This window comes from Brevibacillus brevis, assembly GCF_022026395.1.
Taxonomy (GTDB): Bacteria; Bacillota; Bacilli; order Brevibacillales; family Brevibacillaceae; genus Brevibacillus.
On sequence record NZ_CP041767.1, the window covers coordinates 2,778,171 to 2,835,841 of the forward strand.

General features: G+C 47.9%; 47 protein-coding genes and 1 pseudogene (2 of these 48 cut by a window edge). 43 read left to right on the forward strand and 5 right to left on the reverse strand.

Annotation, left to right across the window (positions count from 1 at the left end):
- A protein-coding gene (locus tag FO446_RS13805) for a helix-turn-helix domain-containing protein (protein WP_237900896.1) crosses the window boundary here: on the reverse strand, positions 1 to 1,183 show its 5' portion. Its footprint begins 128 nt before the window's first position; the window shows 1,183 of its 1,311 coding nt (coding positions 1-1,183); it begins with the start codon at positions 1,181 to 1,183; its stop codon lies beyond the left edge, outside the window.
- A 397-nt stretch (positions 1,184 to 1,580) separates the two neighbouring features.
- On the opposite strand from FO446_RS13805, the gene FO446_RS13810 reads away from it, so the two are divergent.
- From FO446_RS13810 to FO446_RS13920, 23 genes and pseudogenes are all read left to right on the forward strand, one after another.
- Positions 1,581 to 2,513: an ABC transporter permease gene (locus tag FO446_RS13810; RefSeq protein WP_173609350.1), complete on the forward strand. Its 933-nt coding sequence runs from the start codon at positions 1,581 to 1,583 to the stop codon at positions 2,511 to 2,513.
- 3 nt (positions 2,514 to 2,516) lie between these two features.
- Positions 2,517 to 3,461: an ABC transporter permease gene (locus tag FO446_RS13815; protein WP_173609349.1), complete on the forward strand. Its 945-nt coding sequence runs from the start codon at positions 2,517 to 2,519 to the stop codon at positions 3,459 to 3,461.
- 28 nt (positions 3,462 to 3,489) lie between these two features.
- Complete coding sequence (locus FO446_RS13820) at positions 3,490 to 4,509, forward strand: ABC transporter ATP-binding protein (protein ID WP_173609348.1); 1,020 nt, start codon at positions 3,490 to 3,492, stop codon at positions 4,507 to 4,509.
- Positions 4,510 to 5,457: an ABC transporter ATP-binding protein gene (locus FO446_RS13825; RefSeq protein ID WP_173609347.1), complete on the forward strand. Its 948-nt coding sequence runs from the start codon at positions 4,510 to 4,512 to the stop codon at positions 5,455 to 5,457.
- Positions 5,458 to 5,493: 36 nt separating this feature from the next.
- A complete protein-coding gene (locus FO446_RS13830) occupies positions 5,494 to 7,122 on the forward strand; it encodes a peptide ABC transporter substrate-binding protein (RefSeq protein ID WP_173609346.1) in 1,629 nt (542 codons plus the stop codon).
- Between the two features lie 80 nt (positions 7,123 to 7,202).
- Entirely contained in the window at positions 7,203 to 9,005 is a 1,803-nt protein-coding gene (locus FO446_RS13835; protein WP_221867043.1) for a S9 family peptidase, read from the forward strand.
- Between the two features lie 5 nt (positions 9,006 to 9,010).
- Positions 9,011 to 11,026, forward strand: a complete 2,016-nt coding sequence (locus FO446_RS13840; RefSeq protein ID WP_237900898.1) for a S9 family peptidase — start codon at positions 9,011 to 9,013, stop codon at positions 11,024 to 11,026.
- A 31-nt stretch (positions 11,027 to 11,057) separates the two neighbouring features.
- Positions 11,058 to 12,437 (forward strand): M20/M25/M40 family metallo-hydrolase, encoded by a 1,380-nt coding sequence (locus tag FO446_RS13845; RefSeq protein WP_173609343.1) that lies wholly within the window; start codon positions 11,058 to 11,060, stop codon positions 12,435 to 12,437.
- Between the two features lie 175 nt (positions 12,438 to 12,612).
- A complete protein-coding gene (msrA, locus tag FO446_RS13850; protein WP_237900900.1) occupies positions 12,613 to 13,584 on the forward strand; it encodes a peptide-methionine (S)-S-oxide reductase MsrA in 972 nt (323 codons plus the stop codon).
- 96 nt (positions 13,585 to 13,680) lie between these two features.
- Positions 13,681 to 15,258, forward strand: a complete 1,578-nt coding sequence (locus FO446_RS13855) for a glutathione ABC transporter substrate-binding protein (RefSeq protein WP_221867040.1) — start codon at positions 13,681 to 13,683, stop codon at positions 15,256 to 15,258.
- A 95-nt stretch (positions 15,259 to 15,353) separates the two neighbouring features.
- Positions 15,354 to 16,256 (forward strand): M15 family metallopeptidase, encoded by a 903-nt coding sequence (locus FO446_RS13860; RefSeq protein WP_173609340.1) that lies wholly within the window; start codon positions 15,354 to 15,356, stop codon positions 16,254 to 16,256.
- 79 nt (positions 16,257 to 16,335) lie between these two features.
- Positions 16,336 to 16,983 (forward strand): TetR/AcrR family transcriptional regulator, encoded by a 648-nt coding sequence (locus FO446_RS13865; protein WP_007726477.1) that lies wholly within the window; start codon positions 16,336 to 16,338, stop codon positions 16,981 to 16,983.
- A gap of 208 nt (positions 16,984 to 17,191) precedes the next feature.
- A complete protein-coding gene (gene accB, locus FO446_RS13870; protein WP_237900902.1) occupies positions 17,192 to 17,707 on the forward strand; it encodes an acetyl-CoA carboxylase biotin carboxyl carrier protein in 516 nt (171 codons plus the stop codon).
- Between the two features lie 31 nt (positions 17,708 to 17,738).
- Positions 17,739 to 19,862 carry a methylmalonyl-CoA mutase family protein gene (locus FO446_RS13875; protein ID WP_237900904.1) on the forward strand — a complete coding sequence of 708 codons (2,124 nt, stop codon included), beginning with the start codon at positions 17,739 to 17,741 and terminating at the stop codon, positions 19,860 to 19,862.
- The gene (gene scpA / locus FO446_RS13880) at positions 19,862 to 22,033 is read left to right on the forward strand and encodes a methylmalonyl-CoA mutase (RefSeq protein ID WP_173609337.1); all 2,172 of its coding nucleotides are present in this window, start codon (positions 19,862 to 19,864) and stop codon (positions 22,031 to 22,033) included. The genes FO446_RS13875 and scpA overlap by 1 nt, the downstream gene beginning before the upstream one ends.
- Positions 22,030 to 23,082 (forward strand): methylmalonyl Co-A mutase-associated GTPase MeaB, encoded by a 1,053-nt coding sequence (gene meaB / locus FO446_RS13885; protein ID WP_173609336.1) that lies wholly within the window; start codon positions 22,030 to 22,032, stop codon positions 23,080 to 23,082. The genes scpA and meaB overlap by 4 nt, the downstream gene beginning before the upstream one ends.
- Positions 23,083 to 23,086: 4 nt before the next feature.
- Positions 23,087 to 24,652 (forward strand): acyl-CoA carboxylase subunit beta, encoded by a 1,566-nt coding sequence (locus tag FO446_RS13890; protein WP_237900906.1) that lies wholly within the window; start codon positions 23,087 to 23,089, stop codon positions 24,650 to 24,652.
- Between the two features lie 148 nt (positions 24,653 to 24,800).
- Positions 24,801 to 25,253, forward strand: a complete 453-nt coding sequence (locus tag FO446_RS13895; RefSeq protein WP_221867036.1) for an acetyl-CoA carboxylase biotin carboxyl carrier protein — start codon at positions 24,801 to 24,803, stop codon at positions 25,251 to 25,253.
- Between the two features lie 14 nt (positions 25,254 to 25,267).
- The gene (gene accC, locus FO446_RS13900; RefSeq protein ID WP_237900908.1) at positions 25,268 to 26,614 is read left to right on the forward strand and encodes an acetyl-CoA carboxylase biotin carboxylase subunit; all 1,347 of its coding nucleotides are present in this window, start codon (positions 25,268 to 25,270) and stop codon (positions 26,612 to 26,614) included.
- A 101-nt stretch (positions 26,615 to 26,715) separates the two neighbouring features.
- Positions 26,716 to 27,501 (forward strand): TrmB family transcriptional regulator, encoded by a 786-nt coding sequence (locus FO446_RS13905; protein ID WP_221867035.1) that lies wholly within the window; start codon positions 26,716 to 26,718, stop codon positions 27,499 to 27,501.
- 334 nt (positions 27,502 to 27,835) lie between these two features.
- Positions 27,836 to 27,973, forward strand: coding sequence for a hypothetical protein (locus FO446_RS13910; RefSeq protein WP_157448618.1), 138 nt, complete (start codon positions 27,836 to 27,838; stop codon positions 27,971 to 27,973).
- Positions 27,974 to 28,091: 118 nt separating this feature from the next.
- Positions 28,092 to 28,727: an SMI1/KNR4 family protein gene (locus FO446_RS13915; RefSeq protein WP_221867034.1), complete on the forward strand. Its 636-nt coding sequence runs from the start codon at positions 28,092 to 28,094 to the stop codon at positions 28,725 to 28,727.
- A 6-nt stretch (positions 28,728 to 28,733) separates the two neighbouring features.
- Positions 28,734 to 29,016 (forward strand): annotated as a pseudogene (locus FO446_RS13920) (DMT family transporter); the annotation flags it as partial.
- 265 nt (positions 29,017 to 29,281) lie between these two features.
- On the opposite strand, the gene FO446_RS13925 reads toward FO446_RS13920, so the two are convergent.
- Positions 29,282 to 30,100, reverse strand: coding sequence for an alpha/beta fold hydrolase (locus tag FO446_RS13925; protein ID WP_237900909.1), 819 nt, complete (start codon positions 30,098 to 30,100; stop codon positions 29,282 to 29,284).
- A gap of 114 nt (positions 30,101 to 30,214) precedes the next feature.
- Between FO446_RS13925 and FO446_RS13930 the strand changes: the two genes are divergently transcribed.
- The 4 genes from FO446_RS13930 (at position 30,215) to FO446_RS13945 (ending at position 33,542) form a co-directional block, all read left to right on the forward strand.
- The gene (locus FO446_RS13930) at positions 30,215 to 31,159 is read left to right on the forward strand and encodes a helix-turn-helix transcriptional regulator (protein ID WP_237900911.1); all 945 of its coding nucleotides are present in this window, start codon (positions 30,215 to 30,217) and stop codon (positions 31,157 to 31,159) included.
- Positions 31,160 to 31,232: 73 nt separating this feature from the next.
- Positions 31,233 to 31,931, forward strand: a complete 699-nt coding sequence (locus tag FO446_RS13935) for a DUF4274 domain-containing protein (protein WP_173609328.1) — start codon at positions 31,233 to 31,235, stop codon at positions 31,929 to 31,931.
- Positions 31,932 to 31,948: 17 nt separating this feature from the next.
- Positions 31,949 to 32,323: a hypothetical protein gene (locus FO446_RS13940; RefSeq protein ID WP_173609327.1), complete on the forward strand. Its 375-nt coding sequence runs from the start codon at positions 31,949 to 31,951 to the stop codon at positions 32,321 to 32,323.
- 22 nt (positions 32,324 to 32,345) lie between these two features.
- Positions 32,346 to 33,542, forward strand: coding sequence for an MFS transporter (locus FO446_RS13945; protein ID WP_221867030.1), 1,197 nt, complete (start codon positions 32,346 to 32,348; stop codon positions 33,540 to 33,542).
- A gap of 13 nt (positions 33,543 to 33,555) precedes the next feature.
- Here FO446_RS13945 and FO446_RS13950 read toward each other — a convergent pair whose 3' ends face one another.
- A complete protein-coding gene (locus FO446_RS13950; protein ID WP_173609325.1) occupies positions 33,556 to 34,155 on the reverse strand; it encodes a TetR/AcrR family transcriptional regulator in 600 nt (199 codons plus the stop codon).
- A gap of 180 nt (positions 34,156 to 34,335) precedes the next feature.
- Between FO446_RS13950 and cyoE the strand changes: the two genes are divergently transcribed.
- The 5 genes from cyoE to FO446_RS13975 all read left to right on the forward strand — a co-directional run bounded on the left by cyoE (position 34,336) and on the right by FO446_RS13975 (position 41,355).
- The gene (gene cyoE / locus FO446_RS13955; RefSeq protein ID WP_173609324.1) at positions 34,336 to 35,253 is read left to right on the forward strand and encodes a heme o synthase; all 918 of its coding nucleotides are present in this window, start codon (positions 34,336 to 34,338) and stop codon (positions 35,251 to 35,253) included.
- Between the two features lie 180 nt (positions 35,254 to 35,433).
- A complete protein-coding gene (locus FO446_RS13960; RefSeq protein ID WP_221867029.1) occupies positions 35,434 to 35,691 on the forward strand; it encodes a heterocycloanthracin/sonorensin family bacteriocin in 258 nt (85 codons plus the stop codon).
- A gap of 151 nt (positions 35,692 to 35,842) precedes the next feature.
- Positions 35,843 to 37,792 (forward strand): putative thiazole-containing bacteriocin maturation protein, encoded by a 1,950-nt coding sequence (locus FO446_RS13965; RefSeq protein WP_237900913.1) that lies wholly within the window; start codon positions 35,843 to 35,845, stop codon positions 37,790 to 37,792.
- On the forward strand, positions 37,782 to 39,722 hold the full coding sequence (locus tag FO446_RS13970) for a TOMM precursor leader peptide-binding protein (protein WP_237900914.1): 1,941 nt from the start codon (positions 37,782 to 37,784) through the stop codon (positions 39,720 to 39,722). The genes FO446_RS13965 and FO446_RS13970 overlap by 11 nt, the downstream gene beginning before the upstream one ends.
- Positions 39,723 to 39,744: 22 nt before the next feature.
- Entirely contained in the window at positions 39,745 to 41,355 is a 1,611-nt protein-coding gene (locus FO446_RS13975; RefSeq protein ID WP_173609320.1) for a SagB family peptide dehydrogenase, read from the forward strand.
- Positions 41,356 to 41,395: 40 nt separating this feature from the next.
- Here the strand turns inward: FO446_RS13975 and FO446_RS13980 are convergent, their stop codons facing one another.
- Positions 41,396 to 43,141, reverse strand: a complete 1,746-nt coding sequence (locus FO446_RS13980) for a cysteine desulfurase-like protein (RefSeq protein ID WP_269137334.1) — start codon at positions 43,139 to 43,141, stop codon at positions 41,396 to 41,398.
- 279 nt (positions 43,142 to 43,420) lie between these two features.
- On the opposite strand from FO446_RS13980, the gene FO446_RS13990 reads away from it, so the two are divergent.
- Complete coding sequence (locus tag FO446_RS13990) at positions 43,421 to 43,930, forward strand: GNAT family N-acetyltransferase (RefSeq protein ID WP_232773245.1); 510 nt, start codon at positions 43,421 to 43,423, stop codon at positions 43,928 to 43,930.
- A gap of 78 nt (positions 43,931 to 44,008) precedes the next feature.
- On the opposite strand, the gene FO446_RS13995 is transcribed toward FO446_RS13990, so the two are convergent.
- A complete protein-coding gene (locus FO446_RS13995; RefSeq protein WP_221867023.1) occupies positions 44,009 to 44,836 on the reverse strand; it encodes a hypothetical protein in 828 nt (275 codons plus the stop codon).
- Between the two features lie 254 nt (positions 44,837 to 45,090).
- Here FO446_RS13995 and FO446_RS14000 point away from each other — a divergent pair, with 254 nt between their 5' ends.
- The 10 genes from FO446_RS14000 to FO446_RS14045 form a co-directional block, all read left to right on the forward strand.
- Complete coding sequence (locus tag FO446_RS14000; protein WP_173609316.1) at positions 45,091 to 45,702, forward strand: DedA family protein; 612 nt, start codon at positions 45,091 to 45,093, stop codon at positions 45,700 to 45,702.
- Between the two features lie 184 nt (positions 45,703 to 45,886).
- Entirely contained in the window at positions 45,887 to 47,371 is a 1,485-nt protein-coding gene (locus tag FO446_RS14005) for an amidohydrolase family protein (RefSeq protein WP_173609315.1), read from the forward strand.
- A gap of 169 nt (positions 47,372 to 47,540) precedes the next feature.
- Positions 47,541 to 48,383, forward strand: coding sequence for an ABC transporter ATP-binding protein (locus FO446_RS14010; protein ID WP_173609314.1), 843 nt, complete (start codon positions 47,541 to 47,543; stop codon positions 48,381 to 48,383).
- Positions 48,316 to 49,071, forward strand: a complete 756-nt coding sequence (locus tag FO446_RS14015) for an ABC transporter permease (RefSeq protein ID WP_173609313.1) — start codon at positions 48,316 to 48,318, stop codon at positions 49,069 to 49,071. Before FO446_RS14010 ends, FO446_RS14015 begins: the two co-directional genes overlap by 68 nt.
- 28 nt (positions 49,072 to 49,099) lie before the next feature.
- Positions 49,100 to 50,095 (forward strand): aliphatic sulfonate ABC transporter substrate-binding protein, encoded by a 996-nt coding sequence (locus FO446_RS14020; protein WP_173609312.1) that lies wholly within the window; start codon positions 49,100 to 49,102, stop codon positions 50,093 to 50,095.
- Positions 50,096 to 50,175: 80 nt separating this feature from the next.
- Entirely contained in the window at positions 50,176 to 51,036 is an 861-nt protein-coding gene (kynA, locus tag FO446_RS14025; protein WP_173609311.1) for a tryptophan 2,3-dioxygenase, read from the forward strand.
- Positions 51,037 to 51,236: 200 nt separating this feature from the next.
- Positions 51,237 to 52,337, forward strand: coding sequence for an ATP-binding protein (locus FO446_RS14030; protein WP_173609310.1), 1,101 nt, complete (start codon positions 51,237 to 51,239; stop codon positions 52,335 to 52,337).
- Positions 52,298 to 54,700: a DUF5682 family protein gene (locus FO446_RS14035; protein ID WP_173609309.1), complete on the forward strand. Its 2,403-nt coding sequence runs from the start codon at positions 52,298 to 52,300 to the stop codon at positions 54,698 to 54,700. The genes FO446_RS14030 and FO446_RS14035 overlap by 40 nt, the downstream gene beginning before the upstream one ends.
- Positions 54,685 to 55,824, forward strand: a complete 1,140-nt coding sequence (locus FO446_RS14040; protein WP_173609308.1) for a VWA domain-containing protein — start codon at positions 54,685 to 54,687, stop codon at positions 55,822 to 55,824. Before FO446_RS14035 ends, FO446_RS14040 begins: the two co-directional genes overlap by 16 nt.
- 25 nt (positions 55,825 to 55,849) lie before the next feature.
- Positions 55,850 to 57,671, forward strand: the 5' portion of a protein-coding gene (locus FO446_RS14045; RefSeq protein WP_173609307.1) for a DUF4132 domain-containing protein. It continues 1,646 nt past the right edge of the window; the window shows 1,822 of its 3,468 coding nt (coding positions 1-1,822); the start codon lies at positions 55,850 to 55,852; the stop codon falls past the right edge of the window.

Below are 57,671 nucleotides of genomic sequence, written 5' to 3' on the forward strand. Positions count from 1 at the left end.
TGCGAGGGGTCATCCCCATCCATTCCGCGATCATCGAAGCGCTGATATATTTTTGCCCAAGCGCTTTTTGGACGGAAATGATTTTGTTAAACGTCGTAATACTGACACCGGCTTTTTTCAGATTTTCGCTGATTTCTTTGTCCTGTGTCCAATATTCGTAGCTGATGCTGTTCGGCTGACGCAGCGGTCCTTCAATCGAACCGTCATGGTCAACGAGGATCACGGCATCCTTATGGTTTTTGGCCTGACCGAGTGCAAGCTGAGCATTGCGCTCTGCAGACAATGCTGTGACACCAAAGCCGATTCCCATATTTGCGTGCGAATGGGTGAGCAGCTTGATTTTTTCCAAAAGGAGCGTGGGGTGAAAATCCGGATTGTCTTCATACGATCCGCGGGTGGAAAAAATAATGAACTTGGAATTGCCGACCGCGACGAAGCTACCGGAAATCGACTCTGTGTAATCGAGGACGAGCTCTTGGAGCTTCAAGTCGAGGCGGCGCAGCTCGTACGCGTTGGCAGGTTCATTTACGAGCTTTTCCATGTCGGATACCTCAATCAATTGAACAGCAATTTGGGAGCGCTTGAAGTGGAGCGTTTCTCCCTCTTGCAGAATTCGCTTGAAAATCTCTCGGAATATGAAGCGTGTGAAGCCCATTCGATACACTTTGATTCCTAGTCGCTTTAATTCTTCGGTGACAAAAAGCGTTCCCGTGACACAAGCGTCTACCTTGCCTTCCTGGATAAGGCGGGTGTGATAGGCTACCAATTCAGATCTCTTTCTGAATTCTTTATATGGCTTTAGGTATGGATTCTCACAGTGCAGGCCCAATTCCTCTAAAGTCTCACGAAAATGAGCTTCCGAAATGGTATCAAAGCTCACACGATCCAAAGACAAACCATCGCGGTAGACCAATTCGAGCAATACTTTGGTCAGGACACTTGAATTGACTTGGGGATAAAAGGCTTTTTTCTTGCCAATATGCGCTTTTGCCATCGAGTAGGGAGCGACTCCAGAGAAGAACCAGATGTCTGTTTCCATATCATTTTCGGCTACATAGGCTGGTACTTGTTCCACTCCTTGATAAATAAAGGAGGTGAGCAGGATCTGATCGGAAAACTCACGTCCGACAGCTACCATTGCATCTACTGAATCTTTTGGACCGACTATGCCAACTTTTATCATCAAAATGTCCTCCAAAAAAGTTAAACTACGGGATAAACAATTCGTCAGGAAGGAGATCCATCCTTTTTTCGGCATTCTAGTATGCCAGTCTTTCTTATATAGATTAAATATAACCCATCAGATGGGCATGCGAGATGTAGCGAACACGAAATTTTAAATAGGGATGTTTTAGGGAAAATTTCCGTATTAATTGTTTTATATTTGACAACTTTCAGCAAATTCCTTTATAAATCGATGTAAAAAATAAAAAAATCAGAATTGACATTAAATAATCACGGCACTATATTGTTGAATTAAGGAATGTTTTAGGTCAATTTCCGTTAAAGGTTTTTCAAAAGGAGGGTGCGTTTAATTTTCTTAATCTTTTTGCAAGTCTGGACTAGGGGGCTCTTATAAGATGTCACGTTATTTACTTAAAAGAATTCTGATGATGGTACTCACCTTGTGGATTATTGTAACGTTGACCTTTAGCCTGATGCATATGATCCCTGGTGATCCATTCGCGTCGGAGTCAGATCAGTTGCCCGAGCAAATTTTGATGAATCTGCGTGCCAAATACAATTTGGATGAACCGCTGCCGATGCAGTATTTGCTTTATCTAAAAAGTTTGGTCATGCTCGATTTAGGACCTTCTATTAAGTCGGAGACACGTGGTGTCAATGATATGATCAAAGATGGCTTCGGAGCATCTGCAATGATCGGTTTGCAGGCGATAGCGGTTGCCCTTTTTTTCGGACTTTTATTCGGAACAATTGCGGCATTAAACCGAAATACCTGGATTGATTATGCGGCAATGGTCATGGCGGTATTAGGAATTGCTGTACCCAGCTTTATCATGGCGCCATTGCTCATTAATTACTTGGCAATCAAATGGCCGTTATTCCCAGTAGCGACGCTTACCAGTTGGAAACATTCGGTTCTGCCTTCACTCGCACTTGCTTTTGGTCCTTTAGCGATCATTACACGCTATATGCGGACGAGCATGATCGACGTGATGAACCAGAATTACATACGGACCGCTGAGGCAAAAGGAATTCCGACTTTTCTGATAGTGGTCAAGCATGGAATCCGCAACGCGATTTTGCCGATCGTCACGTTTATGGGACCTCTCATCGCGGGGCTGTTAACCGGAACGTTCGTCGTCGAAAAGATCTTTGCAGTACCAGGGATCGGCAAATACTTCGTCGATGGCATTTTCAATCGAGATTATCCCGTTATTCTGGGAACAACAGTATTCTACAGTGCCATCTTGGTGCTCATTATCTTCTTGATTGATCTGGCCTATATGTTCATCGATCCACGAATCAAACTATCGAGCAGGGGGAGGTAGCCAATGGCGGTAGATCAATCAGTAAATGAGTTGTTTAGACCTAGAGCTCAAAAAGCAGATGGACAGATCGCCCAGATGCGACCGAGCCTGACTCATTTTCAACAAGTAACGAGAAAGCTCGTCAGAAATAAGCTGGCCATGGTGGGTTTGACTCTGATTGTTTTATTGATTGCCATGGCGATTATTGGACCACATCTCGTTCCGTACAGTTATTCCGACCAGAGCCTTTTAAATGCAAATCAGGAAATTTCGAGCGAGCATTGGTTCGGAACAGATGAGCTGGGGCGCGACATGTTTTCACGTACATGGTACGGAGCGCAGATTTCACTGATTATCGGAATATCGGCAGCATTAATTGACTTGATCATCGGAGTGACGGTCGGCGGTATTGCCGGATACATGGCTGGTCGAGGCAAAAAGGGAGACCGGATCGATACCATCATCATGCGGTTAATCGAGGTCTTGTACGGATTGCCATACCTGCTCGTGGTTATCATGCTGATGGTTGTCATGGAGCCTGGCATTGTTACCATCATCATCGCATTGTCCGCAACCGGTTGGGTAGGAATGGCTCGTCTCGTTCGGGGACAAATCCTGCAATTGAAAAACCAGGAGTTCATCATGGCTGCGCAAGTGCTGGGTGCCAAATTCCCGCGCATTCTGTTACGCCACCTGATTCCGAATACCATCGGAGTCATCATCGTGAACTTGACGTTTACCATTCCGTCGGCGATATTTGCAGAATCTTTCCTCAGCTTTTTAGGACTGGGTGTGCAGGCGCCAATCGCAAGCTGGGGGACGATGACTAACGATGCACTCGGCGTCATTTTGACAGGGGATTGGTGGAGACTTTTCTTCCCGGCCTTGATGATTTCATTGACGATGTTTGCCTTCAACGTTTTCGGTGATGGCTTGCAGGATGCATTGGACCCAAGAATTCGCGAGTAACCTCGCCACGAAGATAGGAGGATCAGACATGGCGGATCATTTGCTGCAAGTAGAAAACCTCCGCGTACATTTCAAAACGTACGGTGGAGAGGTACAGGCTGTACGGGGAGTTACCTTTCATGTTGATCGTGGCGAGACGCTTGCGGTAGTAGGGGAGAGCGGTTGTGGAAAGAGTGTAACCGCCCAAGCGATCATGGGCTTGATCCCGAACCCGCCGGGAAGAATCGTGGATGGTCAGATTCGTTTTGACGGAAAAGTCATCACGGGGATGAGTAAGAAGGAATTGCTATCGGTTCGTGGAGCTGAGATCGGGATGGTCTTTCAGGACCCGATGACGGCACTGAATCCGACGATGAAGGTCGGCGCCCAAATCGTCGAGGGATTTGTTCGTACCCAGCAGGTCAGCAAAGAAGAGGCGCGTAAAAAAGCGATGGAGATGCTTCGGTTGGTCGGTATCCCCGATCCGGAAAAACGAGTGGATCAATACCCGCATGAGTTTTCCGGGGGAATGCGGCAACGTGTCGTCATCGCCATTGCTCTCGCCAATGATCCAAAGCTCGTCATTGCAGATGAACCGACGACAGCGTTGGATGTAACGATTCAAGCACAAATCTTGGACTTGCTCCGGGAATTGCAGGAAAAGCAGCAGCTCTCCATCGTGATGATTACACATGACCTGGGTGTCGTTGCCGAAATCGCGCATCGGGCCGTGGTTATGTACGCAGGAATTGTGGTGGAAACGGGCAAGGTAGAGGATATTTTCGCAAATCCGAAGCATCCGTACACATGGGGCTTAATGCGCTCTCTGCCGCGGATCGATGGTGTGGAAAAGGAACGCCTGGTACCGATTGAGGGAACGCCGCCAGATTTATTCCACCCGCCAAAAGGTTGTCCGTTCGCTCCGCGTTGTCAGTTTGCGATGGAAATATGCGAGCAGCAAATGCCGGATGCTTCCACATTCACCGAGGGTCACGAAGCTGCATGCTGGCTACATGATCCACGCGCACCGAAGCTGGAAGAACTGGTGGCAGCAGGGAGGCAGACGTAGATGAGCCAAGCGTTGGTTGAAGTCAAAAATCTAAAAAAGCATTTTGAGATCGGCAATGGGATTACGCTAAAAGCAGTCGACGGCGTGACCTTCACCATTCATCGCGGCGAGACGCTCGGACTTGTTGGAGAGAGCGGCTGCGGGAAGTCGACGTTGGGCAGAACGATGATTCGACTCTATGAAAATACAGATGGAGAAGTTTTGTTCAAAGGCAAAAATGCACATCGCTTAAAAGGAAAAGAGGCAGAGCAATTCCACCGCGACGTCCAAATGATTTTTCAAGACCCGCAAGCAAGTCTGAATCCGCGCATGACCGTCATGGACATTATTGCGGAGGGCCTGGATATTCACGGCTTGTCCCGTGGTGCAAGAGCGGATCGCGTCAAAGAATTGCTTGAGCTAGTTGGTCTTTCTAAGGAACATGCGAACCGATTTCCCCATGAATTCAGCGGAGGCCAAAGACAGCGGATCGGGATTGCCCGGGCACTTGCGGTCGAGCCGGAATTTATCATCGCGGATGAACCGATTTCGGCGCTTGATGTGTCGATTCAAGCGCAGGTCGTGAATCTATTGGAAGACTTGCAGCAGGACAGGGGACTGACTTACTTGTTTATCGCCCACGATCTGTCCATGGTGAAACACATTTCCACTCGAATCGGTGTGATGTACCTCGGCAAAATGGTAGAAATGGCAAACAGCTTCGAGTTGTACGCAAAGCCACTTCATCCATATACACAAGCGTTGCTGTCCTCGATTCCGATTCCTGATCCGACAATCAAGCGGGAGCGCATCATTTTGCAGGGCGATTTGCCGAGTCCTGCCAATGCTCCGAGCGGTTGTGTTTTCCGAACAAGATGCCCTAAGGCCATGGAGCAATGCGCGGCACAGGTTCCTGAATGGCAGGAAGCCGCACCGAACCATTGGGTTGCTTGTCATCTCTATCAGTAGTTCGATTTTCTATCTTAATATATAGGGGGAAACAACGTGAAGAAATTAGCTGCCTTTGCCCTGTCGCTCTCGCTCGTCATCCCGGCTTTAGCTGGTTGCGGCGGTAGTGGCGAGTCAGCATCGACTGGAGGTACCACTACCCCAGGCGCTGCTGCCAAACAAGAAGTCGTGTTCAATGCCAAGTCTGAGCCGCCAGACTTGAACCCGCTCACCTCGACGGATACCACGTCCTTCTGGATCATGGATCACTTGGGGGAAGGCTTGTACACCAAGGATAAGGACGGCAATCCGATCCTGGGACAAGCCAAGGAAGTGAAGCTGTCCGATGACAAGCTGAAGTACACGTTCATTTTGCGCGATGATGTGAAATGGACAAACGGCGAGCCAGTGACAGCCGAGGATTTTGCTTTCACGTATATGAAGCATCTTGATCCAGCCACTGCTTCGACTACGGCTTACCTGCTCTATTACATTAAAGGAGCAGAAGCATACAACAAGGGCACAGGAAAAGCCGAGGATGTTGGTATCAAGGCCGTGGATGCAAAAACGCTCGAAATCGAGCTGGTCGCACCTACATCGTACTTTGACAAAATGCTGGCTACCCGTTACTGGCACCCAATCAACAAGAAGCAGGCAGAAGCCAATCCAAAATGGGCAGCAAATGCGGATACCTACATCTCCAACGGTGCTTACAAGCTCGTATCCTGGAAACATGACTCCGAGCTCGTTATTGAAAAGAACGAGCATTATTGGAACAAAGCGGACGTAAAAATGGAAAAGATCACCTGGAAAATGGTGAATGACGCCACGACTGCTTATCAGATGTACAAGAGCGGTGAGCTCGACTTCAACAAAGAGATGCCATCTGACATCCTCGCGCAAGAAAAATCGAGCCCAGACTTTAAATCCGTTCCTTACTACGGTACGTACATGTACATGTTTAACGTAACGAAAGAACCATTTACGAATAAAAAAGTTCGCAAAGCATTCGCCATGTCACTCGACCGTAAAGCACTGTCCGAAATGGTGAGCCAAGGTGGAGAGACACCAGCTTACTCCATGGTTCCGCGTGGAGCGATGCAACCAAACGGAAAAGACTTCCGCGAAGAGGGTGGAGACTACTTCAAAGAAGATTACGAAGCAGCGAAGAAGTTGCTGGCGGAAGGTATGCAAGAAGAAGGCTGGTCCACATTGCCAGAAGTAACACTCATGTACAACACCGATGAAAGCCACAAGAAAATAGCACAAGCGATCCAAGAAATGCTCAAGAAAAACTTGGGCGTAGAAGTGAAAATGACAAACCAAGAGTGGAAAGTGTATCTGGACACAACGAAACAAAAGAACTATCAAATGGGCCGTATGGGCTGGGTAGGTCAAATCAACGACCCTGCGTTTAACCTGGACTACTATTTGGGTGAAAGCCCGAACAACCGTACTGGTTGGGTGAACAAAGAGTATGATCAGTTGAATATGGCGGCAAAAGTTGAGCAAGACCCGAACAAGCGTATGGAACTGCTTCATCAGGCAGAAGCCGTTTTGATGGATGAAATGCCGTTTATTCCAGTCTACCACTACCAGCAAAACTATTTGGTGAAACCGAATCTGGAAGGTCTCACTTTCCCAGTCAACGCGTTCCCAAGCGCTCGCTGGGCAACGAAAAAATAGAAAAAAAGAGGAGCTTCTCCTCTTTTTTCTCTTTACATACTCCAACGTGCATCTAGCCAAAGAGGAAAGGATGATTTCTCGTGATTTTGGACTATCTGCAAGTGAAATCCGCGTATCAATTGAAGGTGGTACCGCAGCGTAGAGAGATTACCTTTTTAACGAAGTTGACAGGTATTGCGCAGTTGTGGCGCTGGAATGAAGCGTCCAATTGCTCGGAGCAAGTGACCTTCTTGCCTGATCGTGTGGTAGAGGTTGACCATTCCCCATGTGGAACGAAAACGATCGTCGGTATGGACAACAAGGGAGACGAGCGGCAGCAGTTCTTTTTGCTGACCGACAATGGTGCAGTTGTAAAACCGCTGACGGACGCACCCGATTACTTTCACTATTTGGGGGGCTGGTCACCGTGTGGGCAAAAAATCGCGTGGTCCAGCAATCGTCGCAATCCGCGCAGCTTTGATATTTTTATACAGGATGTCGAGAGTGGTGCGTATGAGGAAGTCTTTCGCTATGATGGGCGCACAGATCCAATCGGCTGGCTGCCAGACGGGACAGGACTCATTTTCAGCGTGCAGGAGACCAACATTGACAATTGCCTGTATTTGTTGAATCTGCAAACGAAGGAAGCACAAAAGCTCGCCATTTGCAGCAAACATGCGCGCTACCATTCCTTGGTACTGTCTAATGAAGGCAAAACAGGATATCTCGTAACCAACCGTGATGAAAACACCAAAGCGTTGTGCCGCTTCTCCCTGCATTCAGGAGAGCTGGACAAACTGGTGCACGACCCGAAATGGGACATTGAGGAGGCCCAATTATCTCCCGATGAGACACTTCTTGCCTTCACGATCAATGAAGGAGGCTACTCCGTTCTTGCTCTCTATTCCTTGACAGAGCAAAGCTGGGAGCGGGTAGAGGAAGCACCACGAGGAGTGATCTCTTCCTTGGCGTGGGTGAGTGATGATCAGCTCGCCTATACACTGAAAAGCCCTACACTTCCGGGCGACATCTGGACGTACACCATTTCGGAGAAAACCAGCAGACGTGTGACGAACATTGGTCAATCTGATGCTCTGGAAGATAAACTCATCGAGCCGGAATTGTGCACCTTTTACTCATTCGATGGCTTGGAAGTGCCGTATTTCCTCTATGCCAAAGATACATCTGAACATGCAGAGAAAAAACCAGTCGTCGTCTATGTCCATGGCGGGCCAGAGAGCCAAATTCGCCCGGAGTATCATCCCGTTTTTCAATTTTTGGCGAACGAAGGCTTTACGGTGGTAGCACCGAATGTTCGCGGTAGCATGGGCTATGGTCGGGAATATGTTCAGCTCGATGATCGTCGCAAGCGGATGGATTCTGTAGCAGATTTGGCTTGGCTGGTCAAAGATTTAGGCAACCGCCCAAGCGTAGACCCGAATGCGATCGGAATCATGGGTCGCAGTTACGGAGGCTTCATGACACTGGCTGCGCTTACGCATTACCCTGACCTGTGGGCTGCGGGTGTTGATATTGTGGGGATTTCCCACTTCAAAACCTTTTTGGAGAACACCGGGGAATGGAGAAGGAGATTGCGTGAGGTGGAGTACGGGTTCCTCGGCGAAGACGATGACTTTTTTGAAGAAATTGCTCCGTTGAATCACTCCCATAAGATCACGGCTCCGCTTCTCGTATTCCATGGACGCAATGATACGCGCGTTCCTGTCAGCGAAGCGGAACAGCTCGTAGCAGACATGAGAGGCAGGGGACAAGAAGTCGATTTGCACATTTTTGAGGATGAAGGCCACTTTACCGAAAAGCTGGACAATCACATCACGTTGAATCAAAAGATTTCCCAGTTCTTTTTGGAGCAACTTGCATCCACCCATAAAATCGAGGAGTGATTAGGATGACGCAAGCAAAAAGAGGTATAACGGCTGAAGATTTGTATCAAATGCGGTACGCGAGCGATCCACAGCTATCACCAGACGGAAAAACGCTTGCCTATGTGGAAAATCAAATCGATGAGTCCCACTCATACCAAAATCACTTGTTCTTACGCAAATTGGATGCGAATGAACCACAGCCTCTGACGTCTGGCTCCCGCGACACCTTTCCGCGCTGGTCGCCGGATGGTTCAAAGATTAGCTTTGTCTCGAATCGATCTGGAAAACCACAGATTTGGCTGATCGATGCAACCGGAGGAGAAGCAAGGCAGCTCACACATTGCAAAAACGGCGTCAGCAATCCGACTTGGTCACCTGACGGCGAATACATTGTCTTTTCGTCTCTCTTGGATGAGGGTGAAACATTCACAGACCTCGAGGGAACAGAGGAAAAAGGAAGGGCCAAAGCCATTCATGTCGGAAGATTGAAGTACAAATCCGATGATCTCGGGTTCATTTACGAGAAAAACAAGCAACTGGCCATTGTTCATGTCGAAACAGGCGAGGTTACACCACTCAGCGATGGCCCATACAATCATACGATTGGCTCCTGGTCGCCGGACGGAAAATGGCTTGCCATTACGGCAAACCGAGCAGAAGACCCTGATTTTCAGCATAGTGTTGACGTTTTTCTCATCCCTTTTGAAGGGGGAGAATGGAAAAAGCTGACCAACAGCAAAGGTATTTTTGCCTATCCAACCTGGTCACACGACGGTAAGAAGTTAGCGTATATCGGAAGTGAATTGGACACGCATTTGTACGCAGCACAGAAGCGCATCTGGGTATATGATTTTGAAAAGGGCGATTATACTTGCCTCACAGCGGATTGGGATGTACAGGTTGGCGATTCTACCATCGGAGACATGCGCTCGCCTGGTCACCCAAATCCAGGCGCTGTATGGACAACGGACGGAAACGGCATGTATTTTATCGCAAGCGAACGAGGAAATTCCGGCATTTATCACGTAACACTCGACGGACAGGTCACGAATGTCGTAACGGGCAACCGGAATATTTACGGCTTTTCGCTGCATGAAAACGAACAAACGGTGGTTGCTGCTATCAGTGACCCGTTTACGCCGGGCGACTTGTATCAAATAAGTCTGAAGGACGGAGAAGAAAAACGTTTAACAGCGCTGAACGAAGAGCTATTTGCGGGCATTGAGCTTGCTGTTCCAGAAGAAATGGAGTTTGTCGCAAAGGATGGCTGGAGGCTGCACGGTTGGATGCTCAAGCCTGTCGGTTTTGAAGAAGGGAAAAAATACCCGATGGTTCTGCAAATTCATGGCGGGCCTCACTCCATGTACGGAAATACGTTTTTCCACGAGTTCCAGTTGCTGGCTGCAAAAGGCTACGCCGTACTCTATACGAATCCGAGGGGGAGCTTTGGCTACGGAGAGCGTTTTGTTCAGGCGTGCTGCGGAGACTATGGAGGAAACGATTACCGCGATTTGATGACGGCGGTGCAATTTGCATGCGATCATTTCGATTTTGTCGATGAGGATCGTTTAGGTGTCGCAGGCGGCAGCTACGGTGGCTTCATGACGAACTGGATCGTCGGTAAAACCAATCGATTCAAAGCGGGTGTAACTGATCGGAGTATTTGCAACTGGGTTAGCTTTTACGGGGTCAGTGATATCGGTTACTTTTTCACTGCCGAAGAGATTCAGGCAAATCCATTCACGAATCCGGAAAAAATGTGGCAGCATTCACCGATTCGCTTGGTAGAGAACGTCGAGACGCCTCTATTGATCATGCATGGCGAACATGACTATCGTTGCCCGATCGAACAGGCCGAGCAGCTTTATGTAACATTGAAGCATCAAGGCAAGGCTCCGGTGTCGTTTGTCCGCTTCCCGGGTGCCAGTCATGAACTTTCCCGCAGTGGTGATCCCGAGCAACGTGTATTGAGACTGCAATATACGACGGATTGGTTTGACAGCTATTTGGTCGCACACCAGAAAGAGAAAGTCGAATAAGCAGGTAAATGTCAATAGGAGGTGCCCGATCGTGAACAAAGAACAAGTCTTAGGTATCGTACAAGAAAAGTTGCCGCATGCAATCGAGAACTTGAAGCAATATTTGCGTTTTCCTACTGTATCCGCGCAGCATCAGGCCATTCCTGAGACAGTTGAATACGTGGTCAAGATGATTCATGAGCTTGGCGGAGAGACAAAGGTACTCGACAATCTTGGCGGTAATCCAGTCGTGTATGGGTTTTTTGCAGCAGGCAGTGAAGGAGACGATAGCAAAACGATCCTCTTTTACGATCACTACGATGTTCAACCACCTGAACCGTTTCATGAGTGGAACACGGAACCGTTCGATCCTACGATCATCGATGGAAAGCTGTATGCGCGTGGTGCTGCCGACAATAAAGGTGATCTCGTTGCCCGTCTGACGGCGATTCAGATTTTGCAGCAGCAAGCGGGTGGTCTGCCTTGCAACATCAAGTTTCTGATCGAAGGAGAAGAAGAGATTGGCAGCCCGAATCTGGAGCCATATCTTCGAGCGTACAAGGAGCTTTTCCAGGCGGATGCCTGCATTTGGGAATTCGGTGGAAAAGACGAGAATGAGCGAATCAGCATGGTTGCCGGGATCAAAGGCATGGCGTACCTGGAACTGACATGCGTTGGAGCAGATATCGACATGCACTCCTCTGTCGGTGCGTATGTAGACAATGCAGCATGGCGCCTCGTACAGGCATTAGCGACGATGAAAAATCAGCAAAACGAGATTTTGGTCGAAGGCTTTTTCGACGGGATCGAGGAACCGACAGCGGATGAAAAGAAAGTCGTTTCTGAATTGCCGTTCAGTGAAGAGGCGACAGCAGCGCTATACGGTTTGAAACGCCCACTGATTACCGCGGCAAACAACGTGGACCCACGAGAAGCTATGGTGTTCCATCCGACCATGACCATTTGCGGTCTGGAGAGCGGCTATACAGGAGAGGGCTCGAAGACAGTGCTGCCGAAAAGCGCGAAGGCCAAGCTGGATTGCCGCCTTGTCCCAGGACAAGATCCACAGCACATCATGAATTGCATCGAAAATCATTTGGAGAAGCATGGTTTTACGGATATTACCGTCACCATGATCAACGGGCAAAGAGCGTATCGCTCCGATTTCCACCATCCATTTGTTGCTCACGTACTGGATTCGGCCCGCGTCATTTACGATCAGGAGCCAGTACTTTCGCCAAACGCGGCAGGCACAGGTCCGATGTATATTTTCGGGGAACAGCTAAAGCTTCCGGTTGTCAGTACAGGGGTAGGCTGGGTTGGCTGCAAAGTACATGCGCCGAATGAATCTATCCGTTTGAAAGACTTCCAGGAAGGTATTGCCCATATGGTTGTCATGCTCTCTGGATTTGCCAAAGCGTTGTCAGAGTAGCAACATCCAAAGGGAATGATCATACAATCCGATAGCGAAAAGGGGACCTCTCGTGTAAAAAGGTCTCCTTTTCGATTTGGAACCCCCTCATAGCACTTCCAGAGTGGACTTTGCTTTTGCAAACCATGTACAATCGTAAATGATAATGTACATACATCTACAGGAGGCGAAATGCGTGAACAGCGATACACATCCATTCGAAATCGCAACCTTTGCAGGCGGATGCTTCTGGTGCATGGTCAGTCCGTTTGACAAGATGCCAGGCATTCAAAAAGTCGTCTCCGGCTATACAGGCGGTCATGTCGAAAACCCTACCTATGAACAGGTATGCTCTGATACGACGGGACACTATGAAGCCGTCCAAATCACCTATGATCCGTCGCTCATCTCCTATGAGGAATTGCTGCAAATGTTTTGGAGGCAAATCGACCCGACTGACGCTGGTGGTCAATTCGGTGATCGAGGTCAATCGTATGCGCCAGCGATCTTCTATCATAATGAAGAGCAAGAAAGGCTTGCGCAAAAATCCAAGCAAGAGCTGGATGCGAGCGGTCGTTTCCCGAAGCCCATTGCAACGCTGATTTTGCCAGCCAAGCCGTTCTATCCGGCGGAGGAATATCATCAGGACTACTATAAGAAAAATCCGGTCCGCTACCAATACTACCGTGCGGCATCAGGCAGAGCGAAATTCACCAAGGAAGCGTGGCGCGACCGATCGAAGCAAGAAGAGTTGAAAAAAATCTTGACTCCGCTTCAGTACGAAGTGACGCAAAATAACGGGACAGAACGTCCTTTTACGAATGAATTCTGGGATCACAAGGAAGAGGGCATCTACGTAGACATCGTCTCCAACGAGCCTTTGTTCAGTTCCTTGGACAAATTCGATTCTGGCTGCGGATGGCCATCCTTTACCAAGCCCTTGCAAGAGGAAAACGTAACCGAGCATGTGGATTTGACCCATAATATGATTCGTACAGAGGTTCGCAGCAAAGAGGCAGATTCTCATCTCGGCCACGTTTTCGAGGACGGTCCTGGGGAAAATGGTTTGCGCTACTGCATCAATTCAGCTGCATTGCGCTTCATTCCGAAGGATCGTTTGGAGGAAGAAGGGTTCGGGGAGTATAAGCGATTATTTGAAAAAGAATAGAGTGTGGACCGCTACTCTCTGGGAAACATGGGAGAAGGGCGGTCTTTTTGCTAAACATACAACTAGGTAGACATAAGAGCATGCAGGGAGGGTCCAATGAACACACAGACATTCTTACACAGAAGAATTGGACTGTTACTCGCAGCAATCATGGTTATGGCAGGCTGTTCTTTCGGTCAGGAGTCGCCTCACAACAATCAAATCGTACCGACACCCCAAAATGTTGTCGAGGGTGGGACGTTAATCATTGCACGAATGTCAGATGCGGCAAATCTCGATCCTCATTTTATTTTGACAATCAATGAGGCGAGTGTCGTCCAAGGAAAAGTGTATGAAGGGCTCGTCAAACGAGATCGGAACATGAACATTCAGCCACAGCTGGCAACGGCATGGGAACAAATCGACGATCTTACTTGGGAGTTTACTCTCCGACAAGGCGTTGTTTTTCACGATGGGACACCCTTTCATGCAGAGGCAGTCAAGAAAACATTTGATCGCGTATTAGACCCGGCGGTGGCTTCTCCCCGAGCAGCCATGTTCGATAAAATAAAGCAGGTAAGAGTCATCAATCCGTACAAAGTGCAATTTATTCTTCACAAGCCATTTGCGCCATTGCTTTCTATTTTGGCCAGTCACGAGGGGAGCATCATTAGCCCTACGGCAATCGATAAATACGGGCGGGAATTATCGCAGCACCCGGTTGGTACTGGCCCTTATCGGTTCCAATCATGGGAGCATGGCAGTCAAATCACGTTGAGCAAAAACCAGTCCTACTGGGGCGAGGCAGCCACGCTTGATCATGTCATTTTCAAGGTTGTTCCCGATGATGCGGCTCGCATTGCGATGGTCGAGAATGGAGAAGCACATGTGGCAGAGTCGATCCCTGTCATGGAGCTGGATCGAATTCAAGCATCCAACCAGATGCGTGTCTACCGCAGTGATGCGCTTGGGACGGAGTTTATCGGGTTTAATGTATCACGGCCACCACTGAATGATCTCCGTGTGAGGAAAGCCATCAGTATGGCGATCGAGACGGGAGCGATCATTAAAGGGGTGTATAACAATGTGGGAACAAAGGCGAATTCACCGATTGGACCGCATGTGTTCGGTTACAGTCCAACTGTGAAAAGCTACCCGTACGACATCAACCAAGCGCGTCGGTTGCTCGCAGAGGCGGGCTATCCAAATGGTTTTCCCATTCAAATGATTACCTACAACAGACGGGATCGAATTTTGGTTGCCCAAGTGATACGGTCGCAGTTAAAAGGAATCGGCATCGACGCGGAGCTAAAAGTCGTCAGCTACGATGAATTTGTCCGAACGATTGAGCAAACGAAGGGTCATGAGATTTTTGTCAGTGGCTGGGCAAATGCAACCGGAGATGCCGACTATAATCAGTACAATTTGTTCCATACATCAGGCGGTGGGGCAGGCAACAGCTTTCAATACAGCAATCCCGGGCTGGATCGTCTCATCGAGGCTGGTCGTAGCGAAACAGATCCTGGAAAAAGACTCGCTATCTACGCAAAAGCACAAGAAGTGGAGCTGCAAGATGCTTTGGTTGTTCCGATTCGCAATTTGGAGAATTTGGCTGTGATTAGCAACCATATTCAGGGCTTCTCCATCAGTCCGGCAGGTTATCTGAATCTCGATCAGGTCGTGATTTCTCAATAAAACATGTAACGAAAAGCCGGTCAATTATGTCATAATAGGTACGTACTTTTTTACCTACATAATTGGATCAGCTCCCAAACGAAAGGAACGTTACAATGAGAAGTTTTCGACACCGACTTTTGCATCCGCTTGTACTCGTAACGGCATTGACATTTGTATTGTCTGGATGCAGCAGTAGTGCTGCTCCACAAGAACCACAGACACCACCATCCGTGGAGACGCCAACTCCTCCAAAGAAAGAAGAAGCGAAGCCAAAGGAGGAGACAACGCCTCTACCTGCTGAAACACCAAAGCAAGAACAACCGGAGCAACCCCAGAAGGCGAAGCCAACGGAGACGAAACCGGCAGAAAAGCCACCAGCGGGTCAGCCGCCTGAGCTATCGTTCCCGGACATCGAGGTTGTTGGTGAGCCTGAGAGTGTTGCTGTGCTGGTGAACAAACAACGCAAGCTTCCGGAAAATTATCAGCCAAATGATTTAGTGTTTCCAAACGTTCCTTACCTACTCCCTGAAAAGAGCGAGAAACGCAAAATGCGCAAAGAAGCAGCGGGTGCGCTTGAGCAGTTATTTGCGGCAGCCCAGGCTGACGGTGTCCAATTGGCTGGCGTATCAGCCTATCGCTCCCACGCCTACCAGAAAGCGCTGTTTAATCGCTATGTAAAAAAAGACGGCGTAGAGAAGGCACGGACTTACAGTGCCGTTCCTGGGACGAGTGAGCATGAGACAGGACTCGCGATTGACGTCTCTGGGAAGGATGGAAAATGTGCTGCAACGAGCTGCTTTGCCGGAACCAAGGAAGCAAAGTGGCTGGATGAAAACGTCGAGAAGTTTGGATTTATCATTCGCTACCCAGAGGGAAAAGACGCGATTACGGGCTATATTTATGAGCCATGGCATTTGCGGTATGTAGGTACCGAGATTGCGCAAGAAATCGGAGAAAAAGGGATTACGCTTGAAGAGTATTCAGGTGCGGTGCCTGTTTCCACACCAACGAATTAAAGAAACAACGCCGATCGCTCACCGAAGAGATCGGCGTTTTTGCTAGGTAGTTATGCTATAATGTTCACGGGTGAAGATAATGGTCGAAAAATCAATCAGAGAACGTATTATTGAAACATCCATGCGCTTGTTTGAAGCAAATGGCTACCACAAAGTGACTGTGGATCAAATTGTGAAAGAAAGCGGCACGTCAAAGGGAGGATTTTATCACAACTTCAAATCAAAAGATGAACTCCTCTACATCATTCATGATCAATTTATTACGTATGTGCTGGAGAAAGCAGAGGAAGCTTACGAGAAGTGGGATACCCCGACAGAAAGACTACAAGCCATCGTAAAATCCTTCGTTATGATGATTGATCTGTATCGCTCTCAGGTTACGATTTTTTATCAGGAAAGCTTGTTTTTAGCTCCGGAGTACTACACGGATATTGAAACGAAACGGGATCGTTATAAAAAAATTATGTTCACCGTCATTTCGGACGGGATCGAATCGGGTGAGTTCCGTCCCGAGCTGCCTGTGCCGATTGTGTCCATGGCTATTTTTGGCATGGTGAACTGGATTTACAAATGGTATCAAAAGTCAGGGACGTACTCGATCGAGCAAATCGCGGATATTTATGCAGATATGGTTCTTCATTCCGTTTTGAAATCAGAATCGATGGAAAACCCGGCCTTTCAACGTTTTTTCCTGCAATCACAAGAAAATCCCTTCAAGCCATTGTAGGGATGCTAACAAGGATCATGCGGCTACACTCAAGCTTTTCGATAGGAGACAGGGGCATAGTCGCTTGATGGTCCCTTATAAAATCCTTCGATCAGACCAACTAGTTGGTCTGTACTAGTATTCTGACATTTGTTATAATATCAAAAAGACCAACTAGTCGGTTCGTGAAATTATGCCAGTCAGATTCGGAAATAGGGGAGGAATAGTCGTGCTTACCATTTACGAATTACGAGAACTTGTGAAGCTATTGGAGCAGACGGACATAGAATCTTTTGAGGTAAATGACGAGGATTCTTCTTTGCGTATCAAACGAAGAAATGGGAACCAAGTCACAGCTGTACATCAGCCCCCCGTACAAACGAAAAGCGCGCCAATCGTGACGGCGGCACCCGCTGTTCTTTTGCCTAAAAAAGAAACGATTGAGCGCCCGGTCGCAACAGTACATGTGGAAGCTCCCCAGAAATCGGCGGAAGTGACGGAAAACTTGCATAAAATCACTTCACCTATGGTCGGAACCTTCTATGCAGCACCAGCCGTTGACGCAGCACCATATGTATCCGTAAATGATTGGGTAGAGCCAACTACCATTGTCTGTATTGTCGAGGCCATGAAGCTGTTTAACGAGATTGAAGCAGAAGTAAAAGGAGAGATTGTCCAAGTCTTGGTGGAAAACGGTCAGTTGGTCGAGCACGGACAGCCGTTATTCCTGGTGAAGCAGGCGTAATGGAGCAGCTTTTAAGGGGAGGACTGGAAGAGTGAGCAAACATACATGGTTCAAGGAATTCTCTGTTCCCACTTACGAGCAATGGCGGGAAGCGGCAGAGAAATCGCTAAAGGGTGCATCTTTTGATGCCAAGCTACTGACGCATTCGTACGAGGGAATTGTTCGCCAGCCAATCTATCGGTACGAAGATGTCAAAACATTGCCGCATCTGGAAGCGCTACCAGGAGAGGCGCCTTTTCATAGAGGGAATCAGCGGCCTGGCGGGCAAAAGGAACAGAAATGGGAAGTCTGTCAGGAAATCAACGCAACGAGTGCCAAGGCATTTAATCAGGCAGCCGTAGAAGACTTGGCGCGCGGACAAACGATGCTGCATCTGATAGTGGATCATGCGACATTGGCTGGACTTGACCCTGACGAAGCATTGCCGGATACGATTGGTCACAAAGGCGTATCTGTTTTTTGCCGAGAGGATATCGAACAGGCATTTGAAGGGGTGAAGCTTTCAGAGATCCCTCTTTACGTGAACACGGGGGCGCTTGGCTTGCCTATACTTTCACTCCTTTTGGCACATGTTGAAGCGACAGGCCAACAAGTCACCGAGCTTCGCGGATGCATCGGGCAAGATCCTGTAGCGGTTCTGCTAACAGAGGGCAAGCTCCCTTGTTCCTTGCAGATAGCTTATAACGCTATGGCAAGCATGACAAAATGGGCAAAAGATCATGCGCCCGCGCTGAAAACGATCCTGGTTCAAAGTAATCCTTATCAGGACGGCGGCGGAAATGCAGTAACCGAACTGGCTTTTTCACTGGCCACAGGTGTCGACTATTTGCAAGCGATGCTTGAACGGAGGCTTTCCATAGAGGATATCGCAGCACGGATGCAGTTCTCATTCTCGATTGGTTCTGATGTCTTCATGGAAATCGCGAAGCTGCGTGCGGCAAGAATGCTCTGGTCAAACATCGTGGCGGCCTACGGCGGATCAACGGAAGCCCAAAAGATGACGATTCACGCCAGAACCTCGGCCTGGACGAAGACAATCTACGATCCGTATGTCAATATGCTTCGCTCCACGACAGAAGCGTTTTCAGCCGTCATTGGCGGAGCAGACAGTCTGCATGTATCCGCATTTGACGAAGCGATCCGCCCCGCCAATGAGTTTTCGAGAAGAATCGCCAGAAATACGCAAATCATTTTGCAAGAAGAAGCACATTTGGCAAAAGTGATCGACCCTGCGGGAGGTTCTTGGTACGTAGAATGGCTCACAGATGCATTAGCGAAAAAAGCATGGGAGCTGTTCCAGCAGGTAGAAGCGCAGGGTGGCATGCTGAGCGCCTTAGAAGCAGGCTTCCCACAAGGCTTGATCTCCCAGATCGCGGATCAAAAAGCAGTGAGCATCGATACGCGTAAAAAACGTTTGGTTGGAACCAATATGTATGCCAATACGGCTGAGCAGCCACTCAAGGCCGAGAGTCTTCCGAGCATTTACGAAGAGCGAGCAGAGAAAGCACGATCCCTTCGGCAGAAACAGGACACGACTCTTCTTTCAGCAGAGCTAGATGCGTTGTCAAAACATACCGATGAGCTTGTGGCACAAGCAGTAAAAGCAGTGCTTCATGGAGCGACTGTGGGCGATATCGCCAAAGCCATGAAACGTGAAGATTCAGTGGAGACAACCATTCAGCCACTCCGTATTCACCGGGCATCCGAACGCTTTGAAGCCTTGCGGATGCAAGCGGATGATTTCTTGAAAACAACAGGCAAAAGACCGACCGTGTTCTTGGCGACGATGGGGCCAGTGGCAAAGCATAAGGCCCGGGCAGACTTTGCAGCAGAATTTTTTGCAGTTGGCGGCTTTGACGTTTTGCGCAAGCAAGCATTCTCTACCACTGAAGAGGCGGCCGAAGCTGCGGTGGCATCCGGTGCGATGATCTTGGTCGTTTGTTCAGACGATGCGAGTTATCCGGAGCAGGTTCCACCGTTGGCTCATGCAATCAAGCAACGTGTACCTCAGATGACGGTTCTGTTGGCAGGCTTGCCTGATGCGGAGCAGCTGGCTACTTATAAGGCGGCCGGTGTAGATGATTGCATCCACATGCGTTCCAATTGCTACGAGATGCTGAGAGAACTTCAGGAGCGGATAGGAGTGAGCTCATAATGAAGCGACCTGATTTTTCAAAAATGGCTTATCAGTCCAAACGAGATGTGTCTGATTTGTTTCCCCAACTGGGTTCAAACTCACAAGGAATGGAGCAAATGTGGCACACGCTTGAGCAGATCCCTGTAAAACCTCTGTACACAATGGAAGATGTGGAGGGCATGGATCACCTCGGCTACATGCCTGGTTTGCCACCATATACGCGCGGTCCGTATCCGACGATGTACGTGACTCAGCCATGGACGGTTCGCCAATATGCCGGCTTTTCTACGGCGGAAGAGAGTAACGCTTTTTATCGACGGAATTTGGCTGCTGGACAAAAAGGGCTGTCGATTGCCTTTGACCTTGCTACACATCGCGGCTATGACTCCGATCATCCCCGGGTAGTTGGTGATGTCGGGAAAGCGGGCGTGGCAGTTGACTCCATTCTCGATATGAAAATCTTGTTCGACGGCATCCCCCTCGATAAAATGTCCGTCTCCATGACGATGAACGGCGCGGTTTTGCCCATTATGGCGTTTTATATTGTGGCAGCTGAAGAGCAAGGGGTATCGCAGGCGGAGCTTACCGGAACGATCCAAAATGACATTTTGAAGGAATACATGGTTCGGAATACTTACATTTATCCGCCAGAAGCGTCGATGAAGATCATTTCCGATATTTTTGCCTACACCTCCAAGCACATGCCCAAATTCAACAGCATCAGTATTTCAGGCTACCACCTGCAAGAAGCGGGTGCGACCGCGGATATTGAATTGGCTTACACACTGGCAGATGGCTTGGAATACGTTCGCACGGGACTTGCAGCAGGCATTGACATCGATGCGTTTGCGCCGCGGCTGTCGTTTTTCTGGGCGATTGGCATGAACTACTTCATGGAAGTGGCGAAAATGCGTGCAGGCCGCCTGATTTGGGCCAATCTGATCAAACAGTTCCATCCGAAAAACGAAAAATCGATGGCACTGCGGACACACTCACAAACGTCCGGATGGAGTTTGACGGAGCAGGACCCGTATAACAACGTAGTGCGGACGTGCATCGAGGCCATGGCAGCGGCTCTGGGGCATACCCAATCTCTGCACACGAACGCTTTGGATGAAGCGATTGCGTTGCCGACAGACTTTTCGGCCCGGATCGCGCGAAATACGCAGTTGTTTTTGCAGGACGAAACAGAGATAACCAAGGTCGTCGATCCGTGGGCAGGCTCCTATTACGTCGAGTCCTTGACAGCCCAGCTCGTGGAAAAAGCGTGGGCGCACATCGAAGAAATCGAAGCACTTGGTGGTATGGCGAAAGCAATTGAGACGGGATTGCCGAAAATGAAGATCGAGGAAGCGGCTGCACGCCGTCAGGCACATATCGATTCGGCGAAGGAAGCCATAATTGGCGTGAACAAATACCGTCTGGACAAAGAAGATCCGCTGGAAATTCTCGAAGTCGACAATACAGCGGTTCGAGAAGCGCAAATCAGACGTTTGCAGGAGCTGCGCAGTAACCGTGACGAGGCGAGAGTGCAAGCAACACTACAGGCCATCACGGAATGCGCGAAAACGGGCGAAGGCAATCTGTTGGAGCTGGCCATTGAAGCGGCGCGAGCAAGAGCTTCTTTGGGCGAAATATCGGATGCCTATGAAAAGGTCGTCGGGAGACACAAGGCGGTCATTCGCTCCATCAGCGGCGTCTACAGTTCCGAATACGCTGATGCCGAAGAGGTAGCGGCTGTGCGCAAGATGGCAGATGAATTCGAGCAGTGGGAAGGCAGACGTCCCCGCATTATGATCGCGAAAATGGGTCAGGACGGACATGACAGGGGCGCGAAAGTGATTGCCACCGCTTTTGCCGATTTGGGCTTTGACGTCGATATCGGTCCGTTGTTCCAGACACCTGAGGAAACAGCGAAGCAGGCGATAGAAAATGACGTACACGTGATCGGCTTCAGCTCGCTTGCGGCAGGACATAAAACATTGCTGCCACAACTGGTGGAGGAGCTCAAAAAGCTGGGACGCGAAGATATTGTCGTCGTTATAGGTGGTGTGATACCAGCGCAGGATTACGCCTTTTTGCGAGAGCATGGTGCCGCAGCTATCTTCGGACCGGGAACAGTCATTCCTGTTGCAGCTCAGCATGTTCTGCAAGAGGTAGTGTATCGCTTGGAGGCTGCAGGACAATGACCGGGGGCAAGGCTGACAAGAATTTCTTGAACGTTTCCTCCAAGGCACGCCTCCCACGCTTATCCGTGGACCAATACGTCACGGGCGTACGAGAGAATAACCGATCGGTTTTGGCACAGGCAATTACACTGGCTGAGAGCAATGCTCCCGCTCATATGGATATGGCCCAAGAGGTGATCAAGCAGCTGCTTCCTCATACAGGTCGCTCCATACGCATAGGTATATCCGGTGTACCAGGGGCGGGCAAGAGCACGTTCATTGAAGCATTTGGCAGTATGCTCTGCGAAAAAGGTCATCGTGTCGCTGTTTTGGCCGTTGATCCGAGTAGTACGGTTACACGCGGGAGCATTCTCGGCGACAAGACGCGGATGGAGCTCTTGTCACGCAATCCACAGGCGTTCATCCGACCGTCTGCCACGGGCGGCACGCTGGGAGGAGTCAATCGGAAGACGCGGGAAACAATGCTGATCTGTGAGGCAGCAGGCTATGATGTGATTTTGGTCGAAACGGTCGGGGTCGGACAAAGCGAGACGACAGTCAGGTCTATGGTCGATTTCTTTTTACTCTTGATGCTGACAGGGGCGGGCGATGAACTGCAAGGAATTAAAAAAGGCATTATGGAAATTGCGGATGCGCTGCTGATCAATAAAGCCGATGGGGAAAACCGCACGCGTGCCTTGATCGCCAAAGGGGAATACAATCGTGTTCTGCATTACTTGCAGCCGGCAACCACTGGCTGGGAGACGAAGGCATACATGTGTTCTTCGCTGACAGGGGAAGGCATTGAAGATATTTGGAAGGTCATCGGTCAATTTCGTGAAACCACTATCCAATCAGGTGGCTTCGAAGCAAGACGCAAAGCGCAGCTACTCGATTGGATGCACAGTATGGCTGAGGACTACTTGCGCGCGACCTTTTTCGGCAACCAGCAAGTAGCCGAGCTGCTTCCCTCCATTGAAGGAGCCGTTGCGAGTGGCGAGATTTCACCGACGAGCGCCGTACAGCAATTAGTGGCGATCTATGAGAATGCGATCATGAAAAAGGAATAGAGAGATGGTGGCCCATATGAGCAGCAATATGTACGAAAAAATTGATGAATTGATGGAACGCAAATATAAAATCCAGCTTGGCGGCGGAGATGCTCGCATCGATGCCCAGCATAACCGCGGCAAGTTGACCGCACGTGAGCGGATCGAGCTTCTGCTTGACCCAGACACCTTTATGGAGCTGAACCCGTTTGTTGAGCATCGCGCTACGCATTTTGGCCTCGACCAGATGGAGGCACCAGGCGAGGGCGTCGTGACGGGCTACGGAAAAATCAACGGTCGCCCTGTCTATTTGTTCGCGCAGGATTTCACGGTGTTTGGCGGTGCTCTGGGAGAGATGCACGCCATGAAAATCGCCAAGGTAATGGACTTGGCAGCGAAAAACGGCGCTCCCTTTATCGGTCTGAACGATTCCGGCGGCGCACGTATTCAAGAAGGGGTAAGCTCACTGGATGGCTACGGCACGATTTTTTACCGCAATGCCATTTACTCCGGCGTGATTCCGCAAATCTCTGTCATCCTCGGTCCGTGTGCGGGAGGAGCCGTTTACTCGCCAGCGATTACGGATTTCGTGTTCATGGTAGAGAAGACGAGTCAAATGTTCATCACAGGACCAAAAGTGATCGAAACCGTTACAGGTGAAAAAATATCCGCAGAGGACCTAGGCGGAGCCAAAGTCCATTCGACGGTGAGCGGCAATGCCCATTTTACGGCAGAAACCGAACAGGAAGTACTGGAAGGAGTGCGCAGGCTGCTCAGCTTCCTTCCGCAAAACAATCGTGATCGCGCGCCTGTGATAAAAGCAGAGGAGAATAATGGTTGGCAGGAGGAGCTTTTGGAGCTGGTACCTGCTGAAAGCACGAAAGTATACGATGTGCGCAAGGTCATCGAAAAAATCGTGGATCACGGTGATTTCATGGAAGTACAGCCAAACTTTGCCCGCAATATCGTGGTCGGTCTGGCGCGTATCGATGGACACAGTGTCGGCATTATCGCGAACCAGCCGAAGGTCATGGCAGGTGGGCTGGACATTCATTCATCGGATAAGCTGGCACGGTTCATCCGGTTCTGCGACTGCTTCAACATTCCACTGCTGACCTTTGAAGATGTCTCTGGCTTTTTCCCGGGAATCAATCAGGAGCATGGAGGGATTATCCGTCACGGGGCGAAAATCTTGTATGCATACTCAGAAGCAACGGTTCCCAAAATCACCGTGATTCTGCGCAAAGCTTACGGAGGCGCTTATGTGGCGCTCAACTCCAAATCGATTGGGGCAGATGTCGTGTATGCATGGCCGAATGCAGAGATTGCCGTCATGGGTCCCGAGGGGGCAGCCAACGTCATTTTTGCAAAGGAAATCGAACAAAGTGAGGACCCAGCAGCGACTCGCGCAGAGAAAATAGCCCTCTATCGTGAAAAGTTCGCCAATCCATATGTCGCGGCAAGTCTCGGGATGGTGGACGACGTCATCGATCCGCGTGAAACCCGCCAAAAAGTCGCGCAAGCCCTGGAAATGCTAAGAAACAAGCAGGAAGACCGTCCGTACAAAAAGCACGGCAATATCCCATTGTAAAAAAACTATTTTCGAGGTCTTTTCATGGATGAGCGACCGCGTTTTAGCGGAAAGTTTTTATCCGCTCCAGAAAGCTTAAGCAAAGTCGCTTTGACATGTTGTACTTAAGCTTTCTTACACGAAAAAAGAAAGGAGCTCTGATCGTGCTATGAAGCTGCATGAACTGCGTGAATTCATCAAGCTGGTGAATCAGTCTTCCATTGAGGAGTTGGAATGGGAGAAGGGGAAGACCCGCATCGTGATCAAGAAAAGCGCACCAGTCGAAGTCGTGGCTGTCAATACACCTGTACAGGTGGGCGAAGTGGAGCATGGCTATCAGGAGGCAGCCGCCACTGCTGAGTCTGTCAATGTTGTTACTGAGGCACCTGAGGAAGAAGTGACACAACAAGTCATGTCGCCGGGAGTAGGACTGTTCTATGCGGAAGTGACAGTAGGGCAGACCGTTCAAGCAGGCGAAAAGGTTGGACGCTGCACGGCCGATGCTCTTCAGCTATCTGCGGATATTACGACCCCCGTTAGCGGAATCATCACGGAAATTCTCGTCATGGATGGTCAGTTTGTCGATTATGGAAAAGCTTTGCTTGTTGTCAAAACTCAGTAGGAAGGAGAGGGCCTATGTTTACGAAAGTATTAATTGCCAATCGCGGCGAAATCGCTGTCCGCATTATCCGCGCTTGTCAGGAATTAGGGATACGTACAGTCGCTGTCTTTTCTGAGGCGGACCGGGAAGCATTGCACGTAGAATTGGCGGATGAAGCGTATTGCATCGGACCTACGGCGTCCAAGGACAGCTATTTGAACATGGCACGGATTATGACGGTTGCTCTACACACGAAGGCAGACGCTATCCATCCGGGCTATGGCTTCTTGGCGGAAAACGCTTCGTTTGCCCAGCTTTGCCAAGATTGCTCCATTACCTTTATCGGTCCAGATCCGGAAGCAATCACCAAAATGGGTGACAAAGCCGTAGCAAAAGCAACGATGAGTCAAGCAAATGTTCCATTAGTTCCCGGCACCGACGGCTTGATTGAAGACATCGATGAGGCATTGCAGGTGGCGGAGAAAATCGGCTATCCTGTCATCGTAAAAGCAACGGCTGGAGGCGGCGGAAGAGGCATGCGTGTCGCTTTTGACGCCGAAGAGTTGTCCAAGGCGATTCGGCAAGCCCAGAAAGAAGCGGAGACGGCATTCGGCAACGCCGGTGTGTACTTGGAAAAATATGTAGAAGAGCCGCGGCATGTAGAGATTCAAATCATGGGTGATAAGCATGGCAACGTGGTGTACTTGGGAGAGCGGGATTGCTCCATCCAACGTCGTCACCAAAAGCTGGTAGAAGAAGCACCATCTCCTGCGCTGGACCAAGCTCTCCGCGAGCAAATGGGGCAAGCTGCGGTGGCGGCAGCCAAAGCGGTTTCGTACCACGGAGCAGGTACCGTTGAATTTTTGCTCGACAAGCACGGCCAATTTTACTTCATGGAAATGAATACACGCATTCAGGTAGAGCATCCTGTGACAGAGATGATCACAGGGATCGACTTGATCAAAGAACAAATATCTGTCGCAGCAGGCAATCCGTTATCCTTCTCACAAGAAGACGTGAAAATCAACGGATGGGCAATCGAGTGCAGAATCAACGCGGAGAATCCTGCGAAGAACTTTATGCCATCACCAGGGAAGGTCATCAATTACTTGCCGCCTGGCGGTTACGGTGTACGCGTGGACAGTGCCGTTTATCCTGGCTACGAAATCTCCCCCTTCTATGACTCAATGGTGGCCAAGCTGATCGTTTGGGGAACAGATCGCAACGAAGCATTGGCTCGTATGAAGCGGGCACTAGGTGAGTTTGTCATCGAAGGCGTGCATACGACGGTTCCCTTCCATGAGAAGCTGCTCGAGCATCCTGACTTTGTCGCAGGGAATTTCGCTACGAATTTTCTGGAAAAAAATATGTTGGATTTGTAACGAGCATGAAAGAACTGTGACAGAAATGCCTCTCTGTTACAGTTCTTTTTTCATTTATAGCAGTATTCATTTATACTACTAAAAAGAAAGGAGGTAACACCTTGATTGATGAGCTTCGAAAAATCGGATTGTCAGACCTGGAAGCCAGATGTTATTTGGTGCTTCACGAGGAACCGAAAATATCTGGATATGAAGTGGCCAAGAAAGTTTCCGTCTCTCGGACGAACGTATACGCTGCCCTTCGAGCATTGACGGAAAAGGGCATGTGCCGCATGATCGAATCGGAGCCTGTTCTTTATGATGCGGTACCAATCGAGCAACTGATTCGTTTGTTACAATCGGAATTTGATCAAACAACCCGTGTCCTTCAAGAACAGTTAAAATCCACCCCCAGAACGTCTCCTTCCTTTTATAATTGGCAAGGTGACAAAGCGATTGAAACAGCCATCAAACGTATCGTCTCAAATGCAAACAAAAGCATTGTTGTCGATATTTGGTCTGAAGATGTTCATTGGGTAGAAGAACCGCTGGTAGAAGCAGAAAAACAAGGGGTTGCTGTCACGCTAATATCCATTGGCGAATGCCATGCAAAGCTAAAAAATATTGTCGTACATAAAAGGAGTGCGGAATGGAATCAAGTGCAATCCAGGAAGTTCTCTATTCTTTGCGATGCACATTCGGCATTGCTGGGTAGCTTTGGGCGAGGGATCAAGCCCACTATACTGGAGACCGACCACCCGTCTCTCATTGAGTTACTGCAAAATGCTTTCTACCATGACATCATCATGGGTCAGATCGAGAAGGATTTCGGCCAAGTGCTGGAAGAGAAATATGGGAGTGACTATGTAAGCATTATCACACCTTACAGGGAATACTATAACGGGTGACATTTATTCTCCTCCTATCTTTGCAAAAAAAGAAGACAGTGGCTTCAAGTTCGAGGACGAATCTCGTTGTCCACTGAAAATAATGTATCAGACGCCCATGCCGCTCACGCGTCACCAGCAGACGATGAAAATGGGCGGATTGCGATATAATTACCTTACGGCTGGCGAAGGGAGGTCGGCAGTCAATGGTGCTTCGAGCCCGAGTTTTAGACTGACCTCAACGACCAGGTGCACCACAGATTGTTGCTCCAATGGGGAAGCACGCAGGATAGAATAACCATATGTGGTTGTTGCACCAGACCTTTAATCTTGCTGCCGTAAGGAGTGTTCTTGGATGGACGTCGTATACACCCATGTTTGCGGGCTTGACGTTCACAAAAAGAATATCGTCGCCTGCATCATCACCCCCAAAGGTAAAGAAGTCCGTACGTTTAGCACCATGATTCTACATAATGCCGATGCAGGTAGATAGACTTTTTGTTTGTTTATCTGGGGTATTTTTTCACTTTAGAATTCGGTTACATTTTTTATGAATAGGCTCAGCCTTAAACATATTTATCGGAGGAAAAAGTGTGTGTTAAGGAGGTTCCATGATAGCAGCTATTAAATCAATTTTGCAAAAAATAGATGAAATTAGAGAGAAAAAAATAACGCTACCTCCCCAGCAAAATGCTATATTCTTCAATCCTACGCTCAATGCTGATGAAATTTCTTTATTTGAGGAACAATTGAATGTTAAACTCCCTGATGACTTCAAATGTTTTTTATCCGAAATAGGGAATGGAGGGTTTGGTCCTGGCTATGGACTCATTCCGCTTGGCACGGAAACAATCATAGACCCGAGGATACCCGTAGGAAATCCGGACATCTTTGATACTGAAAAAGATTTCGCGTATGTATCGGCTTGGAACTATGAGCCGTTAAGACACGCAATAGAGAATGGCTCTTCGGATAAAGATAAATTGATGGAATATTACTTTTCGGTCGAACGGATAACTGGCGCTATCCGGGTTTGCGATTGGGGCGGAGGTGGTCTGAGCCTACTCGTTGTAAAAGGTCGTGAATATGGGAAAGTATGGAGTGATTACAGAGGAGATTTTGGCGGTATATTTCCTGAGACACTCTCAGACGAAGATCTTGGTCATCTGTCCTTTTTGCAATGGTATGAGGCATGGTTGGACGAAATCGTTTTGGAAGTATCGTTGGAAAAGCGTCGTTTCTGGTAGTTCACCTCTATTTGGGGAGGTCTGCTATACTTGGGGGTCATTTCTACTGCGTGTGGCTTTTTGTTGTGGAATCGAGGCTTGCAAAAGCTTAACGCTTCCAGTGGCGGATTATTTTTCTTTTTCCAGCCGATAGTTGGTGCTTTTTTAGGTTGGTTATTACTAGACGAACAGATTGGTTTGTCTTTTTGGATGGGTACAGCATTAATTTTTTTTTTGGGTGCTATTAGTCATTCGCGACGATAAAACCCAGAAAGAAACCAAAAAGGTGTTAGCTGAAAAGGAATGCTGACATAAACAGCGACAGTCTAGGATTTTATTCTATGGTCCTAGATTGCCGCTGTTGTTCTTTGGACGGATTAGTCTAAAACTAAATTCGACTGAGGTTGCCAATATATGAGCTTCAAAAACATTATGGGATTAACAACATCAGCCTAAGACTAAATTTTAGCTGTACACTCGTTATCAACCAAAAAGAGAATTAAACACAAAATGCTATCATGTAAATGACAGCCAATCCTTAGAGGGTTGGCTGTTTGCTATGGAGGAGCCTCTATTTATTCTTTCAACTCGTCAAGAAAGCTTCTTACAGCCTGATAATATCCATCAGGGTCAGTAGAATGAATATCATGCCCGCACTCAGCAAAACTTGCAAGCCTTGTGTTTGGCCTTTGGGTAACCATGCGCTCGGCTTGACTTTCATCCAGTACAAAGCTTTTTTTGCCATGAATCAGCAAGATCGGGCAAGAAGACGCCAGCCATTCGTTCCACCATTCCCCGTTAATGTGTCGTTGAGAGATAGGCATGCCTTTTAAATCAGAACGGAATCCCCAGCCTTGTTCATCCTCAAATACGCTTTCCGAAAAATAATCGACTGCCCGAACCCCGGCTTCTTCGAGGGATTTCCTAAGATCGTGTAAAGAAGGGGAGCGATGTGGGAGTTTTTCTGCAAAGGATAAGTCGGCCTTAATTTCTACGCCGATATCTTCCACGATGACTGCGTTCACAAGCTCGGGATAACGGGCAGCAAATTGATAAGCGTTGACGCCTCCTAAAGAATGCCCGACGATCGTAACAGGAGCTCCATCCAACACGGTCTGAACAAAGGCGAGAATGTCGTTGAGATAGCCTTCACGTGAATAATCCGTATCTGGGGCATGCTCGCTCCAACCGTGACCTCGTTGATCCAATCCAATCACGCGCCAATCTGTGAATCTGGAAGCAAACGCTGAAAAAGTTCGTGAATCATTCATATGACCATGCAGCAGGAGCAAAACTCTTTGACTGCCCCCGCCAAAATCGAGGTAAGATAGTTTTACGTTACCTGATTGGAAAAATTTCCTTGTTATCGTCCTGTTTTCTTGTGGCTGAAGCATATAGTAATTCCTCCTTATTTATCATAAGCGTCATGTCCAACTCGACTTCTCCTACACAATAACAGATAATAGTGACAGGAATTGTCATAATAAAAGCATTTGGAGAGTTATGCCATGCCAAAATCAAAAAGACTGCTGGAAATGATGATGACTGTCAACCGGAAGCGCAAGTTTACTGTGAGTGAGCTTGCTAACGAATTTGGCGTTTCAGGGCGAACCATACTCCGGGACCTGCAAGAGCTGAGTGAGTTAGGCGTGCCTTTGTACTCTGAGGTGGGACCGCATGGCGGATATCATGTTTTGAAGGAAAGGATTTTGCCTCCTATTGCATTCTCCGAGGAGGAAGCGGTCGCAATCTTTTTCGCGATCCATGCACTTCGACACCATACCTCTCTGCCATTTGAGACAGAATCCTCCTCGGCGCTGAACAAATTTTATCAGTTCATGCCGCCGGATATTCGCGATCGCATAGATCAGATGAAACGACGTGTTGATTTCGTAACACCGAAGCGGCAAGCAAGCTCCCCACATTTATCGGCGTTACTGGATGCCGCCATCCAACAAAAAGTATTCCTTATCACTTATGAAACACGCGGACAACAATCCAAGCGGGAGATGCAGCCGATTGGAATTTATACAAAAAACGGTTTATGGTACTGCCCGGCATATTGTTATCAACATCAAGATATTCGTGTGTTTCGTTGTGACCGTATCCATTCGGCCGAACAATCGGCATCGAAGCCATTGGATCTTCGAGACATTCACCTGGAAAATCGGCGGATCAAAACAGTGGAGGATCAGGACACGGTCCACTTAATTGCGGAGCTGACGATTGAAGGTGTGCAGGCTTGTGAGGCTGAACTTTGGCTTGCATCCATGCTGCATGTGCGGCAGGATGGAAGTGGTTGGTTGGAAGGAAATGTAGCGCGAAGTGACATCTTGTTTTTTTCAAAGTTCTTGATTGGGTTGGGGAAAGAAGTGACTGTACAGCATTCACCAGAAATAGTGGACGGCATAAAAACGCATTTGGCAGAACTGATGAACATTTATTCGCAATGAGGAGGTAGCCAAGGGGATACATAGCAATAACGGAAAGGGAGTTGTCTAATAGAAGCAGAGGAGAAGAAGTCGGATGGAATGGGCATACGTCAGCAAGACAAAGGATCTTGAGATCGTGCGAGCAGCAGTAGATCAATTAGATATTAACGAACGGGATCAACGCGGGCGAACACCGCTGATGCTTTTTATCACAAACCGAATGCCGCCAGAAGCAATTCAGATGCTATTGGATAAAGGCGCAGAGCTGGAAGCGGAAGATAAGCTGGGCGATACCGCGTTGAAAAAAGCCGTCAAATTCAAGCAGGTCGATGCCGTAAAACGACTGCTGCAACAGGGAGCCGAGCTTGACTCTAAGCATGGCATTTTGGCTACTGCTTGGAATGTGGCTAGGAACGACAAAGCGATTGCAGACCTGCTGCTCGAAACGAAAGGCGCAGTACGTCTAATACTGTCTTCTGAGGAAGAGGAAACGGTGGACGATATTTTATATGAGGAATCTGAGCACAAGCGGTGCAAGAAAATCAGTCTGCTTGATTCATCTGTTCTCCTTCATGCTGTAGTGAATGGCTACAACTGGGATGACGGACCGGAGGCGATGATTGCGGCTTTTGAGAATCCTGCCTGTGCAACGATCACTCTTTTGGATATGTATGAATGGATGGATGCCGACTACTGGCTGGAAATGGACGAGGAGGAAATCGCGGAATCGGAGGAACGAAAACGCTGGAGAATGCTCGCCATCCAATTAAAAGAGAAACTTGCAGATAAATAAGATAGGGGTTGATCATCATGTGTCGATATGGGATGTATGGTCCGTATAAACAAATATACGCCTGTTTCCCTTGCCGAAAAGTGTTCAAGCAAACCTCCAAGTATGAGATGACGGAGGAAGAATGGAACAAGATCAAGCATAGCTGTCCGCAATGTGGTGAGGGAATGAAGGAGATGGGGCATGATTTCAAGGCTCCGAAGCAAACGGATGTGAAGCAGTGGAAAAAGGTTGAAATCCTCTATCAGCATGGGTTTACCTATCATTCTTGTGGCTGTGGTGGTCCAGGCTACCGGCCAGCCCAATTACATGAAGTGAACGAATTTCTTGAAAGGAACAAGCGATTCAAAACAGAGGGAGAGAAATTGCTGAACAGACTCACTGTAAGAATGTAAAACGAGCAGGGGGCGGGGGATCGTGGCAACATTCTTTTTGATCATGATTTACTTGTCGTTTGTCAGCTTGGGCCTTCCCGATTCATTACTGGGGGCAGCTTGGCCGGTCATGCAAGCAGAATATGGGGCGGCATTTGGTATGGCTGGTGTGATTAACATTGTGATTGCGTCTGGAACGATCGTATCTAGCTTGATGAGCGGTGCATTATTAAAACGATTGGGAACAGGACGGATCACGCTGATCAGTTGTTTGATGACGGCAGCAGCCTTGCTCGGATTTTCTTTTGCCCCTTCGATTTTATGGTTGATGGTATTGGCATTGCCGATGGGACTCGGTGCCGGCTCTGTGGATGCTGCCTTGAATCATTATGTCGCCACGCATTATCAAGCGCATCATATGAGCTGGCTGCATTGTTTCTGGGGTGTGGGTGCTACACTTGGCCCTATTATCATGTCTGGATTTATGCGCGATTATGGTTTATGGCGGAATGGATACTTGACTGTTTCGCTCATACAATTTGCGTTAGTCGTGCTTCTAGCGTTTACGCTTCCTTTGTGGAAACGGATGGAAAACATACAGAATCATGCTGCCAAAGAGCCACATGTTCAGCAGTCTCATGGGCTGAGCGAGCAACCTTTACGGATAAAAGGCGTCAAGCTGACTTTGCTAACCTTTCTGTTCTACTGTGGGGCTGAAGCATCTGTAGGATTATGGGGGAGTAGCTTTTTGGTAAATGTAAAAGAGCTACCTGCGGCTGCGGCAGCGGTGTGGGTAGCCATGTATTACGGTGGCATTACTGTGGGGCGATTTATCACGGGCTTTGTTACCTTCAAAGTGAGCAACCGCGTCCTGATTCGCAGTGGACTTCTCATATCATTCGCTGGGGCAGCGCTGTTGATGTTGCCATTACCAATCTTCTGTTCGGTAATCGGTTTTCTGTTGCTCGGGTTAGGCTTCGCTCCGATTTATCCCTGTATGCTGCATGATACCCCAGAACGCTTTGGGAAAGAGCAAACGCAAAAGCTGATGGGCTATCAGATGGCAGTTGCGTACACGGGGGCCACGTTTCTACCTCCGTTGCTAGGTTGGCTTGCTGCACAGACGACCGTTTCGATTTTACCGTTTTTTATAGCCTTCTACATTGCGTTCATGCTATATGGTTCTGAGAGAGTCAATCGAATCATGAAACAACGGACTGTCCAGTCAGAAACAATCTAGCATGAGGCACTCGCTATTTTGTCGATAGCATGTTTTGCAAAGCTTTTCCGTATAAAGACAGGGGCATCTGGTCGCTGTTCATGTAATAAAAGATAGCCATGCCATTTTCTAAAGCAAGAATCGTCCATGCCATTTCATCCGCGGATAGAGTAGAGTCATTTTCTTTTGGCATCAATGTCTGAATGGCTTGGGAAAGATGCTGTACCGACTCGATGATCATGTTCGACCATCGCTTTCGAACAGACTCTTCGCGCATGGCATAAAGCAAAAATTCCAGGTTCAGCATGTTCCATGTACGATTTTGTTGCTGAACGGACATAAAATAGGCGTCCATGGCTTCTATAAAATGCGATAATGATGGCTGGTGATGAATTACGTGATGGATATTCGACACATGTAATTGCATCTGACCTTCCAAAATAGCGAGAAAGAGATCTTCTTTGGACTGAAAATGAGCATAAACAGCTCCTTTGGTAAAGCCAGCATGGTCTGCGATTTTATCAACGGAAGCCCCGTGGAAGCCTAACTGAGCAAAGGTCTCGATAGCTGCGTCAATGAGCAATTGCCGTGTTTCCTGTTTACGCTCTGCTTGGGTTAATCTGCGTCTGTTCATTCGTCCTCCTCCTTCTCTTGACAAGCATACCATATAGAATTAACATTCCATATAGTATTTAAATCCTTATTGGTATGTAAGATGCAAATGGCAGTTTTGTAGGATTTAACCGTCTACTATGTCATGCTATTTTGGAGTACGATAGAGATAGATCATCTAGTAAGAGGGGACAGTGTACGAATGCAGAGGGAAGAAAACGTTGCAACGCGGAATCGGCCTATGTCCAATATTTTGGCGCAAACGGTTAAGACGGGAATTATCAAATCGAATCTGATTCCGATGTTTGCCGGATTAACATTGGCTTTATATACGTATCACTTCAGTCTAATTGACAAGCTGCCAGAAATCTTATTTGCTACAATCGGCTCTATTTTAATCATGGGCGCAGCGGGTGCATTTAATAACGTATATGATCGCGATATCGATTCTGTCATGGAGCGGACGAAGAACAGACCTACGGTAACAGGCGATATATCAACGAAGACCGTTTTATGGCTAGCATCCCTGATGACGATTTTTGGCTTGGTGGCTCTCGTCTTGGCATCACCGTTGGCTGCTATCATGGGTTTTCTCGGACTGTTTTTTTATGTCGTGCCTTATACGATGTGGACCAAAAGAAGAACGGTTTATAACACGGAGGTAGGGAGTATTTCTGGCGCAATGCCCCCGCTCATCGGTTGGGCTGCCATTCACCCGGATATTACGCATCCTGCTATCCTTGGTCTCTTTATCATCATGGTCATTTGGCAAATGCCTCACTTCTATGCGATCGCGATTCGCAAGCATGATGAATACAAGGCGGCTGGGGTTCCAATGTTGCCCGTGGTCAAAGGTGCAAGACGTACCTACATTCAAACCAATGTTTATTTGGTTATTTTAATTGCTAGTAGTTTTCTATTTTGGTCATTAAGCGTTGGTCTTACGTTTATGGCGCTGCTCCTGAATATTTTATGGCTGGTTCTGAGTGTTTTTGGATACCGGAAAATGGATTCACAAAAATGGTCGAAAACGATGTTTATTTATTCGCTGATTCATATGACGGTGCTGTTCTCGACGGTGATTATTTATTCACTGATGGGCATTATCTTCAAACTGTAAATCAGTGATCATCCAAGCTGCCTTCACTTAGAGGGCGGCTTCTTTTTTTGTCTGGGAATCTTGTGGCATAGCTGGATCTTCTCAAGTTAAACCAAAAATGGGCGCATGATCATGGAACGAATACCTAATGTCACTTCATAAATCTAGAGTAGCTCCATGAAGTGGCGGAGGTGAAGATGAATGGATGATTTCAAAAAAGAGCTAAAAAAACTAAAGGCTTCCGAAATAAAATCGGATCACGTACAGCGTTGGGATAAACAAAAAATGAATGAAGCGACGCTTGTTCGTGGCCGATGTGGATGTGGTAGATGCGGTTGTGGCCGCTGCGGGCGTTGTAGTTGTAGTTGTAGTTGCAGTTGTTCCTGCTTCTGCTCCTGTAGCTGTTCCTGCTTCTGCACATGCACCTGCACTTGCTTCTTCCCATGCTTTATCGTATAACGATAAACCGAATGAAGCGCCCTGCCAGGATGACGTTCTTGGCAGGGGTTTTGTTTTTCTAGCTGGCATGTGAGACAACGTGTTCTACATAAAATGACGATGACACATCATGTCGCAAAAGGACTGATCTCGCATAAAAAGGGGGAGGAGAATGGTTAGGCTGAATCCTTCAATGCGCATAAAAGTGAAGCGGGATACGGTTTATCTGCCTGATTCAGATGGGAGTGTATACTTTCGGAACAACATCGGAACATTTCGAATGAAGGGGGATATGATTGATCGATGGGTTGACCAGCTCATGCCGATGTTTAATGGGGAGTACACGCTGGCCCAATTGACTGACGATTTGCCGGAAGAATACCAGCAACAAATATACCAAGTGGCAGACACGCTTTTACAAAATCGATTTCTTCAAGACATCAGTCGAGAGAAGCCACATGAACTATCGCCTGAAATCATGACGGCCTATGCAGAACAGATTGAATTTTTGGACCAGTTTGGCGGATCGGGTGGATATCTATTTCAAAAATATCGAACGGAAAAGGTACTAATCATTGGGGCAGGTTCCTTTCTCCTTTCTGTTGCCCACGCCTTGCTAGAATCAGGCTGCGTTCAATTCCATTACGTCATCACGAACGAAGCTCCTACGAATCGCGGGCGATTAGACGCCATCATCGAGCATGCTCGCAGGAAAGACGCGCAAGTCAAGCTGGAGGAGCTGAAACCAGCGTCGTGGGGCATTGCAGAGTGGTCGGAGGCTATTGAGCCTTTCGCTGCTGTTTTGTACACCTCAGCGCAAGTAAGCAAGGATGAAATGAGCGTCATTCATTCCGCATGCAGAGAGAGGCAGAAAGTATTTGTTCCTGCCGTTTGTCTGATGCAAAAAGGAATAGCTGGACCGCTGATTAATCCCGAATCAGCCGCTTGCCTAGAATCGGCTTGGCGTCGTTTGCACCGACAGACTTTATGTGCGGATCCCGATCAACATCCATTTTCAATGACGGCAGCAGGGATACTGGCGAATATTGCAGTGTTCGAATGGTTTAAACATGTGACTGGTGTCAATGAAGCGCAGAATGAAAACAAGGTGTATGTTCTGAATTTGGAGACATTGGAAGGAAGCTGGGGATCATTCCTGCCCCATCCGATGGTGAATAAAGAGATGTGCCTGGAGATATTGGATAGAAAAGAGCTTGAATCTCGACTAGCCGATAAGACAGAACCAAAGGAAGGACTACAGTCTGTGTTTCAGTCGTGGACCTCATCGGATACAGGAATTTTTCACAACTGGGATGAGGGTGAGCTCACGCAATTACCGCTCACACAGTGTATGGTTACAGCTGTCGATCCTGTCTCAGAAGGCCCGGCGGAGCTGATGTCGCCAGTTATCTGCCCTGGTTATACCCATGAAGAGGCACGTAGAGAAGCGGGGCTTCTTGGGGTAGAAATGTATGTTGGAAGATTGGTGAACCACCTTGCAACCACAGACGCTGCTTTCCGAGCTGTAGGAAATGGCAATATCGGAGTCGGCGCAGGGGAAACGCCAGCAGAAGGACTTAATCGTGCACTTCGACATTGCTTGACGATCATGTATACATCAGAAATGAAAGGGAGACAACCAACAGGACGACCAGTACGCGTTGACACGATTGCTGATGAACCATGCCAATTTTATGTCCGGTCACTTACTACGTTGGGTGAAAAACCAATAATTGCAAAGGGGTATGAGGTGTCCGGATTTCCGGTGTATTGGGTGGGAACGCTCGCGGGTTGGTACGGGAGTATTGGCTTGCAGGAGCGAGATGCATTGCGATCAGCGCTGATGTTTGCCTTGCAACAGGTTCAGACTCCATCCAACCAAGTCTCTAAGTATGTCCTGACAGCGCAATCTGTTGGATTAACGGGTGAAGCCATCGAGCTTGCACTAAACAGCGTTCAGGAAGAATCGGAAAGAGCAGTATGGATACAAGCTCTCGAGGTGCTGGCCCTTCATCACCTTACTCCGCTAGTCATGAATGCCGCGATAGAGCCTTTCCTGGAAGAAGACCTTGGCGGTGTATTCGCCCTGCAGCTTTCGAGGGAGGTGCCCAATGACATCTGATATTCTGCTTATCGGAGACGGAGTACTGGCAGAGCTGGTTTCGGAACGTTTGAGAAAGGACTATCGTGTGTGGCACAGTGAAACCATGGAGTCGGCGACAAGTCGAGCTGATTTGGCTCTCCTGTTACACGATACGTACCATCCTGCCTTGCATTTGCAGGCAGAAAAACATTTTCGGCAAACAAATATCCCATGGCTACGCGGCTTTGTTTCATTCGGGGAGGCCATCGTAGGCCCGTTGGTTCGTCCAGGTCAAACAGGCTGCTCCCAGTGTGCAGATATGCGGCGACTGATGGCGGGACGCGATCGCAAAGAGATGTGGAAGGTACAACACATGCTGAGTGAAAAAGGTGGCATACCCCGTGACCCGTGGGCATCCCGTTCAGGATTGTTACAGGTGGCATACCATGTAAGCGCGGAAGTTGATCGTATAGGAGACGGCAGGCAAGCCCAGTTTTCAGGGCATATCCAGTTCATTGATTTGCAAACATTGACAAGCACGCGCCACTTCTTTTTGCCGAATCCGTTATGTCCGGTATGCAGTCAGTTACCTGAGGATTCCGAAGAGCAGGCGAGGATACGTTTGAAGCCTATCGTAAAACAAAGCCCGGACAGCTATCGGACCAAACCCATTGCCGAGTTGAAACAAGCACTTTCCACCGAATATTTGGATTCCCGTACTGGGTTTTTGAATGGGAAAATGCGTGATCTTGTCTCTGTGTTCGCAGATGTTAGTGTCAATCTGCCGTTATTTTCGCATGACGAGGGTACGGCAGGTAGATCTGTTTCATACGCGGATAGTGAGATAACGGCGATTCTGGAAGGAATGGAAAGATATTGCGGGCTGATGCCGCGTGGCAAGCGGACGATGGTACGCGACTGCTACGCAAACCTTGCACCGAATGCCCTTGACCCGACGACGGCGGGAACCCATTCAGAAGAGCAGTATGCCCTGCCTGATTTTCCGTTTCAGCCGTTTGATCCCAAGCGGGAAATGAACTGGGTATGGGGGTATTCTTTTAAAGAAGAGCGACCCATTCTTGTACCAGAACTCATGGCCTACTATAGTATGGGATTCGGGGAGGGAGTTGTATTTGAGACCTCCAATGGCTGTGCATTAGGTGGCAGTTTGGAGGAGGCGATCTTTTACGGCATCCTCGAAGTGGTGGAGCGAGATGCTTTTTTGTTGACCTGGTATGCCAAATTGCCATTGCCGCGACTCGATCCCGCTACGGTCAATGATCGGGAATTGCTTCTGTTGATCGATCGGATGCAGACCGTTACCAATTACGATTTGTACTTGTTCGATGCGACCATGGAAAATGGAATTCCTGCTGTATGGACGATTGCGAAAAACCGTGGAGTGGAAGGCCTGCACCTTATTTGTGCAGCAGGAGCGCATCCAGACCCTATCCGCGCGGTAAAAAGCTCCATTTTCGAAACGGCTGCCATGCTCATGACCTTGACAGACAAGTACGAAGCAAACCGAGACAAATACTTGCGTATGCTCCATGATTCGTCCTTGGTGAAAAAGATGGACGATCATGCGATGCTTTACAGCTTGCCGGAAGCAGCGGAGCGCTTATCCTTTCTTATAGATGATTCACGTCCGATGGTGTCATTCGCTGAACGCTTTCCTAGAAGAAACCAAAATCGTGATCTAACAGACGATTTGCGGGAGTTGCTCGGTGTGTTCCAAAAGGTAGATCTCGATGTCATTGTGGTGGATCAAACGACACCAGAGGTAGGGCGCCACGGCTTATCTTGCGTGCGTGTATTGATTCCTGGCATGCTTCCGATGACTTTTGGCCATCATCTCACGCGAGTAACGGGATTGAAAAGAGTATTGGAGGTCCCTGTGAAACTGGGTTACGCGAAACAACCACTGCGTGTAGACGAGTTGAATCCTTTTCCGCATCCGTTTCCATAACATGCATCTGGGAGTGAGCCGGATGAGCCTCGAAAATTTCTTGTACCGCCTTCATTTTGATACAGAAAACGCCAGGTCAAGTGATAGTGAAGTGGATTGGGGGGATGCGCCACTTACATACAAAGTGTACAGGGGGCTACCTGTCATTCCATTGCCAGAAGATATTCCTTTTTCACTTGTAGATCAAACGGTTTCACAAGAAATGTCTCTTCCTCAATTGGGCGCTTGGTTATGGTATAGCTACGGACTGATCCAAATCAGCCAATCGTTGGTAACCACGACTTCGGCAGATGCAGAATCTGAGTCGTTTTGGCCGCTTGTAACGAATCGAAGACCTGTTCCATCTGGGGGAGGGCTCTATCCGAGTGAGCTGTACGTGTATGTGAAGCTATCGAGTATTCCTCCAGGTCTATACCACTACGATGTGGCTCATCACAGACTCGTACAGTTGCGCGAAGGGAATTTTGATCACGTCCTTAGCCGAGCGCTTGGTGGCAGTTGTCCGGTACATGCATGCTTTGGAGTTGCTTTCGTATCCATCTATTTTTGGAAGAACTTTTTTAAGTATGATGAGTTTTCCTATCGATTGCAGGGCCTCGATGCTGGTGTACTGCTTGGGCAATTGCAGGAAATGGCAAGCCAGCTCGGCGTGACGACTTCGGTACACTACCAGTTCCTGGATAGAGCGTTGAATACACTGCTAGGATTGTCTGCCGATCAAGAGAGTGTCTACGCGGTAGTCCCCTTATCGCTTCAAACAGAAGGGGGAAGGTATTCGCACTCACCGGCACAATGGACAGAACGAGAAGAGGAAGAGACAGCAAGCGAGCTAATCAGAGAACTGCCTGAGCAAAAGCATGTGCACGTGATGCGATCAAAAAGAATGAGGCAATATCCTGCACTTCTGCAAATGAATGAAGCTGCCATGCAGGCATCTACCTATGCATTTAGACGATATTCGGATCAGTTGGAAAGCAAGTGGCCTCGTCATTTTGATGAGCGAATCCTTCTCCCGCGTTTGCAGAAACCAAGCTATGATCTGGCGCAATATTGCCGGGAGCGTTTTTCACCGGAAATGGACTTTGTCAAGAGGAAAACAGACCTGAATCAGGTAGCGCGTATCATGGAAATGACGATGAGTGCTCTATCGTATGGCAATGATTTGGGAAATAATCAGGAAGCAGCTTGTAGAAGGCTATCTCTCTATGTAAGCATTCATCAGGTCGAAGGGATGCAAGATGGGGCATATGCATACGAACCACGGGAGCACGCGCTTTATCCGATTGTATATGGAGATTTACGAGCACGCCTTCAAGACGGGATGACTCTGGACAACGTAAATTTGTATCAAGTGCCGCTCTGCTTTCATGTGGCGGGGAAACGTGATCATCTGATCAATGAGTTGGGTTATCGAGGGTATCGCATTCAGCAGATGGAGGCGGGAATCGTCGTGCATCACTTGCTTTTGGCAGCGTTCACGTGTGGAATGGGTGGTCATCCGCTACTCGGATTTGACGTGGAGAATTGCGATGATCTTTACAAGCTAGAGACCGAAGAGAAAACCTGCTTGATTCAAATTCCGGTCGGGCACTATCGCCCCCGCGCCAGATTTCAGACCGGGCTTCATGGATAAAAACGTGGAAGACCCGAGTCTCGTTGACCCGGGTCTTGTATTATGCTCGTATAATGGCTTTGATACCTTGAATGAAACGGTCCATTTCCTCGTGGGTATTATACGGTGCCAGCCCCGCTCGTATCCAGCCGCCACTTTCATTGATTCCCAAACAATTGGCGAGTGTTGTCGCATAAAAGTCCCCATTCGCAACGAATATGCTATGCTCCTCACACAATCGCTCACATACTTCTTGAGGAGAAAACCCTTCGATCCGAAAAGCGATCGTCGGTGTTTTCGGTACATCTTCACCTGCTTGATAAATGGTGACATCCTTCATTGCGCCAAGTTCTTTTCGGAGCTTTTCTGCCAGCTGATTTTCATAAGCTTCGATTCCCTCGTAACCTGAGCGGATTTTTTCTGGGAAGTTATCACCGAGACCAAGTGATGCAACAAATTCGATAGCGGGTCTGATTCCTGCGATCCCTTCATGATTTTGTGTTCCGGTCTCCAGTTTATCTGGATAAGAAGAAGGAGCGGGAACCAATTTGTAAACATCGAGTGCTTCAAAAATTTCTTTGCGGATGACAGCGATTCCGACATGTGGACCAAAAAATTTGTAAGCGGAACAGAGCAGGATATCGGCTCCAATCTCGTCACGATGGATGGAGAAGTGAGGGGCCGCATGCACGGCGTCGACAGCAACAACAACTCCTTTTGCGCGTGCTTTTTGGGAAATGGCAGCGAGATCATGGATCGTTCCGACAGCATTGGAAGCAAGCCCGACTGCCAAAAGTCTGGTTCTGGAAGTAAGGAGGGTATCGAGTTCATCTTGTTGTAACGTAAGTGTCTCTTTGTTCACCTTCAACCACCGAACGATCATTCCGCGATCAGCGGCAACGGTCAGCCACGGGTCTACATTGGCGCGGTGATCCATCTCGGAGACGATAATCTCATCCCCTTCTTTCCAATGCCGACCTAATGCACGAGCAATGGCAAAGGTCAGGGTGGTCATATTCGCACCAAAAGCAACCTCTAGCGGCCTTACGTGGAAGAGATCGGCTACGGCTTGCTTGGCATCTGCCAGAATGGCTTCTGTCTCCTTGCTCGTTGGAAAGGAGCCATGTAAATTCGCTCCACCGTTCGCCATATAGTGATAGATCGCGTCCATGGAGGATTTTACGACTTGCGAGCCGCCTGGACCATCCAGATAAACAACTGGCTTGCCTTTGTACGTTCGTTGAAGTGCGGGGAATTGCTCTCGGACTTTTTCAATGGGGAAATGTCCTGATGTAACTTCTAATCGCCAATCATTCGAGCGCATAAAACTTCCAGGAGGGTATTCAAAGGTGCATTCTGATTGCAGAGTGAAACCGAGCTTTCGGCAAATGGCATTCGAGGCAGGATTGTCCACGGAGGGGAAGGCATGAATAAACTTGTGTCTCTGTTCTTGGTTGATGTGTGCGATGAGTGAGGCTAAAGCCGCTGAGGCTATCCCTTTCCCTTGATAAGGGGGCAGGACGCTCCAGCCTACTTCGTATACGTTTTCTCCTTGCCAGATGCGGTCCCAATAGCCGATGCTTCCGACAGGGGTGTGATCTGGAAGCAGAACGATGCTGAACATCTTGCTGGTAAGCTGTCCGTCTTTATTGACGTATCGTTCGTGCCGAGCAAGGAGCTGTTCCTCCGTCTCTGGGCCTCCAAGATGCTCCATCATGGCTGGCGCATTCAAAAGACGCAGCAAGGAAAGATCGTGATCCGCCCAGGGCTGAATGCGGACAAGCGCAGTGTTTAGCGTTGTAGACATTTTTTCACTCCTTATCGACTGGATGTCCGTTGTGTCTATCATCATTCGTTATCTCTCATTATTCGAAAAAAATTCCAATTAATCAATCTTCTATTCGTTCTCAGAAAGAGTGTTGGAAAATCATGCTATAATGGTGATGCCCGAGCGATTCTTATTATCGGAGTATGGAAAGAGAAGCTGAGGTGTAGGAATAGACCCTTTCTGAAAAGACATATGTCGAGTAAATCCAACGTAAATATTTTCACCGATAATAAAGGAAAGAGGAAGGGGTACCTGTCCATGAATGAAAAAAGCATTCATACACAACGGCTCAAATTGATTCCATTTACACATAGAATAGCGACGAATATTTTGCATGAAAATTACGAAGAGTTATTGGCTATGGGGCTTACATTAGGCGAAGGCTGGCCTGATGCGGATGCGATGGAAAGCATACCCAAAATCATCAAGGCACTCGAACGCACAGGGGAACCAACTGGATTTGAATCGTGGATGATCATTACAAAAGATGGCAGGAAGATCATCGGTGATGTAGGATTCAAAGGAGTCCCGAATCCCGAAGGAGAAGTGGACATCGGCTATGGAATTGTTGAAGCCGAGCGAAAAAAAGGCTACGCGTACGAGGCGGCTGAAGGCTTGACGGATTGGGCGCTGTTGCAGCCAGATGTGAAAAAGATTACGGCAAGGTGCTTGCTAGCTAACATAGATTCCGCAAAATTATTAGTCAAGCTGGGCTTTTCAGAAATTAAGAGGGACGAAGCAATGATTTACTGGTATAGGCAGAAATAATAGCACTCCTGAACAGAATCAGAGTTTCACACGAAAAAAAGGACGCACACATGGCAGTCCTTTTTTTCGTGGAGAACATCAGTTGCTGGAATTTTCTATGGGAACGTTGTAGATATGTTTCGTGCCATCTTTATACGTTACTTCGAGTATTCCTGATTGAAGGGACGGGCCTTTTGCTTTTACTTTTTTCTTCGTGGAGAACTCTCCTGACTTCGAGTCGATTCGCAACGTAATGACCGTATTGAAGACTTGAATGGTTACGCGCTTGATTTCTTTATTCGAGACTTTCCCTGTCACTTCGATTTGGTAATACGATTTAGGGAGCTCACTTGATTCAGCATGGAGCTCAATCTCATCTGGATGGAGAGCCAGCTCTGGAAGAAATTTCGTCTGCATCTTTACAATTTCCTCTTTGCGTTCCTTATCTTCAGGTCCTATGAGGATGTGTACGTAAGAGTTTAACTGAAAATAGTCTGGCGTTAGATCACTCGGCAGTTCGTCTGTTCGGAAATATTCATCTTGCTCCAATGTTCTCCCGGGCTTTAAGGTTTTTTCCTTGATGTCCGGTGTACAGGCAGGTTCGTCTTCAGGGTAGGGAAGCTCCCAAGAGTCTCCAGAGGCAAACGCTTCAAGTTGATTTGTTACACCATAGCAATGACCAGTCGTGTAGGTAATTGGCTTCCGCGAAATATTCGTGACAATCGTATTTACGTGGTACATTGGTGAGTCGTATTTAGGATTGTCGATTTCGGTAACGGTTACTTGAAACCGAAGTCCTTCTTTCTTAAATGGTTTGTCAATGAAAAACATGCCGGTTGCTTTTGGTACGGCCGCGTTTACATTAACGGCGCCAGCAGTCATAACCAGCAAAAAACATACGAGTGAATAGACAATCTTGCGAAACACACAGTTCACCTCCTCACGATTCGTTTTTGAAAAATGTGCATGGAGGCACCTTTTTAATATTCCATATATTACCTCTCTTTGCAATGTTTTTTGCTCAGGAATATTTTAAATGAAAATTTTCAAAGGAAAGGTAACCCAAGACTTCCTTCTTTCGTATTGAAATAAAGGAAAAGATTATCGCTTTTCATTGAACTATGCAACGCGTCTCTCTATACTGGAGAGATAAGCATTGGTAAATAATTGTGAGGGATAGCATGCAGAACTGGATGACCCAAATTATTGAACAATATAGTTACTTCGGTATCTTGCTCATGATGGCACTGGAAAACATATTTCCGCCCATACCTTCTGAGGTGATCTTGACGTTCGGTGGATTTATGACGACGCAATCATCCTTAACGGTTTTTGGCGTAATCTTGTCAGCTACAATCGGTTCTGTGATCGGGGCAATCATACTCTATGGAATCGGTTATTACCTGGATGTCAAGAAAATAGAGAAGATCGTAGAGAGATGGGGACATATTCTGCGCATTAAACCGGCAGATATCCATAAAGCAAATGAATGGTTCGACCGATACGGGTACTGGACGATCTTTTTTTGCCGCATGGTCCCATTGATCAGAAGCCTGATTTCCATTCCTGCTGGTATGACCAAAATGAACTTCCCTCTGTTTTTGTTGTTTACAACACTTGGTACGTTTATTTGGAACATCGTCCTTGTGGTGGCAGGTCACTTATTGGGGGAATCATGGGAAGACATTCTGTACTATTTCGATCTCTACTCCAATGTTGTTTATGTTGTTCTCGCATTCGCGGGGATAGCGTTCCTCATTGTTTTCCTCCGCAAACGAAAAGTGGATGCCTAGAACCTTCCAACCATCTTTCCTTCAAGGGAAGGTGGTTTTTCCATTTGGAACCAAGAGGTAAACATATTATAAAAAGTCGTAATTTTCTTGCAAATACAAAGCGCCTTAATTGCGTTAAGGTGAGAGAAGGTGGAGCAGGTGACATGGGCACCGCCCTTATTCTTGAGGCTGGAGGAGATGCAACTTGATCGATTTGTTACTCGTAAACGGCGTAGTCATTACCATGGACAAAGACCGTCGGGTATTACAGGACGGGGCAGTCGCCATTGATAAAGGAAGAATTGTAGAGGTGGGCGACACTCCACTTCTAATAGACAAGTATCCCGCGCAAAAGGTAATCGACTGCGCGCATCATTGTATACTCCCAGGCTTCGTTGACGCACATGGTCATGGCGGACATTCGTTGTTCAAAACGATTGCGACGGACAATATCAACGACTGGATGCCAATCATGACCAACACGTATAAGCACTACGTGACAGACGATTTTTGGTACTACGAGGGCAAGTTGTCGGCACTGGAGAGGCTTAAAGCTGGGATTACGACAGGTGTTAGCGTACTCGGCTCGATGCCGCGCTCGGATGATCCGATTTTTGCCTTGAATCACGCCAAAGCGTACAACGAGGTGGGTGTTCGCGAAATCGTAGCGACAGGTCCATGCAACCCACCGTGGCCGCATCCTTTCAGCCGCTGGATCGATGGACAAAAAGTAACGAAGGAAGTCACCTATGAGCAGGTTCTCGCTGGAGCAGAAGCAGTGATCGAAGCCCTGAATCATACGAACAACGATAAAACGAGAGCATACATAACTCCCTTTGTCATCGTGACCTCTGTCAATCCGTCTTATCCGACACCAGCTGACCAATTGTTTGGCTTAACCGATTTCGACCGGTACCAAGCGCGGAAAATCAGGGAGATTGCGAAAAAGTACGACACGCGCATCCATTCCGATGCTTTTGGAGGCATGATTCACCTCGCGATTCAAGACAAAGAGTACGCGCTCTTAGGTCCAGATGTACACTTGCAGCATTGTCGGGGAATTTCTTTTGACGAGGCGAAAATTTTGGCCGAAACAGGAACGAATGTGAGTGCTTCTCCTGGTTTTGGTCAAATCAATGCACGCACCCCGATTACGGAATTGCTGGAGATGGGAGCCACTGTTGCGATCACAACAGACGGCACCTCGCCGATGACTCCTTTTGACATGTTCCAGGCCATGCGCAGAATGCAACTGTTGCAACAAGCGGCGTTGCGCGATTATTACTACCTCCCGCCGGGCAAGCTGCTGGAAATGGTCACGATTGACGCGGCGCGCTGTGTGGGCTGGGACGATGAGCTGGGGTCGCTGGAAGCTGGTAAAAAAGCGGACGTCATTACAGTAAATATGCATCAGGCCCACTTGAATCCCGAAAACATGCATGTCCATCGTGTTGTCTATCAGGCAGTCGGTGGAGATGTGAACCATGTCATTGTCGACGGTGAACTGATTATGGACGAACGCCGTGTGTTGACTGTGGATGAAAAGCAAATTCTCAAGGAAGCGAATGAAGAGGCGAATCGCACAATCGAGCGGGCAGGCCTGGAAGTCTACATGCAGCCAAGCAAGTATTTCTGGGGGCATGCGCGAGCTTATTTGGATGAGAGAAGATTTGACCCGACGAAATTGTAGTTTGGAGAATGTTAATGCTGCACCTAAAGTGTTGCCCTTGCATTGAATAGGAGAAGGTGCCCGCCGCCTTCCCTTTTTTTATTGGATTATAGTTGACAAAAACGATAGGATTAATCATTATTTATTCATAATCCCCATCGACTAAGTTGGAATAAAAAGAGGTGCAGTCATGTATCTGACTATTGATAATGTTACGAAACATTTTGTGGATGAACAGAAACAAAAAGTAAAGGTGCTCGATGATATCAATCTGGAAGTGGAAAAGGGCAGCTTCGTTTCCATTGTCGGCCCCTCTGGCTGTGGAAAATCGACGCTGCTCTACTTGATAGCGGGATTGGATCAACCGGACAGCGGTGACATACACGTTGCTGGCAACAAAGTGAATAAGCCCGGCCCCGACAGAGTCGTCGTTTTTCAAGAAGCAGGGTTATTTCCATGGCTGACCGTTTTGGAAAATGTTACATACGGACTCAAGTTAAAGAAAATGTCTGCAGCGAAAGCCAACGAAAAGGCGCTGGAAGTGCTCAAAATGGTCCATTTGAGCAAGTATGTTCATTCCTATCCCCATCAGCTCTCAGGCGGGATGAAGCAACGCGTAGCCATAGCTCGGGCACTTGTCATGGAACCCGACATTTTACTGATGGATGAACCTTTCTCGGCGCTGGATGAACAGACGCGAATGGTTCTTCATAAGGAGTTGCTTGAGATTTGGCGGACGACCAAGGTCACGATTTTTTTCGTTACCCATAATATCCGGGAGGCCGTTTTGCTTGCGGAGAGGATCGTCGTTTTTGCCACACGCCCCGGAAAAATCAAGGAGATCATTGCGGTTCCTGCTATGCGCGATGGAGTCATGCCGGACAGTGTGACAGTCAACACGGAGCAGAAGGTGCTGTCGATCCTGCAAGAAGAGATAGAAAAGGTGCTGAAGGAGGAAATGGGCAATGACTACAGCTTTAAGACGGGTCATCTTCATCGCTATGATAGCGGCGATATGGGAAGTCACATCTAAATTATCCGGGTTGCCATCGTTCATGTTTCCTAGCTTGACCCAGATTTTTGAAACACTCGTAAATGGCTTGATAAGCGGGCAAATTACCGCCGCGATTGGAAAAAGCATGGGACGAATCCTGTTGGGCTTTCTCATTGCCATTATCGTCGGACTAATATTGGGTTACTTCATTTGGAGATACAAACTCGTAGAAGATACGCTTGGGTTTGTCGTGACGGCGCTTCAATCTATTCCGAGCATTGTCTGGTTCCCGCTTGCGATTATCTGGTTTGGCTTAAATGACTTCTCCATTCTGTTCATCGTGACGATTGGGGCGACCTGGACGATGACGGTCAACGCGACCAGCGGTTTTAAAAATGTCCCGCCGCTATATCAGCGGGTAGCCAAAACTTACGGTTCGACTGGCTTTCACTTTGTACGAACAGTCATTCTTCCTGCATCCGTACCACAGATCATCTCAGGGCTTCGAATCGCTTGGGCATTTTCCTGGCGGGCACTCATGGCTGGTGAGCTGCTCGGGGGTGGCGGTGGTCTCGGTCAACTGCTCGAGATGGGACGTTCCCTTGGACAAATGGATTTGGTGATATCTGTCATGATCATTATTGCGATCATCGGTACCGTCGTCGATAATGTTGTCTTTTCACGGATCGAACGCAACGTTCAGATGAAGTGGGGAGTCCATTCATAAAAGAAAAATAGCGAAGGAGTGTCGTCACATGCTTAAAAAAGTGATCAGTACCGTTGTCGCATCCCTATTATTGATGGGGATTGCGAGCGGGTGCTCTACGGGCGGAGCAGAATCCTCTGAAAAGGAAGTAAAGATCGGATATTTCCCGAATCTTACCCATAGCGCAACGATCATTGCACTGGAGAAAGGCTATTTCAAGGAAGCTTTCGGTGCGGATGTAAAAATTCAAACCAAAACGGTCGCCAATGGCGGATTATTTATGGAAGCAATGGCAACAAAAGCAATTGATGTAGGGACAGTCGGACCTGGACCGTTGTTGAACTTTTATGTCAAGCATCCCGGTTATCGTTTGATTTCAGGAGCGGTCAATGGCGGAGCTGTTCTCGTCATGAATGGTTCAACCAACATTACCGAACTAAAAGATGTAAAAGGCAAAAAAATCGCGATTCCGGTAATCGGCAGCACACAGGATGTCATGCTCAGAAAAGCATTGGATGAGGTTGGCCTCAAACCGACGACGAATGGTGGGGATGTGGAACTGTATGCGGCGGCTCCGGCAGATACGGCAGCATTATTCGTACAAAAATCCGTTGACGGTGCAGCAACCCAGGAGCCGTGGGGATATGTACTGGAAAATAAGGCGGGAGGAAAATTACTTTTGGACTGGGATCAATTCGCTTGGGGGAAAGAATCAACGAATACAGTAGTAGCAGCCAGCGATGAATTTTTGAAACGAGAAGGATTGGCAACCGCTTACCTGCAAGCTCATAAAAAGGCAGTCAAATTCATTCAAGAAAATCCCGAAGAAAGCCAAGACCTGATCATCAAGCATCTGAAAAATCTGACTGGCAAAGAGTTGAGCAAAAAAGAAGTGCAGGCAGCCTTTTCCCGTTTGGAAGTAACAACAGCGGTTAATGAAAAAGTTATTCAGGAAATGGCAGATATCAGCCAGGAAGCGGGCTATATTCCGAGTAATAAAATCGATGGTCTGATAGATTTGAAATATTTGGAATCAGCGAAATAAAATCGGGTGAGAAGGAGGGTGATTCAGCAGGAGGTTCGAGGGGTGGAAAGGAATTAGATGGGAAAGGAGGTCATACCACGATGAGACCACATGAACAAGGAAGTAATCAACCAAACGACAGCTCATTGGAGACACAGATTCATACTGATTTTCAAAAAGAAATGACGTACGGCGATTACTTACAGCTCGATCAAATCTTGTCGAGTCAACAGCGTCAATCCACCCATCATGATGAAATGCTGTTTATTATCATTCATCAGGTGAGTGAGCTTTGGATGAAACAAATTTTGCACGAACTGTCAGCAGCAAACGAATGCATCTGCAATCACGATCTGGAGCCAGCTTTCAAAATGTTCGCGCGAGTCTCGCGTATCCAGCAGCAATTGATTAAATCGTGGGATGTCCTTTCTACATTGACGCCAGCCGATTACCTCCAGTTCCGTGACACGCTGGGTCATTCGTCCGGTTTTCAATCTTACCAAAACAGACTCATCGAATTTACATTAGGATACAAGAACCAGCATGTCCTAGCGGTGTATACGCATCAACCAGAGCTTCACGCCAAAATGAGTGCGGCCTTGCAGCAGCCAAGCATTTACGATGCGGCGATCAGGGAGATGGCTGTTCGGGGCTTGCCGATTGATCCGGAATGTTTGAATCGCGATTGGTCACAGCCATATCAACCAAATCAGAGTGTCGAGCAAGCCTGGCTGACTGTGTATCGAAATGTGAACCAATATTGGGATCTGTACGAGTTGGCAGAAAAGCTGGTGGACATCGCCAGCCAGCAACAACAATGGCGTTTTAACCATATGACGACAGTCGAACGCATCATAGGCCAAAAGCCGGGAACCGGAGGGTCATCGGGCGTCATGTACTTACGCAGAGCGCTCGATCACCGTTTTTTCCCGGAGCTATGGAGCTTGCGGACGTTGTTGTAAAAAACTCTTCAAAAAAAGCGAAAAAAGCGTCTTGGGGACCCAAGGCGCTTTTTTCGATTGTAGTACTCCTTTCACATTTTTTCACATATCTTACCTAATATTGGGTACAAATACCCTTCTTTTCCTGACAAACATATGTTTTCATTTTTAATAGTGTACCTATTTTTTCAAGAACAACCAGAAATGGAGTGGGCATTTGGATGGAAACAATGAAGCCACCTATGGAAGTGTTATATGACAAACAGCTGAATGCGCTGCGATCCCATGATAAAGGGGCAAAACCTCCCAATTGGCTGATGTCGCCCAGAGCTGTGCGCGACTTTATTTTAGGAACGGATGAACCTCTCTCTTATGAGGGTGAAAGTATACCGATTACGAAAAAGTTTTATGGAGACGATGTGCTTATTGAGCGCGCGATCGTCACGTTGGCAGGCAATCGCGGTTTGATGCTAGTTGGTGAGCCTGGAACGGCAAAAACGATGCTGTCTGAGCTGCTGTCTGCGGCCATCTCCGGTACAAGCACGAATACGATCCAAGGCACCGCGGGAACGACGGAGGATATGATCAAATACTCCTGGAACTACGCGATGTTGCTGGACAAAGGTCCTTCTCTGCAAGCGTTGGTTCCCTCCCCGCTGTACACCGGAATGAGTAAAGGAATCATTACCCGTTTTGAAGAGATTACCCGTTGTCCTTTTGAGGTTCAAGACGTGTTGATTAGTATTTTGAGTGACAAGGTGATGAACATTCCCGAGCTGTCAGACGGCATCCTGTTTGCAAAGCCCGGTTTTAATATCATTGCAACAGCGAACCTGCGGGACAAAGGCGTCAATGAAATGAGCAGCGCGCTCAAACGCCGTTTTAACTTTGAGACAATCGCGCCGATTAATCATGTGAAAATGGAAGCCCAAATTATCGAATCCCAAGCAAAAGTGATCCTGGAACAAAGTGGCGTAAACATCGAAATCGATCGCGATGTGGTTGAGATATTGGCGACGACCTTCATGGAGCTGCGCATGGGCGAGACGAAGGAAGGATTCAAAATCGACTCCCCTCAATCCGTGATGAGTACAGCTGAAGCCGTATCCGTCTATGTCCAGAGTGCAATGACATCCCATTACTATGATGGCAGGCCAATTTCCATGGATCGACTGGTACAGAATATGCTGGGAGCCGTCGTCAAGGAAAACCAAAAGGACGCAAATATCCTGAAAACCTACTTTACCAAAGTGGTCAAAGAACGGGCAAAGGAAGAGGGTCTATGGGGAACTTATTACAACGAGAAGAAATGGATCAAATAAAGGATCAGGACCGCTTCATAAAATCATTTGTCGAAGAAGAGGTTTACAATCTCAGCAAGCAGGTCGTCTACTTCCCGGTTCGTCATCATAGTCCTGCCTGCTCGTTTCATTTGAAAAAAACGATCGAAGAGTATCAACCGGAAATCATTCTGATTGAAGGCCCGGACCATAGCAATCATATTATTCCGATTTTGACGGATGAACGGACGAAGCCTCCTGTGAGCATTTATTATGCGTACGCCTCAGGGGAGCAAAAATACGTATGTTACTTTCCGTTTCTTCTATATTCGCCGGAGTATGTGGCCTTGGTCGAAGCAAAACGCCGGCAGATTCCTGCTGCTTTCATTGATCTCAGCTACGGAAGCCGCCTCGAAAGCTTGGAAGACGGCCATGATTTGAAAAAGAAGAATGAAAAGCTGTCTTATCACGATGAGCGCATGCTGGCAGGCTCGCAATTTATACAGCGATTGTGCCAGACGATGAAATGCAGGAACTTCGATGAGCTGTGGGAAAAGGTTTTTGAGATTGACGGGATTCGCAAAAAGACGCAGGATTTCGTCAAGGATGTCTTTGCCTACTGCTACTTGTCGCGAAAATGCTATGATGACGCTACTTTGGAAGCGGAAGGCGATTTGATTCGCGAGGCGCATATGCGTCAAAAAATTGCAGAGGCAAAGCAAAAGCACGCGAGAATTCTCGTGATTACCGGGGGCTTTCATACATACGGGCTCATCGAGGAGCGCAAGACTTCCTACAAGATACAAAAGGTCCAAGAAGAGAAAATATATCCAATGGTGTACACGTACCAGGAAGCAGATCAGTTGAATGGATACGCAAGCGGGATGCCGTACGTCCATTATTACGAGAGTGTGTGGAAGGCCCTGGAGAAGAAGGAACGTGCTCCTTTCTCGAAAAGCGCCTTGATATACCTCCCGCAATTGCTCAAAAAACTGCGCGACAAAGGAGAAACGACGTCTACTGCGGATGCGATCGAAGCGTATAGCCTCATGAACGGCTTGGCAGTTATGCGGGAAAAGGCTGAGGGCGGTGCCTATGAGTTGATCGATTCCGTTCTCTCTGCTTTTACAAAAGGCGAACGGTCGATTGCGACTTCCCAGCCGATCGAGACATTGCGAGAGCTGTTGACCGGAGATGGAATCGGTGAAGTGGCCCCAAATTCACTGGATGTGCCTATCGTTCGAGATTGCAAAGACAGATGCAAATCGCTAAAGCTCGCGATCACGACAACAGGGCGCAATCAGAAGGTGCTGGAGCTGTATGCCAAGAAGTCGCATCGCGAAGCCAGCCAGTTTTTTCACTGCATGCAGTTCTTGGGCACAGAATTTTGCGCCAAAGAAGCTGGACCCGACTGGATGAACAACCGAAATGTCAATCTCGTCCGAGAAACATGGCGCTACAGCTATTCCTCGTTCGTCGAAGCCCGTCTGATCGAGAACTCGGTCTACGGTGGGACAGTGAAGGAAGCGGCTGCCCATAAGCTAGCCGATATGGTAAAAGAACTGCCGCAGCACCAGAGCCATGAACTGGCAAAATGGCTTTTGATGGCGGTTGTCATGGGATTGGAAGAGTTGTCAGAACGACTCTTTAAATCTGTACAAGAGTCCGTTAAGCAAGATGGACATTTTCTCTCTCTTTGCAAAACGTTGAAAACACTCACGATTCTTTTGGAGCAAAAACGGTTATTCGGTTTGATCGAGTCAGAACGGCTGGAGAACCTGGTGGAAGAAGTATATTACCAGGCTGTGACCAAAATCGTCGAGCAGGGAAACCCGAACCCCAACGAACTGGATGAGTTGGCCGATCAGCTCAAATTCCTCTACATGCTGAGTGAGAAGAGACAGGCGGATGATTCTATAGAGATTTTCAGTGATCAACTGCTGGAATTGCTGCGTAACGACAAGCTCCCTGCGAAACTGGAGGGGGTAGTGGTTGCGATCTTGTGCAATCTCGAAGTGGTCGAACGCGCAGAAATCTCCAGACGTGCGCGTGCCTATATGTTCGGCTCGCCTGAGCAAATGCTTCATACTGCCTCGTATTTACATGGCGTTTTTATCGTGGCTCGTGACTACCTCTTTTATCAAGAGGAAATCTTGCGCGATCTGCATCAAATGATTACATCCTTGGCCTACGACGACTTTTTGCAGGTGGTGCCTGAACTGCGATTGGCGTTTACATATTTTAGCCCAATGGAAATTAGTATGCTCTCGGAAAAAGTGGCAGCTCTCTTCCAAACGACGGTGGACCAAGTCACGAATCCAGTCATCGATGAGCGTACTTTGCGTGATGCCCGCATGCTCGATCAAGCGATCAAGGAGGAGTTTGCCAAATGGAACCTGATTTGAGCCGCGAAGCCTTGAATCGCTGGCGGTTATTATTGGGCTCTCATGCCGAGGAATCTTTGGAAGGCAGCGGGGTCTATCAATCATCCGAGTTTTCCTATCAGGAACTGGACTCGATTCTTGAATTTTTATACAACCGTGAATACGGAGAAGAGCAAGGCTATCGAAAAGAAGGCGGCCGAGGAGATTCGGCATTGACGGTTCCCGTCTGGCTGAATAAAATCCGCAAGCTGTTTCCCAAAAAGACGGTGGAAATCCTCGAGCGGCAAGCTCTGGACCGCTATAACATGACAGAGCTCTTGACAGACAAAAAAGTGTTGGAAAGCATGGAACCCAACATGACCCTCTTGAAAAACATCCTCCAATTCAAAGGCAGGATGAAAGGAGAGGTCGTAAAAAGTGCAAAGGAAATTGTACGCAAGGTCGTAGACGATCTGCGGCGTCAGCTTGAGAATGAAGTGCAGACCAGTATCGTCGGCAAACGCAATCGCCACAAACGCGGTTATACAAAGTCGATGAAAAATCTGGATGTGCATAAAACGATTCGGAAAAATTTGAAGAACTACGATCACAAAAAAAGCCGTTTTATCATTGATGACCTGTATTTCCACAGCAATATTCAGCATCACAACAAATGGAACATCGTCATTGTCGTGGACGAGAGCGGAAGTATGATGGACTCTGTGATTTACAGCTCCGTTATGGCAAGTATTTTTTACAAGCTTGCTGCCTTGAAAACGCATTTGGTTATTTTTGATACGAAGGTCGTTGATTTGAGCGATAGACTGGATGATCCGGTCGATGTGCTGATGAGTGTGCAACTTGGTGGGGGGACTCATATTGCCCAGGCGCTCAAATACGGAAGATCACTACTCGAAAATCCATCCAAGACGATATTTATCCTCGTCAGCGATTTGGAGGAAGGCTATCCGATCAAGGAAATGTATCGCCAAAGCAAGGAAATTATTGATGCGGGCTGCAAGTTCTTAGTGCTGACGGCTTTGGATTTCAATGGCAACGCTACGTACAACCAGCATGCTGCACGGGTTTTGAGTGATATGGGAGCAAATGTTGCTGCGATCACGCCTGATGAGCTCGCGCAATGGATAGGTAAGGTTATCAAATAGAGATAGAAAGAAGGAGGAGTAAGGAATGGTTTTACGAAAGACAGATCTGAATCCGGTTACGAAGAAATTTGTGGAGGAGTTTATCAGTGCAAGTGATCGAAACAAGCATTTGTACGATCAAATCAATGATTACATTGCAGGCGACACAGACGAATGCCCGGCAATCGTAGAGGACCCGAGGTTTTACAGCTATACGGTTCGATCCGAATTTGACAAGCTGAAAAAACGCGGCGAGGAGCTGGCTTTCTATCGAGCAGCTGTACTGATTTACAAGGCAAGCAACCGTTTTTACGATAAGAAAAATGTGATGGATGAGTGCTTCCTGGATCAGATCGAACTTCAAGGTATGAAGGACATCAGTGATGCTGATATCCGGGCAAAAGATCAGAAAGCATTGGAAGCAATGAGAAAAACGATCGAGCATTTCGGACATGCGTTGTTTGCCGAATTTATGTTAAAAGCCGCGGAGGATTATCGCGTAAGCATCAGCCGTGATTACTCCTCGACATTTGATCGGGCCGAATTTTTGCTATTCATTTCGTATGCGTACTCGATTTCTCCGAGCTTATTGGAGGAAGCAAAAGAAAAGCTAATGCCGAGCTACTATTACCTAGTTACGGGTGATACGCGTGAATATATAAAAGAACTGCATACCATTGCCAAAGAAATCGTGACCATGCAGTTTTCGAGTAACAATTTGCTGACCAACGAGTCGTTGTACCCTTCGTACGTCAAAGAGAAAAAGGCTGCGTTGCGAGAAAAGTATTACCCAGGAGAGCAAGTAAAGGAAGGCTCCCTTTTGAATCAGAAACATTTGAAGCGTTATATGGAGCTAGTCATCAGCTTGCTGTATTTCCGCATTCACGTAAAAGGCGGGACCAGTGCATTCCTGAAGAAGGAAGAGGAGATCGATCGGGAGCTGCACGACACCTTGCAAATCCTTTTTGACATGTTCCCGCTCGATATCTTGGCCGAAGATAAGAGACTGTCTAACCTCGTACACATGGATGAGCCTTACGATCTACTGCTGGGACTTCGCGAGCATTTGCTATCCCCTCCGACCAATTGGGAGCAAGTGAAGCAGCTGGTGCAGGAAGACGTAACGAAATCAAGACGAGCACTGGAGCTTGCTTCGATCCCGATGGTCAAAGGATTTTTATACAAAACGCTGGCGGCAGAAGGCGTGGATCTCTCCAATTTCCAGCCATCTCTGGAAGCGATTATTCAAGACGCGTTGCGTCGTGCAAAGGGATCGACAAAGCTGGCGAACTATCTGGATGACAAAGCAGTACTCGAGGATGTGCTCGAGCATGTGCATCTGGAGGACGTACAACTTGTAAGACAGCAAATGATCCTGCTGAGCTTCTTGCCTGTGGATCATCCGTTTATTGCGCGTCTGATTCCGTTCATGTGCCAATACAAAGACAAGTCCAACCGCAGAGTAGGCCATATGTGCTTCGCTCATGCGTTCCAGGAGCGATTGACCGGTATCATCGATCATTACCGGAAGGACGAAGCTGTAGATATCCAGACGCTGTTCTATCAGATTTTGTCGATCAAGGAGAATCATTATTATTACACAGACGTCAAAGAAGAGGTGTATCGTTCGTTGGTCGTAGCGAATCCGGAAATGAGTCTGGCTCAATTTGATAAGCTGGATACGGAGCTTCGCGTGTTTGTGATGCAAACCCTATTAGCGGCAAAGGAGACGCTGTCAGAAGAATTGCGCAACCAAGCGATTCTGCTCGGGTTGGGTGACAGCTCGAAGAAAGTGAGCGGCCTTGCTGGTGCGGCGTTTCTTCAGGCCAAAGACAAGGAGCTTTATTTGCACGTTTATCAAACCGAGA

Excerpts from the sequence above, each read along its gene's own strand:
- scpA (WP_173609337.1), top strand. The coding sequence starts at position 19,862 with ATGAAGCGACCTGATTTTTCAAAAATGGCTTATCAGTCCAAACGAGAT.
- FO446_RS14030 (WP_173609310.1), top strand. The coding sequence starts at position 51,237 with ATGGAAACAATGAAGCCACCTATGGAAGTGTTATATGACAAACAGCTG.
- FO446_RS13915 (WP_221867034.1), top strand. The coding sequence starts at position 28,092 with ATGATAGCAGCTATTAAATCAATTTTGCAAAAAATAGATGAAATTAGA.
- FO446_RS13960 (WP_221867029.1), top strand. The coding sequence starts at position 35,434 with ATGGATGATTTCAAAAAAGAGCTAAAAAAACTAAAGGCTTCCGAAATA.
- FO446_RS13815 (WP_173609349.1), top strand. The coding sequence starts at position 2,517 with ATGGCGGTAGATCAATCAGTAAATGAGTTGTTTAGACCTAGAGCTCAA.
- FO446_RS13890 (WP_237900906.1), top strand. The coding sequence starts at position 23,087 with ATGGTGGCCCATATGAGCAGCAATATGTACGAAAAAATTGATGAATTG.
- FO446_RS13825 (WP_173609347.1), top strand. The coding sequence starts at position 4,510 with ATGAGCCAAGCGTTGGTTGAAGTCAAAAATCTAAAAAAGCATTTTGAG.
- meaB (WP_173609336.1), top strand. The coding sequence starts at position 22,030 with ATGACCGGGGGCAAGGCTGACAAGAATTTCTTGAACGTTTCCTCCAAG.
- FO446_RS13935 (WP_173609328.1), top strand. The coding sequence starts at position 31,233 with ATGGAATGGGCATACGTCAGCAAGACAAAGGATCTTGAGATCGTGCGA.
- FO446_RS13940 (WP_173609327.1), top strand. The coding sequence starts at position 31,949 with ATGTGTCGATATGGGATGTATGGTCCGTATAAACAAATATACGCCTGT.
- FO446_RS13855 (WP_221867040.1), top strand. The coding sequence starts at position 13,681 with ATGAACACACAGACATTCTTACACAGAAGAATTGGACTGTTACTCGCA.
- FO446_RS14040 (WP_173609308.1), top strand. The coding sequence starts at position 54,685 with ATGGAACCTGATTTGAGCCGCGAAGCCTTGAATCGCTGGCGGTTATTA.
- FO446_RS13990 (WP_232773245.1), top strand. The coding sequence starts at position 43,421 with ATGAATGAAAAAAGCATTCATACACAACGGCTCAAATTGATTCCATTT.
- FO446_RS13980 (WP_269137334.1), bottom strand. The coding sequence starts at position 43,141 with ATGTCTACAACGCTAAACACTGCGCTTGTCCGCATTCAGCCCTGGGCG.
- accC (WP_237900908.1), top strand. The coding sequence starts at position 25,268 with ATGTTTACGAAAGTATTAATTGCCAATCGCGGCGAAATCGCTGTCCGC.
- FO446_RS13840 (WP_237900898.1), top strand. The coding sequence starts at position 9,011 with ATGACGCAAGCAAAAAGAGGTATAACGGCTGAAGATTTGTATCAAATG.
- FO446_RS14000 (WP_173609316.1), top strand. The coding sequence starts at position 45,091 with ATGCAGAACTGGATGACCCAAATTATTGAACAATATAGTTACTTCGGT.
- FO446_RS13950 (WP_173609325.1), bottom strand. The coding sequence starts at position 34,155 with ATGAACAGACGCAGATTAACCCAAGCAGAGCGTAAACAGGAAACACGG.
- FO446_RS13810 (WP_173609350.1), top strand. The coding sequence starts at position 1,581 with ATGTCACGTTATTTACTTAAAAGAATTCTGATGATGGTACTCACCTTG.
- FO446_RS13910 (WP_157448618.1), top strand. The coding sequence starts at position 27,836 with ATGGACGTCGTATACACCCATGTTTGCGGGCTTGACGTTCACAAAAAG.
- FO446_RS14015 (WP_173609313.1), top strand. The coding sequence starts at position 48,316 with ATGACTACAGCTTTAAGACGGGTCATCTTCATCGCTATGATAGCGGCG.
- FO446_RS13930 (WP_237900911.1), top strand. The coding sequence starts at position 30,215 with ATGCCAAAATCAAAAAGACTGCTGGAAATGATGATGACTGTCAACCGG.
- FO446_RS13975 (WP_173609320.1), top strand. The coding sequence starts at position 39,745 with ATGAGCCTCGAAAATTTCTTGTACCGCCTTCATTTTGATACAGAAAAC.
- FO446_RS13895 (WP_221867036.1), top strand. The coding sequence starts at position 24,801 with ATGAAGCTGCATGAACTGCGTGAATTCATCAAGCTGGTGAATCAGTCT.
- FO446_RS13970 (WP_237900914.1), top strand. The coding sequence starts at position 37,782 with ATGACATCTGATATTCTGCTTATCGGAGACGGAGTACTGGCAGAGCTG.
- FO446_RS14035 (WP_173609309.1), top strand. The coding sequence starts at position 52,298 with ATGGGGAACTTATTACAACGAGAAGAAATGGATCAAATAAAGGATCAG.
- FO446_RS13820 (WP_173609348.1), top strand. The coding sequence starts at position 3,490 with ATGGCGGATCATTTGCTGCAAGTAGAAAACCTCCGCGTACATTTCAAA.
- cyoE (WP_173609324.1), top strand. The coding sequence starts at position 34,336 with ATGCAGAGGGAAGAAAACGTTGCAACGCGGAATCGGCCTATGTCCAAT.
- FO446_RS13965 (WP_237900913.1), top strand. The coding sequence starts at position 35,843 with ATGGTTAGGCTGAATCCTTCAATGCGCATAAAAGTGAAGCGGGATACG.
- kynA (WP_173609311.1), top strand. The coding sequence starts at position 50,176 with ATGAGACCACATGAACAAGGAAGTAATCAACCAAACGACAGCTCATTG.
- FO446_RS13860 (WP_173609340.1), top strand. The coding sequence starts at position 15,354 with ATGAGAAGTTTTCGACACCGACTTTTGCATCCGCTTGTACTCGTAACG.
- FO446_RS13865 (WP_007726477.1), top strand. The coding sequence starts at position 16,336 with ATGGTCGAAAAATCAATCAGAGAACGTATTATTGAAACATCCATGCGC.
- FO446_RS13925 (WP_237900909.1), bottom strand. The coding sequence starts at position 30,100 with ATGCTTCAGCCACAAGAAAACAGGACGATAACAAGGAAATTTTTCCAA.
- FO446_RS14020 (WP_173609312.1), top strand. The coding sequence starts at position 49,100 with ATGCTTAAAAAAGTGATCAGTACCGTTGTCGCATCCCTATTATTGATG.
- FO446_RS14010 (WP_173609314.1), top strand. The coding sequence starts at position 47,541 with ATGTATCTGACTATTGATAATGTTACGAAACATTTTGTGGATGAACAG.